Below are 53,208 nucleotides of genomic sequence, written 5' to 3' on the forward strand. Positions count from 1 at the left end.
TTGCCCGATCCGGACGGCCCCATCAAGGCGAGAAAATCGCCCTCCGGGATATCCAGGTCGACATGATGCAGGACCTCGATGCGTTGTCGGCCGCGCTCGTAGACCTTGCTGACGGCGCGGATCACGACCAGGGGTTCGGGGCCGCCGGACTCAGGGCTCGGAATGGTGTCGGACATGGGTTCGGGCCGGCGATTCAATCCGATCTGTTCGGCGTCACGGCGTTTCGGCCCCGCCGCTCGGCGACACCCGCATGCCGTCGGCCAACGCGAGAGGCGGGTCGCGCACGACGCGCTCGTCCGCAGCCAGGCCCTGCTCGACGAGGCGTCGATCGCCGATCTCCTCGTCGGGGATCACCTGCCGCTCGCGGACATGATCGCCGTCCAGGACGAAGACGATACTGCCGTCGCCATGCTCGCGGATCGCGCTCGCCGGGATCATCACCCCATCGGTCGCGCCGTCCGAAACCCGGGTGTCGTCCCGAAGAAAGGACACCCGCACGCCCATCTCCGGGATGAGGCGCGGGTCCTTCGTAGCGATCCGGATGCGCACCCGCACCGTCGCCTTGCTGCGGTCAGCCGTGGGGATGATCGCGATCACCGATGCCGGGATCGTCCAGTCCGGATAGGCGTCGAGCACCGCCTGAACAGGTTGATCGGGTCTGACACGATTGATGAATGCCTCGTTGACGTCGACCTCGATCTCGAGCGAGTCCATATCCACGATGGTGCCGATACCGGTACGCGTGAAGCCGCCGCCGGCCGACATCGGCGAAACGATCTCGCCGGGCTGGGCCGCCTTCGCGACGATGACGCCTGCGAAGGGGGCCCGCACGACCGTGTTGTCGTAGGCGACCTGCGCGACCTCGACCTCGGCTTCGGACACCCGAACCTGACTGCGCTGAGCCTCGAGCTGGGCCGAGAGCGTCTCGACCTGCGTGGCGGCGGTTTCGAGCGCCTCCTCCGAGGCCAACTGACGCGAGCGCAGCTCGGTCTGTCGCTGGAGCCCGCGACGGGCTTGCTCAAGTTGAACTTGGATCTCGCCGAGCCGTGCCTGCGCCGCGGCCAGACGAGCACGCGCGAGCTCGAGCTGCGCCTTCGCGTCCGTATCGTCGAGACGCGCAAGCAGCTGGTCCGCTTCGACCTCGACACCTTCCTCGATCAAGACCTCGGCAAGCTTGCCCGAGATCTTGCTCGACACGGTTGCTTGGCGTCGGGCGATGACATAGCCGGTTGCATCCAGGACGGCCGTCGGACCCGCCGTCGGTGCCTGCGCGATCGCGACATCGACCGGGATCGGGCCTTCGGAGACACTATAATAGGTGCCGCCGCCGAGGGCGCCGACGAGGAGAATCGCGAGAATGAGCCAACGCCCGCGGTGACCGCCGCCGTCACGGTCGGCGCGATCGATGTGAAGCTCTTTGAGGGGATCTTGCTCCGACATGAGTCTGTCCGAAGAGGGATGGTGCCCGGGGCGGGAGTCGAACCNNCGAGGGATTTTAAGTCCCTTGCGTCTACCAGTTTCGCCACCCGGGCGCGGCGTGAGGCTTTCGGATGAGTCCGCGTATCGGAGCGCCGTTCGATCCTTGCTGCGGCAAGGGGCGACTCGATCCGAGCAGACGATTGACCGAGCAGACGATCGAGGAAGAATTCCGGGAAGAGTTTCCGCGGAGGTTGATGATGGAGGCTGAGCCCGGAATCGAACCGGGGTGCACGGCTTTGCAGGCCGCTGCATGACCACTCTGCCACTCAGCCCGAGCCCTCAAGTATAGTCGTGCCGCGCGTACTTGTCACGGGCTCCCGATGGTGAAAAACGCATACGCAAATCAGCCGATGACGACGACAAGGAATTTTGCGTTGCGTCGATTCGCGGAAACATGTTAGCTTTCCGCTTCTTTCTACCCCGAAGCACGACCTCCGAATTCTAGGGATTCCGCCATGTCCAAGGTATGCCAGGTCACCGGTAAGCGCCCGATTACCGGCAATAACGTCTCGCACGCGAACAACAAAACGAAGCGGCGTTTTCTGCCCAATCTTCACGATCATCGGTTTTGGGTCGAGAGCGAGAAGCGCTGGGTCAAGCTGCGGGTTTCCACGAAGGGCATGCGCATCATCGACAAGCGCGGTATCGACATCGTGCTCGGCGAGATTCGTGCACGCGGCGACAAGGTCTAACCGGAGGGCACACCATGGCCAAGGCAGCACGCGATAAGATCCGGCTCAATTCCAGCGCCGGCACCGGTCATTTCTATACGACTACCAAGAACAAGCGCAATCAGCCGGGCAAGATGGAGATCAAAAAGTTCGATCCCGTCGTCCGTCAGCACGTCATGTATAAGGAAGGCAAGATCAAGTAGCGCCTTCCATCGCCGCGGAGCCTTCGACTCGTACCGAGTCGCTGCGCTTGCGACGGCACTTTAGAACACGCCCGCGTAAGCGGGTTTTTTTTGGCGCCGGCCTCGGCGTGGAAGGCTTGCCGAGTGATTCGAACGGGTGACTCGGGTCGCGGAGCGCCAAAAGAGGCGTGACTCCGCCGGAGCGGCGTCACGAGAAGATTCGCCCGGCTTGGCTCAAGCCGATGCAGCACCGATGCGAGTCGCTTCCGGCACCTCGACCAGCTTGCCGGTGCGCACGTCGTAGATATAGCCGTAGATCGGGATGTCGCCCGGCACAAGGGGGTGCCGACGGATCCGCTGTACGTCCTCGACGACGCTTTGTGCGTTGTCCTTGATGGTCAGCCAGTCGACGTAATTCCCTTCGGACGAACCCGGCCCCTCGCCGCTGTCGTGCCAGCCGGAGGCATCCACGCTGGCGGTTTTCAGGCTACTGGCGAGCAGACCGCGCATCATCTCGTCGGTGAAGGTCTCCATGCCGCAGTCGGTGTGATGGACGACGAACCACTCTCGGGTCCCGAGCAGCTTGTAGGAGATGACCAGCGAGCGGATCGCATCGTCGCTGGCTCGGCCGCCGGCGTTGCGGATCACATGTGCATCGCCTTCGGCGAGCCCGGCGTATTTGGCCGGGTCGAGGCGCGCGTCCATACAGGTCAGGATGGCGAAATGTCGCCCCGGCGGCATCGGCAAGTTGCCCTTGTCGAAGTCCGCCGCATAGGCGGCGTTGGCGTTCAAGACCTCTTCGAGTGTCTGGCTCATGGTGATCCTCGTCTGGTGGATGCGCCTGTTCTCAAGGGCGATGCGTCGGCGCTCGGTCGAGATGCTCGCCCTTCGAAGAGATGGGGAGATGTGGTGGGTTTTTCGACCGGCGATCGGCACGGCTGAGGATGTCGGCAGGGCGTATCTCGGTCGGATTGGATTACGCGGCCTGACCCTCGGGCGGGCTCGGCCCCATGCCAAAGTACCATCGGCTACGCCAACCCGAGACCTTCAACCGAGATCCGGTCATGAAACGCATCTTGCTCATGCTGCTTGTCCTTGTTCTGGGGACCGGCCTTTACCATGCGTACAAGCCCCTTCCGCCCGGGATCAGCATTTCTGCACCACTGCGCCCGGTGCATGGCGTGGAGTTTCTCGCCGATCACACCTGGGTGGATGCCGAGGGCGAACGGCACACGCGACAGGTCATCTTCGATCGCGTCTTCGAGCTGATCCAGGGCGCAAACAGGCTGCTGGTGCTGGATATGTTTCTGTTCAATGCCATGCAGGAAACGATCACGGAAACCCATCGGCCTCTGTCTCGGGAGCTCACCGAGAACCTGCTGCAACGCATGCGCGACCGGCCGGGGCTCGTGACGGTCATCATCACTGATCCCTTCAACAGCCTCTACGGAGGCGTCGCGGCGCCGCATCTGGACGCGCTCGAGGCGGCGGGTGCGCACCTGATCTATACCGATCTCGGCCGACTGCGCGATCCCAACCCCATCTGGTCGGCGGCATGGCGACTTTGCTGCACCTGGCTCGGCAACGGTACCCGTGGCTGGCTGCCCAATCCGGTGGGCGAAGAGACCGTCACGCTGCGGACCTATCTGGCCTTGCTCAACCTCAAGGCCAATCACCGCAAGACACTCGTGGCCGATGACGGCGATGACTGGGTGGCTCTGGTGACGTCGGCCAATCCACATGACGCGAGCAGCGCCCATGTGAATACGGCTGTGGTCTTTCGCGGCCAAGCGGCACTGGATCTCCTGGACAGCGAAGCCGCCGTGATCCGCTTTTCCGCCGGGCAGGTACCCTTCGAGATCCCGGCCGATCAGGGCGCGTCCGCACAGAGTCGATTACAGGCGCGGATCATCACCGAAAGCCGAATCCGAGAGGCGGCACTCGACACGATCCAGAGCGCGACACGCGGAGATCGGCTCGATATCGCCATGTTCTATTTCTCTCACGAGGGGCTGATCCGGGCCGTCGAGGACGCCGCGGGTCGAGGCGTCGATGTCCGAATCCTGCTCGACCCCAATCGCGATGCCTTCGGCCGAGAGAAGAGCGGAATCCCCAATCGCCAGACCGGGCGACGTTTCCACGACGCCGGAATCCCGGTGCGCTGGTGTCAGACCACCGGGGAGCAATGTCACGCCAAGCAGCTTGTGCTGGAGCGCGCCGATGGCCAAGCCGCGCTCATCACCGGGTCGTCGAATTTCACCCGACGGAATCTGGACGACTTCAACCTGGAGACGAATGTCCTTTTCGTGGGTCCGGCGGATGATCCATTCCTAAACGCAGCCCTGACCTGGTTCGAGCAACGCTGGTGCAACGAGCCGGATTGGCAGGTTTCCGATCCCTACGACACTTGGGAGGATCGCTCCGCGGTGCGGTCTCTTCAGGCATGGGTCGGAGAGTATCTCGGCTGGTCCAGTTTCTAGCGGCTGGTCGGCGGGCGGAACCGCGAGCTCCGATCGGTACATTCAGGCGCGAGGAGGAACCTTAAGCCGGGAGGACGGTTCTCGCAACGCGCGACAGTGTTGCACTCGCTGCCTGCCTTACCCGAGGTCTGAATCACGCCGGTCTCGCAATGCTCCCGGACCGCCGCTGCGGTATAAAGCCATTTTGGTTCAACGTGAGGATGCTTACCCATGCCGCTTGATCGAATCCCGCACGGGCCCTCGTGGCCGATCGCCCTGCTCTCCTGCCTGATGCTCGCCCTCGCCTTCCCCGCCCTGGCGGATCGCGGCCCGGACCTGCCGGACTTCCCGGCGGAGCAGGTCGCCCCCGGTCTCTATGTGATCCACGGACCGGTGGACTATCCCACCCCCGAGAACCAGGGGTTCATGAACAACCCGGCCTTCTTGGTCACGAAGTCAGGCGTGATCGTCGTGGATCCGGGCTCAAGTGTGCAAACCGGGGAGATGGTCCTGCGCCAGATCCGCAAGGTGACCGACAAACCCTTGCTGGCGGTGCTGAACACGCATATCCACGGGGACCATTGGCTGGGCAATCAGGCGATGCTGGCCGCAGCCCCGCAGGTGCCGATCTACGGGCATCCCGAGATGCTGAAGCTGGTCGCCGAAGGGGCCGGCGAGGAGTGGGTCCAACGCATGCTGAGCGCCACCGAAGGCGCCACCGAAGGAACGCTCGCCAAGGGTCCGACACATGCGCTCGAAGGTGGCGAGACCCTTTCGATCGGAGGGCTTACTGTCAAGACCCACTATTTCCCGCACGTGCACAGCACCTCGGACCTGATGTTCGAGATCCCGGAGCTGGACGCTCTGTTCCTGGGCGACAACGCCTGCAACGGGCGCATCGTGCGCATGGACGACGGATCCTTCATCGGCAGCATCAATGCGTTGGATGGGGTCAAAGCCACGGTGACGGCGAGTGTGCTGATTCCGGGACACGGCCAAACCGGCGGCTGGGAGATCGTCGATGACTACCGCGCCTATCTGACAGGGGTCTATGACGGGGTCGCGGCCTTGTACGAGAGCGGCGGCAGCGACTTCGAGATGCGTCCGATCATCGCCGAGCAGCTTGCCCGCTTCAAGGACTGGCCGGGCTTCGAAGAGGAATTGGGCAAGCACGTCTCGCTCGCCTATCTGGAGGTCGAAGCGGACGCGTTCTGAGCGGATCGGGTTCCCGATCGCGTCGCCGAGGTCGACCGATGCGAGCACTGCACACCAAGCTCCTGCGCGATCTCTTCGACATGAAGGGACAGGTCGCCGCCATCGCGGTGGTGATCGCCGCGGGTGTGATGGTGCTCATCCTGTCCGTGACCACGCTCGACGCACTGCGCCTGTCGCAGGCCCGGTTCTACGACGGCCATCATTTCGCCCATGTCTTCGCAACCCTCAAGCGCGCCCCGGAGGGTCTGGCGGCGCGTCTGCGCGAGATCCCAGGGGTCAACCAGGTCGAGACGCGGGTTCAGGCACCGGTGCGCCTGGAGGTTGCGGGTTTCGACGAGCCGGTCCGCGGTCTGTTGCTCTCGATCCCGGACGGCCGTCAGCCGGGGCTGAATCGTCTGTATCTGCGCGAGGGCACACTGCCCGAGCCGGACCGATCGGACCAGGTGGTGCTGAGCGAGCCCTTCGCCGAGGCACAGGGTCTGCGGGCAGGCGATCGGTTGAAGGCGATCATCAACGGCCGTCTCCAAACCCTCACCGTCAGCGGTGTGGCCCTGTCGCCCGAGTTCGTCTATCAGGTGGGACCGGCGGACATCTTGCCGGACTACAAACGCTTTGCGGTCCTTTGGATAAACCGCCGAGCGCTGGCCCACGCCATGGACATGGACGGGGCCTTCAACAGCGTCCTGTTGTCGCTCCAGGCCGGGGCCGACGAGGCGACCGTCATCGAGGCGCTGGACCTGCATCTGGCCCGCTACGGCGGCATCGGCGCCATGGGTCGCGAGGAGCAGGTGTCGCATCGCTTCCTGTCCGAGGAACTCGACCAGCTGCGCGTGATGGCCATCGTGCTGCCCGCCATCTTCCTCTCCGTCGCGGCCTTCCTGTTGAATCTGCTGATGGGGCGGATCATCCAGACCCAACGCGGGCAGATCGCGATCCTCAAGGCATTCGGCTACGGCAACCGGGACTTCGCCGCGCACTACGGGCTGCTGACCGGACTCATCGTGGTCGTGGGGTCGGTGCTCGGGATCGCCCTCGGCGCTTGGGCGGCCGACGGGATGGCAGGCGTCTACGCCGAATACTACCGTTTCCCGGAGACGAGCTTCCGCCTTGAGCCTCGGTTCGTTGCTCTGGCGCTGCTGGTCTCCGCGTGTGCAGCGGCGTTGGGCACGGTTCGCGCCGTGGGTCGTGCGGTCGCGATGCCGCCCGCGGAGGCGATGCGCCCGCCCGCGCCCCGGCGTTTTCATGCCTCCTGGCTGGAAAGCTCCGCGCTCGGTCGGCGACTGGATCAGCCGAGCCGGATCATCCTGCGCAACCTCCTGCGCCATCGCACCAAGGCCCTGCTCTCGATGATCGGAATCGGGCTGTCCGGCGGACTCCTGCTGCTCGGGAGCTATCAGTTCGGTGCGGTCGACCACCTGCTCGACATCCAATACCGGCTGGTGATGAACATGGATGTCCATCTCAGCTTCACCGACCCCACACCCGAGCGCTCGCTGGCGGAGCTGCGCACCCTGCCCGGCGTGGCCTATGCGGAGGGCTACCGCAGCGTACCCGTGCGCCTGATCAACGGGACCCGAGACTACCGCACCAGCATTCAAGGCCTGGAGCCGCAGCCGCGTCTGCGCGGTTTGCTCGACGCCGACCACCGCCCGATCCGCCTGCCGCCCGAGGGCCTCCTGATGACCCGCTTCCTGGCGGAAGACCTCGGGCTCGCACCCGGCGATGCGCTCGAGGTCGAGATCATGGAAGGGCATCGCCGGACCCTTCGGGTCGCGCTGGCCGGCACCGTCGACGAGCCGATCGGCGTGAGCGCCTACATGGAGCGGCGTGCCCTGAACCGACTGATGGGCGAAGGCCCCGCACTCTCCGGTGCCTGGCTGATGACCGACGCCGCGCAGCACGACCGGCTCTTCGCGCGTCTTTGGGAGGTGCCGCGCGTCGCCGGCATCGGCCTGATTGCGGATGCGGAGCGCCAATTCCGCGACTACATCGACGACACCGTGCTGGTGACGATGGGCATCCTGCTGTTGATGGCCGGCTCCATCACCTTCGCCGTGGTCTACAACAACGCCCGTATCGCCTTCTCGGAGCGCTCACGCGAGCTGGCCACGCTCCGGGTCCTCGGCTTCAGCCGCGCGGAGGTGGGCTGGATCCTCATCGGCGAGATCACCGCTCTGGCCCTTTTGGCCATCCCGCTGGGCTGGCTGATGGGCACCGGGTTCGCCGCGCTGCTCAGCACGGCCATGGCGATGGACATGTTCCGGGTGCCTTTCATCATCAGCCCGCAGACCTATGCCTTCTCCGCCGCCGGTGTGCTGCTGGCCACGGTGCTGTCGGTGCTCGCAATTGTACGACTGCTGGGGCGGCTGGATATGATTGCGGCGTTGAAGAGTATCGAGTAGGGCTGAACCGCGTCCGGAGCGACCGATATCGGTTCGTGATGTCGTCGACCTCCGCGCGGCTCAAGACGCCGGCGGTGACGCGATTTAGGATGAGGAATTCGGTTCAATGGCTTAGCCGGGTTTGGCTTGTAGGTTGTGCCGACGATGGGCAGCACAGCTTGCGACGACGGTTGGATGTGCCTCGCACGGCTTGGTGCAACGCCTTGCGGAATGCACCTAAGCCGCATCTGCCGGCGCCTGCAGACGCACATCGAGATGTATGGCGGCGAATGGACAAAGGACCTTAGGGTCGCGGGTCTGCTCCACTAGACCCGACTCAGCCAGCTTGGGCATGTCTTCGCGGAGGCGTTCGAAGTCGCTGCCGGTTAGCCTCGCCAGCTCTGGCTCGCCGAGTGATCCGGCACCCAGCAGCGCTTGCAGCATCGCTCAGCGCTGCGCGCAGAGCGGAGCGCCAATCCGGTGAAACCGTGATCGTTAGCGTGCATTTCGCCGTCGTTCGACCTCCACGATGAAATCCGTGATCAATTGATCCACGTCGGTGAAGCTAGAAGGCCGCTCGATTCCCGCAAGGTGAGAGTGATCACCCTTGCCGCGCTCGTTGTCGAAACCGACGATGCGCTGCCCCTTCACGACGAACACCAGACGATACTTGTAAGGATGGCGGCACGGGCCGCGGCAAACGCCAAACCACCAACTCGACGATCCCGCCTTCCGGTGTAACATCTTTAAGAAGCGGTCATCAGCTCGGCGTGCATATCAGTGTGGTGGACTGCCGGAGTGAAGAGGATCAAGGGTCCAATCGACGCGACCGGTCTGCCAGTCGATCGGACAAATTTAGTCCGAGCCGGGCCGATTGAACATCGTGCAACGAGATCTCCATGTCTCTGAGTAAGAAGCTGATCACCGGATTCATCGGCCTCACCATCTTGGGCTTGCTGGCGCTCGCCCTGATGCCGTCTCCCGTGCCGGTCAGCGCGACCCGGGTTCGCCAGGACGTCTTCGTCGAGTCGATCGAGGACGAGGGTCGCACACGCCTGCGCGATGTCTATAGCGTCTCCGCGCCGATCAGCGGCTATCTGCGCCGCGTGAGGCTCGAGCCCGGTGACAAGGTCGCCGCCGATCAGGTGCTGTTCGAGCTGGAGCCCTTGCCGGCGCCGGCACTCGACGCGCGCTCGCGCGGCCAGGCGCGCGAAGCGCTCGCCGCAGCACAAGCTCACTTGGAGGAGGCGGAGGCAAACCTCTCGGCCCGACAGACCGAATACGAGCTGGCACGCACCGAATACGACCGCAGCGAGACACTGCACCGGCGCCAACTCGTCTCGTCCGAGGAGCGGGGCCGACGGCTCGCTCAGCGCGACGCTGCCGACGCCTCCGCACGCGCCGCGCGGCATTCGGTGGAGGTCGCCCGTTTCGAGCTCGAATCGGCCCGCGCACTCGTGGAGATCGCCGACGGCAAGCGCTCGCCGGGCGACTACCCGGTCCTGGGTGTCCGCTCCCCGATCGACGGGGTCGTGACTCAACGTCATCGCTGCTGCGAAGGGCCGGCGCAGTCCGGCGAGGCGGTGCTGGAGATCGGCGATCTGGATGCACTGGAGGTCAAGGTCGACCTGCTGTCGGTCGACGCCGTGCGTGTGCGGCCCGGGATGCGGGTGATCCTGGAACGCTGGGGCGGCGAGGATGCGCTCGAGGGTCGGGTTCGGCTCGTCGAGCCTGCCGGCTTCGAGAAGATCTCTGCCCTGGGCGTGGAAGAGCAACGGGTATCGGTTTGGGTCGAGATCGTCACGCCGCGCGCTCGATGGCGTTATCTCGGCGACGGCTATCGGGTGGAGGCACGCTTTATCCTCTGGAAAGGCGAGGACGTGGTCCAGATCCCGACCAGTGCGCTCTTTCGGCACCGTGACCGCTGGGCGGTCTTCGTTGCCGATCAGGGTCGGGCGCGCCTGCGATTGGTCGAGGTCGGACGGCGCAGCGGTCTTTGGACCCAGATCACCATGGGGCTTGAGCCGGGCGAGATCGTCGTCACCCATCCGGGTGATCGGGTGCACGATCGCCGACGCATCGCGGCCGAGATTCGGCCTTACGCGTAATGGCCATCCGCGCAAGGGCTTTTTTCAATGTCCCGACACAGGCTCTGGATCGCCAGTCCCGATTTCGTCCAGGACGAAGGCATCCTCCAGGCGTTGCAGCTCGCCGCGATCAGGGGTGTAGACAGGCCTAGTCTCCTGCCGATGAAGCCGGATCAATACCGAGTCTGGCTCGTCTCCTTCGCCCTGCTCAAGAAGCTGGATCATCCCAATCTAAATCCTCCCCTCGATCGCTGCGGTCTCCTTGCGCCGGTGGGCCACCAACGCCGCGACGGCACAAGACGCGAGGCGGCTCTGGACCGAGTCGGCGCGACTGGTGAGCGTGATCGGTACGCGCGCGCCAAGGACGATGCCGGCGGAGTCTGCGTTCATCAGAAAGGCGAGGCTTTTGGCGAGCAGATTGCCGGCTTCCAGATCGGGCACGACCAGGATGTCGGCGTGCCCCGCAACGCGCCCTCCAATCCCTTTGATCCGTGCCGCCTCCGGGCTGATGGCGTTGTCGAGCGCGAGCGGTCCGTCGAGGATCCCGCCGGTGATCTGACCGCGGTCGGCCATCTTACAGAGGGCGGCGGCCTCCACGGTCGACTGGAGCTTGGGGTTGACCTTCTCCATCGCGGACAGGATGGCGACCTTGGGGGTCTCGATGCCAAGTGCGCGCGCGAGATCGATCGCGTTCTGAAGGATATCGACCTTCTCCTCCAGGGTCGGGAAGATGTTGATCGCCGCGTCCGTGATGAAGAGGACGTTCGTATGACCCGGCACGTCCATGACGAAGCAATGACTCAGACGCCGCGCGGTGCGCAGTCCGGTATCGCGCTTCACCACCGGGCCGAGCAGCTCGTCCGTACTGAGCGAACCTTTCATCAGCATCTCGGCACGACCCTCGCGCACCAGGGCAACGGCCTTCTCGGCGGAGGCGTGGCTGTGCTCGGCATCCACGATCTCGTAGGGCGAGAGGTCGATCCCCGCATCCGACGCGGCGGCGAGGATCTTCTTGCGTGGCCCGACCAGAATCGGCGTGATGATGCCCGCCTTCGCGGCATCGACGGCCCCGCCCAGCGCCGCGGCGTTGCAGGGATGGGCGAGCGCGGTCGGCGCCGGCGGAATCGTTTCGACGGAGAAGATCAGACGCTGGAAATTGGTGTGCGTAGCGGTGTTCATGACGGCGGGCCCCTTGGACTTGAATCAGCTGGCGGAGGTTGGGTTCCGGAACCGCGCCGACGCGGGCGGTCACGGAGCCGGCCGACGCTGGCGCCGCCGGTCGCCTCCTCAGTCGAGCGCCTTGCTCAACTGCGACGCGGCAATCAGCAAGGGCGACCAAGAGGGACCGAACGGCGGCGCGTAAGCCAGGTCCATGTCGTAGATCTGCTCGGCGGTCATGCCGGCGTGGATCGCCGCCGCGGCGGTGTCGATCTTGTGCGCGGCCGCCTCGGGGCCGACCATGCAGCAGCCGAGCAGCTTGCGCGTCTTGCGATCGCCGATCAGCCAGACCGAGAGCTTGCCGCCGCCCGGATAGTAGCCGGCACGTGTCGCGCCGACGATCTCGGCGGTTGCCGTGTCGAATCCGGCCGCGTCGGCCTCCTCGCTCGACAGCCCGGTGCGTGCGACCTCGAGCCCGAAGAACTTGAACACGGCCGTGCCGAGCACAGGCGGCGCCGGGCGCTTCAGGCCGAAGACGTTGTCGCCGGCGAGCTTGCCGGCACGATTGGCACGCAGCGCGAGCGGAAACCAAACCGACTCCCCGGTGATGGCATGGAGCGCGTCGGCGCAGTCCCCGGCCGCATAGATGTGCTCGTCGGAGGTGCACAGATAGTCGTCCACCGCGATCGACCCGGCAGCCCCGAGCGCCAGCCCAGCCGCCGATGCCAGCTCGGACTCGGGTCGAACGCCGGTCGCGACCAGCACCAGATCGGCCTCGAGTGTGGCCTCGGAGGTCTCGACCGCGATGCCCGAGCCGCTTCGCTCGATCGCCTCGACCCGCGTGTCCAGCAGCATCTCGACCCCGTGCGCCTTGGCCTCCTCGAGAACGCGCGCCCGCAGGGTCTCGGGCAGCCAGGGCAGGACCTCGGGCAGGGCCTCCACCACGGTCACCTCGGCGCCCATCTCCCGGAAGTTCTCGGTTGCTTCCAGCCCGATATAGCCGGCGCCGATGACCACCACACGCTTGGGCGGATGCGCCGCCATGGCCGCCTTGATGGTCCGTCCGTCCTCGATTGTCTTGAGCGGATAGGCGCCCTGCCCCCGGAGGGTCTCGAGCCCCTTGATCGGCGGCGCCCAGACCCGCGCACCCGTGCAGATGATCAGCTTGTCGTAGCCGAGCACGAAATCGCCCTCGGTGTTGCGACCGCCGACCTCGCGCCGGCTCGGGTCGATCTTGCGCACCTCATGACCGAGACGCACGTCGATCTTGCGCTCCTCGCGAAAACGCTGCGCGGAGATGACGAGCAGGTCGTCCATGTCCGTGTCCGGGGGAAGCTTGTAGGGCAGTCCGCAGGCGCCGTAGGAGACGTCCTGTGTCTTCTCCAGAACCAGGATCTCGGCGTCCGGACGGGTCCGTCTGGCTTGACTTGCCGCGCTCATGCCCGCGGCAACACCGCCGATGATCACTACTCTCATACTCGCTCCTCGACGCCGCTCGGTTCTGTTCGGTTGCCGCGCCGATGGTAGCGACCGAGCGGACGACCGACAAGGTCATGGTGTCCCCGGGGGCGCCCGGACTGCCCTGCGGCCGAAACAAACCATCGCTTGCGAGCGACCGGCGCTCGATCCGTGTTTCCGGTAAGATCCATCCGTCGACATCGACATGATTTCATCTTGAATAAATAGACTTTTTGCATGAACCACGACAGGAGAACCCAGCGGTGACAACCAGGACACAGGCGCACGACTCCCCGAGAATCCTAATCGTCGGCGGTGTGGCGGGCGGCGCATCGGCAGCCGCGCGGGCCCGTCGAGTCAACGAGCGTGCCCGAATCGTCATGTTCGAGCGCGACCCCTACGTGTCCTTCGCCAACTGCGGTCTACCCTATTTCATCGGCGGCGAGATCGCCGATCGCGCACAACTCCTGGTCGCGACGCCGGAGCTGTTTCGCGATCGGTTTCTGATCGACGCACGCATCCGCCACGAGGTGATCGCCATCCACCGAGAGACCAAGCGGGTGCTGGTGAAGAATCTCGACACCGGCGAACAGTACGGGGAGGGCTACGACAAACTCATCCTCTCGCCCGGTGCCGCACCGATCGTGCCGCCGATCCCGGGTGCGACGGCACGAGGTGTCTTCAGCCTGCGCAACCTCGGGGACATGGACCGGATCATCGCCGGGATGGAACACGCGAAAGAGGCCGTCGTGGTCGGTGCGGGCTACATCGGTCTGGAGGTCGCGGAGCAGTTCGTCCATCGGGGTCTGAAGGTCACGGTCGTGGAGCTGCAGAACCAGGTCATGCCCTTCTTCGATCCTGAGATCGCCGAGCCGCTCCACCGCGAGAGCGAGCGCCACGGGGTGCGACTCGAGCTCGGCCGCGGTGTCGCCGCGATCGAGGAGGCCGACGGGGCCGTGACCGGCGTGACCCTCGCCGACGGGACACGCCTGGCCGCGGACCTGGTGCTGATGAGTGTCGGCGTGCGCCCGAACGTGGCACTCGCGGTGGATGCCGGCCTGACCATCGGGTCCAGCGGCGGCATCGCTACCGACGCCTACATGCGCACCTCGGATCCGGACATCTATGCGGTCGGGGATGCCGCCGAATACGCCTTCGGTCCGACCGGGGAGCGCATGCGTGTCCCGCTGGCCGGCATCGCCAATCGCACCGGTCGGCTGGCCGGCGAGCATGCCGCAACGGGGACCTCCCGCCCGGCTCCGGCGGCCTGGAGCACCTCGGTCGTGCGCGTCTTCGGCTACGCCGCGGGGATCGCGGGTCTGTCGCTGCACGCGGCACGGAGGGCCGGATTCGATGCGCGCGCGGTCCACATCGTTTCCTACCACCACGCGAGCTACTATCCCGGGGCGGCGCCGATCGGCATCAAGCTGGTCTACGAGACGGGCACGGGACGCGTGCTCGGCGCGCAGGTCGTCGGCGCCGCGGGTGTGGACAAGCGGCTCGACGTCGTCGCGACCCTGATTCACTTCAAGGGCACGATCGAGGATCTCGGGGCGCTGGATCTCGCCTACGCACCGCCCTTCGGCTCGGCCAAGGATCCGCTGCACATGGCCGCCTTCGTCGCACAGAACGATCTCGACGGGCTCGCACCGCTGATCCAGCCGGACGCGGATCTCTCCGCCTTCCAGGTCGTGGATGTCCGGGAGGCGGCGGAGCTCGAAGAGTTACCCCTGTGCGACGCACCCCACGCCAAACACATCCGGCTCGACGATCTGCGCGACCGTCTCGGCGAACTCGACCCCGCCCTGCCCACGGTGGTCTCCTGCCGCGGCGGGCAGCGCGCCTATGCCGCCGTGCGCATCCTGGCGCAGCACGGATTCTCTGAGGTCTACAATCTCTCCGGCGCGGCGGCGATGCGGGATTTTGCGCTAAACCGTCTCTCCGGTGCCGAGCCCGCAACGCATGTCGAGCTGCCGCGTCCCGAACACCTGGTCGACCAGCCCTGACCGGGCGGCTTGCCGGATCCTCCGATCCTTCTATCGTTCGTCCCTCACTCTCCTGGACCGGCGTAACAGCCGATGCAGGCCATCACGACCGGAGAGACCACGCATGCTCCATCTCGATCTTCCGACGACCGACGAGCTCGCCGACCCGGCGACCCGGCGCCACGACATCGCGGTGTCCATCATCCTGCCACCACGCCGATCAGCACCGAAACGGATGCGGATCGCATCCTGCTCAAGAATCTGACCAAGGAGGCGCTGAGTCAGTTGGAGGCGACAGGAGCAAACAAACGGCGCATCAACGACCTGATCGAGGAGCTGGACGATCTCGTCGAGGACGACGAGCTCCGGCGCTTCCAAGCGCATGGCCTGGTCGTCTTCGCGACGCCGTACAATCTGCGCACCTTGACGAGATCGCACGCCGTGTGATCCTGTCCGACGGCGAGGTGTCGAGCGTGTGCGCGCAGGATATCCCGGAAGGCACGGCGCTCGCGGCGATCCCGCGGTACGCCCTCTGCGAGCGACAGCGGCCGGGTTTGAGCCGCCTGCCTCCTGCCGCCAGATCAGCCGAATCGAAGCCGGTGGCTGGGCGCCGAGAGCCGGCGGCCGGCGGCCGGCGGTTCAGCTCACCACCGTGACCGGCCGATGCGCCGTGCGGATCACCGCATCCGACACACTGCCGATGATCAGCTTCTGTACCTTACCGAGACCCCTGCGGCCCATCACGATCAAGGCGTCGGTGGCCTCCGCGGCGGCGACGATCTTCTCGCGCGGCTCGCCCCAGACGCTCTTCTCTTCGATCGTCAGATCGTCCGCATTGCCGATCGCCTCCCGTGCCTTGCCGAAGGCGATGTTGGCCGCTTCATGACTGATCGCGTCGATCTCCGTGCGCGGGCGATGCGCCATGCCCAAGAGCTCGTTGCTGGTCGGGGAGAACACGTGCAGCAGCTGAATCGGGGAGTCCGTGGCACGCGCCAGATCGGCGGCGAACACGGCAGCGCGACCGGCACCCTCCGAACCATCCACCGGAACGATGATGAGGTTGTAGTGTGAAACCATGTGGGTAGAACCTCCTTTGCACTTGAGAATCGAGCTGGCTGCAACGTCCGGATCGAACAGGCGTCACTGAAATCGGAATAGGCCGACAGGGCGGACCGGCGTATGCTCTCGCGGCGGCTCCGGACCCGCCGTTACCGCGATCCGAGCCCTTCACCGGCTTCGACACAGCCTACCGGACCAAGTGCCATTATTAGGAGATCACGCATGGCGAACGACCAGAATATGCCCGTCTCGCAGCACCCCCTGTTCGGCGATCTGAGCCGCAATTGGGGATGGCTTCTCGCATTCGGTATCCTCTCCATCATCCTCGGCACGGTCGGCATGGGGATGACGTTCGGCCTCACGCTCGTCAGCGTCGTGTTCTTCGGGGCACTGCTGATCGTCGGCGGAACCCTTCAGCTCGTCGATGCCTTCAAATGCCAAGGTTGGAAGGGTGCACTCTGGCACATCTTGATCGCCCTGCTCTACATCGCGGGCGGATTGCTGATCGTCGTCGATCCGGGTCTTGCCTCCGAAACCCTCACGTTGGCGCTGGCCGGAGTACTCATCGCCGTCGGCGTGTCGCGTGCCATCATGGCCCTACAACATCGGGGACAGAGCGGCTGGGGCTGGCTGGTGCTGTCGGGCCTGATCTCGATCGCGCTCGGCGCCATGATCATCGCAAAGTGGCCGATGTCCGGCATGTGGGTCATCGGCCTTTTTGTCGCCATCGAGCTGATCTTCAACGGCTGGGCCTATCTGTTCGTCGCGCTCGCCGCGCGTCGCGCCGGGCAGCTCGCACGCTAGCGCGCCCAACCCTGCGGCGGCGGATAGCCGTTCGCCGGCGCCGCGGGGCGTTCGTACCCGGGCACCGGATAGGCTTGATAGGGGCCGGGAGCGTACCGGGACGGTGCGCCGGGGAACTGCCGATACACCGTGGGAGGCGCCTGATGGTGCGGATACACCGGGGCGTAACCTTGCACGGGCATCGGCATGTAGCCCGGCGCAACCGGCGGCGCGGGGGGCGGTGTCTCGGCGGTCACGGCGGGGCCGGTCGTCCGAAGCTCCTCGGACGGCATCGACGACTCGGACGGCGCTGCAACCGCCCCGACCGCCTCGCTCGATCCGGGCAGTGTCTCGATCGGATCCGCGGAGACGGCGGCCCGGGCTTCGGCCTGATCCGTAGAGAGGTCGGGCGGCAGCTCGGTCGACGCATCCGACGCCGCAGCCACATCGGTCGACCCCGCATCGGACGCAGACGCTTCGGCGATGCCGCCATCGGCGGAGGACTCGACCGGTGTCGACTCGCCAGCCGGCGCTTCAGTCGAAGCGAACGCGGTCTCGGCAGCGGGCGCGGCAACAACAGGCTCGGCGAGGGTCACCCGCCCGACCGGCGCGATCCGGTCCGCGACCAGAGGATCGGCCGCAACAGCCTGGTCCGGCGAGCCCGCGAAATAGAAGTCGACGAGGTACACATAGAGCGACCCCATCAGCGTCGCCACCACGACCGAGACGACGAAGAGCCGTTCGTAATTCACCCGCCCCAATCTCTTAAACAGTCCTTCAAGCCGCCCAACGATCGCTTGCATCGACAACGTCCTCAATCGCGATTCTTGATGCCCCGCCACCATCGAGGCGCACGGGGACCGACCAGGCTGGGAGGATAACCGAAAGCCGCGTCCGGTTGGCGATCCATCCTGCTCTCCGCGCCATGTGAGGGTATGATGACCGGCTTCTTAGACGTCGATCCTTGGTCATTCGCCTCATGAGCCATGCCCCCCGATCCGGAGCCGCCATCTTCTTCGATGTCCTGACCGACATCGGTGTCGAGTATCTGTTCGGCCATACGGGCGGGGCCGTGATTCCGTTGCATGTCGAGTTGAATCGGCGGATGCGTCGCCGCGATCCGGCACCCAAGTTTATCCTCTGTCGCCAGGAGGGCGGTGCGGGTCATGCCGCGGAAGGTTATGCCCGCACGAGCGGGCGGGTCGGGGTTGCGATCGCCACCTCCGGACCGGGCGCGACCAATCTGGCCACACCGATCGCGGACGCCTACAAGGACTCGATCCCGACGCTCTTCATCACCGGCCAGGTGCCGAGTGCGGCGATCGGCACCGATGCCTTCCAGGAGGTCGACACGGTCGGCTTAACGCGGCCGATCTCCAAGCACAACTATCTGATCAAAGACGTGCGCGATCTGGAGTGGGTGCTGCGCGAGGCCTATGCGCTGGCGACCCGCGGACGTCCCGGCCCGGTCGTGGTCGACATCTGCAAGGACGTGCAACTGGCCCAAACGAGCCGAGATCCGAGCGGGCAGAACCCGCCCCGGATCCGTCATCGCGAGCCGATCGCCTTCGACACGGTCAAGGCCGACGCCATCCTCGCCGCACTGGCCGCCGCCGAGCGCCCGGTCGTGAAGGCCGGCGGCGGGGTCATCCATGCCAACGCGGCAGCGGCTCTGCGGGCCTTCGCCGAACGCTTCGCCGTGCCGGTCACCACCACCTTCAACGCGCTCGGTGCCCTGCCCTTCGAGCTGCCGCACAATCTCGGCATGCCGGGCATGCACGGCACCATCCCGGCCAACTATGCCCTGCGCGATGCAGACCTGATCCTCTCGCTCGGCGGGCGGTTCGACGACCGGGTCGCCGTGAAAGGTTTTGCCACGGGCAAGCGCATCGCCCATGTCGACATCGACCCCTCGGAGATCGACAAGACCATCGCGACCGATCTGCACCTGGTCGCGGAGCTCGGGGACTTCTTCGAACACGCCTTGAGCACCGGTCAGGCCGCCGACCATCACGACTGGCTGGCCCAAATCGCGCAATGGCGCGAGCAGATGCCCAAGCCCTACGGCCGGTCCGAATACATCAAGCCACAGGCCGTCGTGGAGATCATCTCCGAGCTGACCGCGGGCGACGCGACCCTGGTCACGGGTGTCGGCCAGCATCAGATGTGGTCGGCGCAGTATTATCGCTTCCGCCGGCCGCGCCAGTGGATCAGCTCGGGCGGGCTCGGGACCATGGGCTTCGGTCTGCCCGCGGCCATCGGCGCCTGGTTCGCCGACCCGGTCCACCCGCTCGTCCTGATCGACGGCGACGGCAGTTTTCAAATGAACATCCAGGAGCTCGGCACCCTGGTCGCCAACCGGATCCCGCTCAAGATCTTCGTCCTGAACAACAGCTTTCTCGGGATGGTCCGCCAGTGGGAAGACATGATGGACGAGGGCCATCATTACGAGACCTGTCTCGCCCGCGACGCGAGCTGCGACCCGGACTGCATGGACCTGGACCAGACCTGTCGGCGTCAGATCCCGAACCTGACCGGCCTCAAATATGTCTATCCGCGCCTCAAAACCCAGCGCATCAAGCATCCGAAGGATCTGCGCGAGGGCATTGCTCAAGCGCTGGCCGAGCCCGGCCCGGTCCTGGTCGATGTCTGGGTCGACAAGGCCGAGAACGTCATCCCCATGGTGCGCCCCGGCCATCGCCTCGACCAGATGATCGAATCCTGAGCCGACGTCGCCCCAGCCTTAGAATCCATTCGCATCAGTCAAAAGGAGACCGCGATGCCTACCCCACACTGGCGTTCCGTGCCGCGCACGGCCGCAACCGACACCATCTACGGGCTCGCTCTGAGCCCCGACGGACAGCGCCTGGCCACCGCGAGCTGGGACAGCCTGGTCAAGATCTGGGACCTCGCCGCCGGGCGTGTCGAGCATGCGATGCAGGGTCACGACGGGCGCGTCTACACCGTGCGCTTCCACCCCGCCGGCCACTGGGTCGCCTCGGGCGGTACAGACACCACCGTGCGACTCTGGGACGTCGCCACAGGTGCTGCACTCTGGAGCCAAAGCGGGCACAGCAGCCTGGTCTACAGCGTCGACTTCCAGCCCGGCGGCGAGCTGCTGGCCTCCGGAAGCGAAGACGGCACCATCTGCATCTGGACATCCGCCGACGGCACCCTGGTGCGCACCATCGAGGGACATCCGCAATACGTGCAGGGCGTGGTCTTCTCGATCGACGGCACACGTCTGGTCTCGGGCAGCCGCGACTGCACCATGGCGGTCTGGGATGTCGCCTCCGGGGAGGAGCTGCTGCGCCTCGACGTCATCAACAACGGCATCAACAGCACCCAGTTCAGCCCGGACGGAACCCGGCTCCTGCTGAGCAACGTCGACGGCTCGATCGGTCTGTGGGACCTCGAGAAGGGCGGACTCATCATGGAGATGGAGGAGCACACCTACCCGGCGTGGAGTGCCGTCTTCAGCCCGGACGGCAAGACCATCGCCTCGGGCAGCGCGGACAAGACGATCGTGCTGTGGGACGCCGTCACCGGCGCGGAGATGTCGCGCCTGACCGGACACGAAAAGGACGTCTACTGCGTCGCCTTCAGCCCGGACGGCAAGTGGCTCTACTCCGGCAGCGTCGACAAGCACATCCGGGCCTGGAGCCTGGACAGCAGCGACCCGCGTTGGGAGACGCTCAGCACCGCCTGGCAGACCGCCGAGGCGGAGGACGCGAAGGCCGCGGCCGACACCGCGCAGTCGCTGGCCGAGCAAACGCCGGCGAAGGCACCTGCATCGGGACTCTTCGGACGGCTGTTCGGCGGCAAGCGCTGACAACCGCGGTTTAGAGATCGAGAACGGTCGTGTTAGCCTCGGCCCATCATGGCGACAGCGACCGCATCGTTCCAACGTCGGATGCGCGGATGCCGGTCAATTCGTCGGTGAAAGACGGGCCGACGCGCGTTTCTGATGCGTTGCGATTTCGACACGTCGTTGTCGGTGGCCGCTCTGAATTCAGAGACACTGATCAGTGACACTCATGACCTAAGCCGATCGTCAAATAAATATAAGGAAATTAGCGAGATGAATCGCAATTTTCAAAAGGGCGGCTGGGCTCTCGTGGCATTGCTCTTGCTGCTGGTCGGCTGCGGTCAGCAATCCACCCAGTTACTGGATATCGGTACCAATGTGTGGCCGGGTTATGAGCCGGGCCATATCGCCGCCTCGGAAGGTCTGTTCGGGGAGGCGCCGCTGCGCATGCGCCAGTTCACCTCCGCCACCGAGGTGCTGCGCGCCTTCCGCGCCGACGCGATCGACGTCGCTGCCCTGACGATCGATGAGCTGCTGCAACTGGCGCAGGACGGCATAGACGTGGTGGTGATCCTGGTCACCAATATCTCCGATGGCGCGGATGCCATCCTCGCCCGCCCGGAGCTTGAATCGGTCAGCGCACTGAGTGGCCGGCGCGTCGCGGTCGAGAATACCGCGCTCGGCGCCTATGTGCTGGCCCGCGCCTTGGAGATTGGGGGTGTGGACCCAGCCCGCGTCGAGATCCTGTCCATCACGGTGGACGAGTCGGTCGAGGTCTACACCGCCGGCCGGGCCGACGCGGTCGTCACCTTCGAGCCGTTCCGCGCCAAGTTGCTCGAGACCGGCGCCCGGCAGATCTTCTCGAGCGCCGAGATGCCGAACGAGATCGTCGACGTGCTGGTCACCCGTCGCAGCACACTGGAGACGCACGCCAAGACACTGCGGGCGCTGGTCACGGGCTGGCTGGCGGCGGTCGAGCTGATCCGCACCGAGCCCGAGCGTGCCGGCCTGCTCATGGCCGAGCGCCTGGACCTGGCCCCCGCGGAGGCGCTGGCCGCCTTCGACGGCCTGCGTCTGCCCGACGCCGCCGCCAACCGCGCCATGCTCGACGGCCCGGAGCCCGAGCTAAGTACCGCAGCCCGCCAGATCAGCGCCCTGCTCGCCGACAAGGGACTGCTCGGGAGCGAGGTCGACGTGGACGGCCTGTTCGACGGCCGCCTCATCCCCGAGTCCTGACCGTGCCGGGCTGGGTCAGCATCCGACTGCTCGCGCCCGCGGTGGCGACCCTGCTGGCACTCGGTGCGATCCTGGTCGAGTACCTCTCGCTGTCCTCTCGGCTGACCGCCGCGGAGCAGAAGAGCGCGCTCCAGACCCTGCGCTACAGCGCGCTGCAGACCCAGGGGGCGGTGAACCGCGAGCTGCGGCGGGCCGACGATCTCGTCAGCGTCCAGCAGATCCTCTCGGAGCTCTACTTCCAGCCGCTGGTGGTCGATGCGCTGGTGCTCGACGCCGCGAACAAGGTGCTGGCGGCCAGTAACCGCAGCCTGCGCGGCTTGTCACTGAGTCAGCTCGACCTGGTCAGCCCACGCGATATCGCCCGGATCCGTCAGAGCCACAGCGGGGAGGTCTTGGCCGAGGGCGAGGCGGCCCGTGCACTCGGGATCTTTCCGATCGTTCTGCCCCAGAGGGACGCCGAGCATCTGCACGCCCCGCAGGGCGTCCTGGTGATCGTCTTCGACTACAGCGAGCGCCTGCAGGCGGTGCAGGCCAACATCCGTCAGGCCACCCTGCAGAGCGCGCTGGGGATCGCCGGCACCATCCTGCTGCTCAGCCTCGCCCTGCACTTCGCGATTACGCGCAGGGTCACGCAGATCGTCAACGCCGCCGACCAATATCTGGCCGGCGCCGTGGCCAGCCGCGCACGACTGCGCGGCAGTGACGAGATCGGCGTGATCGGCCAGGCCTTCGACCGCGTCGCAGATGCCGCGGAGGCCGCCAAGGATAGCCTGCGCGAGCTGAACAAGGAGCTGGAATCGCGGGTGGAGCAGCGGACCGCGGAGCTGCGGGCCGAGGTCGAGGAGCGGCGGACCGCCGAGCGGGAGCTGGCCGTGAGTCAGGGCCAGCTCCGCGCCATTCTGGACACCGCCGCCGATGCGGTGATCGCGATCGACGGCGCCGGAATGGTGCACGAATTCAACTCTGCGGCCGAGCGCATCTTCGGTTGGCGCGTGGAGGAGATGATCGGCACCCCGGTCACCCGCCTCATGCCGAGTGACACGGCGGCTGTGCACCAACAGCATGTGCAGCAATTCCAGAAAACCAGTGATCCAAGGGTCATGGGCAAGGAACGCGAGATCCTGGCCCAGCGGCGCGACGGCAGCCTGTTTCCGCTCGAGTTGACGCTGAACGCCAGCCAGATCGACGGCCAGACGCTCTACATCGGGGTCGGCCGCGACATCACTGCGCGCCGGGAGGCCGAGGCCGCCCTTGCAGCGGCACAGGACTCGCTGCTGCAGGCCGAGAGGATGGCTGCACTTGGCCACCTGGTGGCTGGCGTCGCGCATGAGGTGAACACCCCGATCGGCATCGGTGTGACCGCGGCCAGCCATCTGCGCGAGACCGCCGAGGCCTTCGAGGTCAGATACCGCGAGGGCGGCATGCGTCGCAGCGATCTCGAGGACTTCCTGCGCGTCGCCCGCCAATCCACCGGGATCCTGGAGGCCAACCTGTTCCGCGCCTCCGAGCTGATCCGTGGCTTCAAGCAGGTGGCGGTCGATCAGTCCGGCGAGGAGATCCGCGAGCTGGACCTGGCCGAGTATCTGGAGGAGATCCTCACCAGTCTGCGGCCCAATCTGAAGAAACGGCCAATCCGGGTCATCACCGAGATCCCGCCCAAACTTCGAGTGACCATGCAGGCCGGCGCCCTGGCGCAGATCATCACCAACCTGGTGATGAACTCGCTGCTCCATGCGTTCGATCCGGAGACCCCCGGGCAGATCCGCATCGCGGCCGCGCTCAACGGCGACCGGGTCGAGCTCGACTACAGCGACGATGGCAGGGGCATGGACGGGCAAACCCTCCGCCGGATGTTCGACCCCTTCTTCACCACCAAGCGCAACGCCGGCGGCAGCGGCCTCGGCATGCACATCGTCTTCAACCTGGCGACCCAGGCCCTGCAGGGCTCCATCCGCTGCGAGAGTAGCCCCGGCAACGGCGCCCGCTTCTGGCTCGACTTCCCGGCGCGCCCCCTGCAGGGCACGGCGTCGCCAAGCGCCGAGAACATGCAGTCATGAACAACGACAATGACGACCTGAACCTCCTGTTCGCCGAGGAAGACGACCCGCCGGCACCCAAGGCACACACCAGCCCCCCATGGAAGATCATGATCGTGGACGACGAGCCCGCGATGCATGAGGTGACCACCCTGGCGCTCAACGGCATTCGCTTCCATGACCGGGATCTGAGCTTCATCCACTGCTATTCGGGTGCCGATGCCCGCGAGGCCATCCTCCAGCACCCGGATACCGTCATGATGTTGCTCGACGTGGTGATGGAGTCCGATCACGCCGGTTTGGATGTCGCACGTTACGTCCGCGAAGTGGCCCGCAACCAGAGGGTCCGGATCGTGCTGCGCACCGGTCAGCCCGGCCAGGCCCCCGAGCGCCGGGTGATCGTCGACTACGACATCAACGACTACAAGGAAAAGACCGAGCTCACCGCCAGCAAACTCTTCACACTGGTTTATTCCTGTCTGCGCGCCTACCGCGACATCGAGACCATCGAGCGCAGCAAGCAGGGGCTGGTGCGGGTAATCGAGTCCTCGGCCGACATCTTCCAGCTCTCCGCGCTGGACCGCTTCGCCGGCTGTGTGCTCGAGCAGCTCGCCGCCCTGCTCGGCGCGGACCCCGGAGTACTCTACCTCGCGGGCAAGAGCGAGCTCAACGGACTGGCCGCGCAGTTGGATACCGGGGTCTGGCAGGCGATTGCCGGCACCGGTGACTATCGCGCGGTCCAAGGCAAACCGATCGACAACCTGCTCGACGATGACCACCTCGCGCTCTTGAAGCAGGCGCAGGAGACACGGAGGAATGTGTTCGCCGACGGGGTATTTGTCGGCTACTTCGAGGACCGGATCGGTCACCACAACCTGCTGCTCGTCGACGGCGTCGAGCGCATGGATGCCCTTGAGCAGTCCCTGGTGAACATGTTCACCCGCAATGTCTCGATCGCCTTCGAGAACGTGCATCTGCACAAAGACATCGAGGAGACCCAGTCGGAGATCGTCTACATGCTGGGAGAGGCGGTGGAGCGGCGTTCTCGCGAGACCGGCTACCATGTCAAGCGGGTGGCGGAGATCTCACGGCTGCTCGGCCTATCGATCGGCATGAGCGCGGAGGAGGCCGAGGTGCTGCGACTCGCCTCGCCGCTGCATGACCTCGGCAAGATCGCCATCCCGGACGCCATCCTCAACAAGCCTGGCCGGCATACCCCGGAGGAGCAGGTGATCATGCGCACGCATGCCGAGATCGGTTACCAGATGCTGCGCAACTCCAAGCGGCGCATTCTGCAGGCCGCGGCGATCATCGCCCACGAGCACCATGAGCGCTGGGACGGCGCGGGCTATCCCAGGGGGCTGGCCGGCGATGACATTCACATCTATGGTCGCATCACCGCCGTAGCGGACATCTTCGACGCACTCGGCAGCCCCCGTTGCTACAAGGATGCCTGGCCGCTGGAGAAAATCCAGGCACTGTTCACCGAGGAGCGAGGCCGCCACTTCGACCCGACCCTGGTCGATATCCTGTTCGACAAGCTCGACGAGCTCATCGCCATTCGTGAACGCTTGCCGGATCAATAAACTCATCCCATCGCGTGAACCGCCATTCCCTGTGAGGCATAGCGGCCTAAGCACAGGTGCCGCGATTGCCGAGGATCCTGGTGTGCTCCTGCATGTCGATGCCGCCCGGTCGGCAGGAAAGTTTCACATCGATCTTTCACAGATCCCCATCGACCTGCTCTCGTTGTCGGCCCATAAGTTCCATGGACCTAAGGGGTCAGATGTCTGTTTGTTCGAGATCGCCCCCGATTGCGGATGCGACCGCTCATTTTCGGTGGCGGGCAGGAGTTCGGCTTGCTTCGAGCACGCAGGCTTACTCTCCGAACAGGTCGTTGATGATCTCGCCTGACCATCTTGAACTGCCGAAGCATGGCAACTCCGCTCTCGACCACCCCGTTGCTTGGCTCATGCATTCACCCTTCTTGATCCGGATCCTCGTCGAGTTGCCTTGGGCCGATCCGGTAGCGTCGCTTCTCTTCGGCGACCTGCAGTAGCCGGCGCGGATCGAGCGTCCCGACGTCGAAGCCGCCGTCCTCCTGAACGGCAGCTCCCTCGGTCAATGCCGCAAACACGCGAGACGCGACCGCGACCGGATCGCGGTAAAGCTCGCATTCCCACACCACGATGACCTTCCAACCCAAGGCATCGAGCGCGGCGACGGCCTCGGCGTCGCGCGCGACATTGCGTTCGAGCTTCTCCTTCCAGAAAGCCGCGTTGGTCCGCGGCAAGGTCGCCCGTTTGCAATCGGCATGGTGATGCCAGAAGCAGCCGTGCACGAAAACAACGGCGCGATACTTGGGCAGGACCAGATCCGGTCGACCGGGCAAGCCGCCGCCGCCCAGTCGATAGCGAAAGCCGAGCCGATGCAAGGCCGACCGCAGGATCCATTCGGGCTTGGTGTCCTTGCCGACGACCCGGGCCATGAGACGCGAGCGCCGGGCCGGCGAGAGCTTATCCGTCATCGGTCGGGCCGTCCGGTCGTGCGCCGCAGAGCCAAGGATCAGCCCGCATCGGTAAGCAGCAGCGCGGTGACTGAATCGGCATCCAAGGGCCGACTCTTCAGATAACCTTGAAAGAGATCGCAGCCTTGGTCGCGCAGGATGTCGAGCTGGGCTTGGGTCTCGACGCCCTCGGCCAAGACCTTCAATCCGAGCGCGTGTCCCATGGCGATGATGGCATCGACGATGGTCCGCGCATCCTGCTGTTGGTCGATCTCGTCGATGAAGCCCTTATCGATCTTGAGCACGTCCAGACGGAATCCGCGCAGATAGGCGAAGGAGGAATAGCCGGTTCCGAAGTCGTCGACCGCCATGTGGATGCCCTGCGCGCGCAGACGATCGAGGACGCCTGCGGTATCGCCCGCGCCCTCCATCAAGGCGCTCTCGGTGAGCTCGAGCTCGAGCCGATCGGCCGGGAAACCGGTCTGGCGAAGCACGCGCGCGACGGACTCGACGATGTCGCCTTGACGCAATTGATGCGCGGAGAGGTTGACCGCGACGACCAAGGGTGCAATGCCGGCCTGCATCCAGCGAACGCCTTGGCGGCAAGCCTCATGCAGCACCCACTCGCCGAGCGCTCCGATCAAGCCCGTCTCCTCGGCGAGCGGGATAAATTCGCCGGGCGGGATCAACCCGCGCTCGGGATCGCGCCAGCGCAGCAATGCCTCCACGCCGATCACGCGTCCGGTGGCGATCTCGACCTGGGGTTGATAATGCGCGACCAAGTGCCCCTCGGCCAGGGCGTCGCGCAGCCGCCGCTCGGTCTCGACGCGCTGCCTTGCGCTGAGGGTGAGATCCTCGGTATAGAAATCGAATCGACCGCGGCCCCCCGCCTTCGCCCGATAGAGTGCGGCGTCGGCTTGCCGCAGCATTTCCCCGGCATCCTCGTCTTGCCCGGCGTAGACGCTGATGCCGATGCTGGCGCCGATGCGCACCTCGGTGCCATCCGGCAGCCTGGTGGTCTCGCCCAACACCTCGATCAGCCGCTCGGCGACACGGGCGGCGTCCTGCGGATCGACGATAGCTTCGAGCAAGATCGCAAACTCGTCTCCACCGAGGCGGGCCAAGGTATCGGCCGCAACCAGACAACCGCCGAGGCGCCGTGCCGTCTGTCGGAGCAGAACATCGCCTGCGGGATGACCGAAACTGTCGTTGACGTCCTTGAAGCGGTCCAGATCCAGCAGCAGCAGCGCCACGAGCTGACCCTCTCGGGCCGCGACGTCGATCGCGTGATCCAGGCGCGAGACGAGCAGCAGACGATTGGGCAGCTCGGTCAGAGGATCGTGATGGACCAGAAAATCCAGCCGAGACTCGGACTCCTTGATCTGCGACAGATCCGAAAAGGCGCCGACATACTGGATCACCCGCCCCGCATCGTCCCTGACCTCGCTGATGTTGAGCAACACCGGATAGAGCTCGCCGTTCTTGCGCCGGTTCCAGAGTTCGCCCTGCCAATGACCGGTTTCGTCGATGCTGCGCCACATCGCATCGAAGAAGGCGGCGTCGTGGCGGTCGGATCGCAGCAGACTCGGAGTTTGTCCGAGTGCATCCTCCTCGCCATAGCCCGTCAGCTCGACGAACGCCGTGTTGACCTGGAGGATGCGCGTGTCGCGATCCGTCACCACGACACCCTCGCGCGTGTTGTCGAACAGCGCTGCGGCCAGGCGGAGTCGTTCTTCCTGACGCTTGCGCTCGCTGATGTCCTCGACGGTCGCGACGAAGTAGTCGATGGCCCCGCCGTGGTGCCGCACGGCGCGGACATCGATCTTCGTATGGACGATCCGCCCGTCCTTGCGCACGAAGCGCTTCTCCATCGCATAGCCGTCCGACTGCCCGGCCATCACGCGCTCGAACTCGGCCAGATCCGCCTCGAGATCCGGCGGATAGGTCACCTCGACCCAGGTCATCTCGGCCAACTCCTCGCGCGCGTACCCGAAGATCTCGCAGAGCCGATCGTTGAAGCGGCTCCAGCGTTTGGTCTGCGGCGAGGTGATCGCCATGCCCACGAAGGGAAGCTCGAAGAACTTCATCAGCAGCCGATCCTTCTCGGCGGCCTGCGCCGCCAACTCGAGACGATGGGCGCGCTGCTGCAGACGTCTCGACACACCGCCGACGATCCCGACCACCACAAGTGCGAAGAAGGCAATGAGGCTGACCCAAAAGACCAGGACCTTCAGCGGCGCCATCACCTCGGCACGATCGATCTTGGCGACGAGACGCCAATCGGGCCCCGCGATTTGACGGTAGACGGCCAGCACGGGCATGCCGCGATAGTCGACTCCGGGAACCCGTCCGGCGATCGCGGTCTGCTCAAGCGCGTCGGTGGCCGGCAACACCGTCGTCAAAGGTACCCGATGGCCGACCGAGGACCAGTCCTCATGCCGGGGGGCGGTCAGAAACACGGCGTCCTCGCCGACCCTCTCGACCAAGAGAGTCTCGGCACTCGCACTGGAGGTCGGCCCGATGCGAAAGAGCGGGAAGAAAAAGGCGGCGGGATCCGTGTGCAGCACCAGGGTCGCGACCGCCCGGCGTGTCCCGTTTTCGGTGACCGAAATCGGCACCGCCAAGTCCAGATGATAGGCACCGTCCTCGCCGCGATGTGGGCCGTGATACAGGGCATGACCTGCGGCACGGGCCCGGGCGATCAGATCCGCAAGTCCCTCGTGCGGGGCGTAGTCCTCCCCGATGGTCAAGAACCGCTGTCCATCCGAACGGAGGATCAGGATGCCTTCATAGTTGCGGGCAGCCGCCAACGCGGCGAGTCGGCCCGCAATATCGTCTTTGAGCAACGGATCGGATGTGTCCTCGCGAAGCAGGGCGTCGAGACGCCGAGCGAATGCGGTGTCCGATGCGAGCAGCGTCCCGTCGGCATGACGAACGGCCATCCATTGTTCCAGTTGATCCGCCTTGAGTGCGGCGATCGCCTCCAGGTTCTCGTAGGCCTGGTGCTCGAGCTGCGGACCATGGATAACGACGACGCCGAAACTGAGCAGAGGAACCAGACAGACGAGACCGAGGAAGGCCAACAACAGATGGCCATGCTTGACCGGCTCGTCGGCCGCATCGACCCGTCGTTCGGTCCGAAGCTGCAGCAACAGATAGAGCAGGCCGGCCGTTACGACGACGAACAGCCAGCCCTTGAACATGCTCAGCCAGAGCAGGGCCGGGGAGTCGCCCGCGCCGCGCGTCAACAGCCAGTCCGAGACGGCGATCCAGACCAGCGCAAAGCCGAGATAGGCAAGCGTGATACGCAAGGCTGGCGACGACCGAAAGAGGTGCTTCATCGGTTTCCTCGGTAGGCGACCGCCCTGTTGCCGGCGCCCGCGCGCGTTGCGACCTGATTCCCCGGCCCGAACGTCTGCAGCAGATGCCATGAAATAAGCATTGCCGGGACGAATGCTCTCACTTGACAAAACTCATCAGGTTATACTTGCCGTGTCTGTGCAAGCACTCCATCTTAGTGTAGTTAACATCAGGGCTCCAGAAGCGCTCCCGGCACCCGATCCGCGACACACTCCGATCGAGGCCACCCGGTCGCGACTTCAGAGAGACGATCGCAGCGATGGCCGGTGTGGAAGCACGGCCGCTTGCGATCCGCACAATCCCCGACACCACTGAGACGGCCCTCTCGAAACGAGGGATGGAGACCGAATGATGCAGAAGAACAGGATGGAACGCGTGGACGTGGGTGGCCTGAAGGTCGCCAAACCCCTCTACGACTTGGTCGAGGGCGAGGTGCTCGCGGGCACCGGGATCGACCCGAATCAACTCTGGGGCGCCTTCGGGTCGCTGTTGCACGAGCTCGCGCCGCGACACCGCGAGCTGCTCGGTCGACGCGATGCCTTGCAGGCGCGCATCGATGCCTGGCATCTGGAGCATCGCGGCCGGACACTGGATTCGGGCGCCTATCGCGCCTTCCTGTCGGACATCGGCTATCTGGTCCCCGAAGGGCCGGGCTTCGGCGTCACCACGGCAAACGTCGACCCCGAGATCGCCGAGATCGCCGGTCCGCAGCTCGTGGTGCCGGTGAGCAACGCACGCTACGCACTGAACGCCGCGAACGCGCGCTGGGGTAGTCTCTACGATGCGCTCTACGGGACCGATGTGATCCCGGACGCCGACGGAATGGAGCGCGGCAAGACCTACAACCCCAAACGCGGTGCGGAGGTCATCGCCCGCGCTGCCGCCTTCCTCGACGAGGCCGCACCCCTGAACCGCGGCTCGCACGGGGAGTCCTGCGGCTATCGGATCGAGGACGGCAAGCTGGTCGTGTGCCTGCCGGACAACAGCCAGACCATGTTGGAGGAGCCAGGCCAGTTCGTCGGCTACCTGGGCACCCCGGAGAAGCCGGATGCCGTCTTGCTGGTCAACCATGGCCTGCACATCGAGATTCGGATCGATCGCGAGCATCAGGTCGGTCGCGCCAGCCCAGCCGGCGTGGCCGACCTGATCTTGGAATCGGCCATGACCAGCATCCAGGATTGCGAGGACTCGGTCGCCGCGGTGGATACCGAAGACAAGGTCGAGGTCTACCGCAACTGGCTGGGCCTCATGAAGGGCGACCTCACGGCCCGTTTTCAGAAGGGCGGTAAGCTTGTCGATCGCGCCCTGGACGACGACCGGGTCTACCGCACCCCGCTCGGCGGCACCCTCGTGCTCCCGGGTCGCGCGCTCATGCTGGTGCGCAACGTCGGCCATCTCATGACCACGGATGCCGTGCTGGACGCCGACGGCAACGAGATCCCGGAGGGCATGCTCGATGCGCTGGTCACGGTGGCCTGCGCACTGCACGACATCCATCCGACCTACGGGGTCCATCGCAACTCGCGCGCCGGCAGCGTCTACATCGTCAAGCCGAAGATGCACGGACCCGAGGAGGTCCAACTCGCGGTCGACATCTTTGCAGGGGTCGAGGATGCGCTCGGACTCGCCCGCAACACCATCAAGATCGGCATCATGGACGAGGAGCGCCGCACGACCCTGAACCTCAAGGAGTGCATCCGGGTGGCCTCCGAGCGGGTCATCTTCATCAACACCGGCTTCCTGGACCGTACGGGCGACGAGATCCACACCGACATGGAGGCCGGCGCGGTGCTGCGCAAAGGCGACATGAAAACCGCGCCCTGGCTGCTCGCCTACGAGAACTGGAACGTCGATGTCGGTCTCGCCTGCGGTCTGCGCGGCCACGCCCAGATCGGCAAGGGCATGTGGACCATGCCCGACGAGATGCGCGCCATGGTCGCGACCAAGGCGGGTCATCCCAAGGCCGGCGCCAACTGCGCCTGGGTCCCCTCCCCGACCGCCGCGACCCTGCATGCCATGCACTACCACCAGGTCGACGTGGCCGCCGTCCAAGCCGAGCTGGCCGCCGGCGGACCGCGGGCCAGCCTGGACACCATCCTGCAAATCCCGCTCGACCCGAGCTGCGCCTGGAGTGCGGAGGAGATTCAGCAGGAGCTCGACAACAACTGCCAGGGTATCCTGGGCTACGTGGTGCGCTGGGTCGATCAGGGTGTGGGCTGCTCGAAGGTGCCGGATATCGCCAACGTCGGCCTGATGGAGGATCGCGCAACCCTGCGGATCTCGAGCCAGCATGTCGCCAACTGGCTGCATCACGGGATCGTATCGCGCGCGCAGGTCATGGAGACGCTCAAGCGGATGGCCGCCGTGGTCGACGCCCAAAACGCGGACGATCCCGTTTATCGCCCGATGGCACCCGGGTTCGACGGCATCGCCTTCGAAGCCGCCTCGGACCTGATCTTCAAGGGTCGCGAGGCTCCGAACGGCTACACCGAGCCGACCCTGCACGCGATGCGCAGGCGGCTTAAAGGCCATTGAACCGCGTCCCGGGGCGACATGCGCTGGCTCCCCGGGGTTGCGGTCGCGCCCGTCTGCTGAGTCTGCAGCGGGCGCGGTTTAAGTGAGCAGAGGTATCGACAGCACTGCGGTTCAGGTGCGGTTCAGCGTGGAGGCTCTATGATTGGGGTGATGACGGGGTATCGGTTTCCCCGTCGTTTCGCTGGAGACGATCCATGAATATCAGCCGGACGCTGTTGATCCTATCCGCTGTCGGTCTCGCGACACTCGTCATCGCACCGACGATCTCGACCGCGCGGGAGCCTCCCGTCCGGGAAGGGCGCGACGGTCGGGAATGGCGCTGTGATCGCGATCGGCCTTGTCAGACCTACCCACGCCGTTATCGCCCCGAGCGCGGCACCACGACGATCACGGCACCGGAATACGGCGGCCATGCCATTCGCGGTTATGTCCCTCCACGCTCGGTCATCCTGAGTCCTTCGCAGCCCGGCTACAGGAACGATCGCAACCCGAGATAGTGCGCTGCTGCGCGCGGATGCCTTCGGCCCGACAGGCCGTCTGTGCTAGATTCACTCGCACCTGGAACGGATCCCGGAGCCACCAACACCATGCGCTCGACCAGACTCGCCCTCGCCGTCTTGCTTCTCGTTGCCGTCACCGCGACGACCGGGGCGGCTTGGGGCCGCGATAAGTCGGGCCAAGGACAAATGAGCCCTTCGCAAGCGGAACAAGAGGCGCGGCGCCAGACCGGCGGCGGGCGTGTGCTCTCCGTGAAGGCGGCCGACGGCGGTTATCAAGTCAAGGTTCTGACACCGTCGGGCGAGGTCAAATACGTCTTCGTCTCGGGTCGCTGAAGGGTGAACCTATGCATATCCTGGTGATCGAGGACGAGACCGAGCTGCGTCGCCAAATCATCGAGCGTCTCGCTCGCGAGGGCGCCGTTGCGCAGGGCACCGGCGAGGGTCACGAAGGTTTGTACCTGGCCACCGAATACCCCTTCGACGCTGCGGTGATCGATCTCGGTCTTCCCGGGATGAGTGGGCTGGAGATCATCCGCAACCTGCGTGCCGGCAACAGCCTCCTGCCGATCCTGATTCTGACCGCGCGCGACCGCTGGCAGGACAAGGTTGAAGGTCTCGAGGCGGGGGCCGACGATTATCTCGCCAAACCCTTTCAGACCGAGGAACTCTTGGCCCGACTGCGCGCCCTGATCCGCCGATCCAACGGAGCGGCGTCGCGGGAGCTGCGCATCGGTCCGTTGCGCATGGATCTGGTCGCCCAGTCGGTCTGGATCCACGAGCGCCCCACCGAGTTGACCGCGTACGAGTACCGGCTGTTGGAGCAACTGGCGAGCGCGCGCGGCGGTGTGCTCTCCAAGCAAGCCTTGGCGGACCGACTCTATCCACACGACGAGGATCGCGACAGCAACGTCATCGAGGTGCTTCTGGGCCGCCTGCGTCGCAAGCTCGACCCGGACGGCTCGCTCGCGCCGATCGAGACCTTGCGCGGTCGCGGCTATCGCCTGACGCTCGCAAGCGAGGACACGCACCCGGGTTCCGCCTGATGTCGCTGCGTGCACGCGTCGTCGCCTCCGCCGCCGCGGTGCTCGCGCTCTTCATCCTGCTCACCAGCCTTGCCCTGGAACGCGCCTTCCGCGACACGGCCGAATCATCGCGCGAAGAGCGTCTGCTCGCCCAGATCTTTCTGCTCATGGCGGCAGCGGAGGCGGAGAACGAGGGCTTGGTCTTTCCCGAAGCGCTCGCCGAGGCTCGCTTCAGCCTGCCTGGATCGGGCCTGTACGCCCGCGTTTTCGACGGCGCCGACCGTCTGATTTGGGAATCCGACTCCGCGATCGGCACCCCCGAGCCCGGCCCCATGGCGCTCGTGCCCGGCGAGCGACGCCTCGAATTTCGAACCGACGGCAACGGACAGGACTATCTGGTGGAAGGCTTCGGCGTGTCTTGGGCGACGGGGGCGGTGCCGCGCCACTATGTCTTCCTGGTGGCGGAAGACACGGTCGCCTTCGACGAAGAGGTCGGACGCTTTCGCGCAAGCCTCGCCGTCTGGCTCGGTGCAATGGCCCTGCTCATGTTGACGGCGCTGGTCTTGATCCTCGCTTGGGGATTGGCCCCTTTGAGACGGGTCAGCGCCGAGGTCGTCGCCATCGAGTCCGGCCAACAAGACAAGATCCTCGGCCGCTATCCGACCGAGATCAGCACCCTGACCGACAATCTGAACGGACTGCTGGCCCATGCGCAGGCACGCCAGATGCGGCTCGACAACGCGCTCGGCGACCTCGCGCACAGCCTCAAGACGCCGCTCGCGGTAATGCGGGGCGCGCTCGGCGATGCCGGCTCCGGACAGGACATGCGCGCGCTCATGGAGGAGCAGCTCGGGCGGATGGACAACATCGTTGCGCACCAATTGCAACGCGCCCGCACGGGCACCGCGCCCGCATCCATACTCGCGCCGCCCGTGCCGATCAGGCGCGTGGCTGAACGTCTCCTCGCCTCGCTCGCAAAGGTCTATCGCGACAAGGGTGTCGAGGTCACGCTTTCGGTCCCGCAAGAGCTGCAAATCAACGGTGTCGAAGGGGATCTGATGGAGATGCTCGGCAACCTGCTCGACAATGCATTCAAATGGTGCCGAAAGGAGGTCCGAATCGGCGCCTATATGTCCAAAGGGCTGCTCATCATCGCCATCGAGGACGACGGACCCGGCATTGCGCCGCAGGATGCCGAACCTCTCCTCGCCCGCGGCGTCCGCGCCGACGAGGCCGTGCCCGGTCACGGTATCGGTCTCGCCATGGCCCGCGAGATCTGCGAGGCCTACGGTGGACGCCTCGGCGTCGAGTCATCGACGCTCGGGGGTGCGAGGATCTGTTTGAATCTCCCGGCCTAAACCGCGTCCGGAGCCGACATGCATCGTTTTGGATTGGATCTGCCTCGGCGAGATCCTTGAACGCCGGAGCTGACATGCCTTCAGTCGCCGAACCCCTGCGGGTTCTCGGAGTGCCACCGCCAACTGTCCCGGACCATCGCGTCGATCCCGAATTGCGCCTCCCAACCGAGCTCCGCCTTGGCGAGCGCCGGATCGGCATAGCAGACGGCGATATCGCCGGGCCGACGCGCGACGATCTCGAAGGGCACCGGGCGAGCGCTCGCGCGCGCAAAGGCATCGACCATGTCGAGCACGCTGTAGCCTTGCCCTGTCCCGAGGTTGTAGGTCACCACGCCCGGAGCCTGTTCGAGCCGACGCAGCGCCGCGAGATGTCCGCGCGCCAGATCGACGACATGGATGTAATCGCGCACGCCGGTGCCGTCCGGGGTCGGATAGTCGTCGCCGAAGACACGCAGCCGCGGCAGCTTGCCGACGGCGACTTGGGCGATATAGGGCATCAGATTGTTCGGAATGCCGTTGGGGTCCTCGCCGATGCGCCCGCTCGGATGCGCGCCGACCGGATTGAAATAGCGCAGCAAAGCGATATTCCAGGCGCCGTCCGAGACGTGAAGGTCGCGCAGGATCTCCTCGATGAAGAGCTTGGAGCGTCCGTAGGGATTGGTCGCCGACAGCGGAAACCCTTCGCGGATCGGCACCGTCGCCGGATCCCCGTAGACCGTGGCAGACGAGCTGAAGACCAGATTCTTCACCGCGGCGGCGGCCATCGCCTGGCAGAGCGTGATGGTGCCGCCGACGTTGTTCTCGTAGTAGGCAAGCGGGATCTCGACCGACTCCCCGACCGCCTTGAGTCCGGCGAAATGGATGACCGCGTCGAAGGCGCCGTCGCGAAAGATCGCATCGAGTGCCGTGCGATCACGCAAATCCGCCTTGATGAAGGTCGGGGTGCGCCCCGTGATTTCGCCGACCCGTCGCAGCGACTCCTCCTTGCTGTTGCAGAGATTGTCCACCACCACGACCTCCATGCCCGCGATCAGCATCTCCACGCAGGTATGGCTGCCGATATACCCTGCACCGCCTGTGACTAGCACGCGCATTGTGATCACTCCGTTGTCTGCTGCCGTTCGTTCGCTGTATCGTTTGTCGCCCCATGAGCTGGCCTCGGGTGCCGCAGTACTCCGCGGCCAGCCGTAACGGAGTCGAGTCTTACGCCCAAGTTTGACCCTCACATGGTTGCCCGTCGAAGGTCAAGCGCCCCGAGCAACCGCCCGAACTCCGCCCGGACGTCTCTTCTGCACCCGGTCGGGACTCCCTGCGCCTCGCAAATCTCGTGCGCCGCCGGCTGAGCCGCACCACGAAGGTGCGAGAGCGATCGATCCTTGTCCCGAATTCAATGCGACAGGCATTCCGGAACGTCGCCGAACGGCGAGCACACCGGGATCGTCGACGTGCAGTCGACCTCTTCCCCCGGCCTGACGGCAGGCCGGCAGGTTCCCTCCAGCTCGACGATCCCGGTGCTTGCGCTCGGCGGCTGTCGGCCTCGGTCAGACTCCAGCGCCGCGGCATCCAGAGTGACTTGTTTGAAATCCGACACACGATGCATGTGAACGCCATCGGACCAGGGGCGCCCCACGTGGCGCCGTTTGTGCTTAACTCTTCTGTAGAGTGACGCCTCGAATGCTTTTCGCAACGACGGGCGCCGTGCCGCCGCGGCAGGCCCCGCCCAACACTGCAGGTCACCGAACATGATCGATCCCATTCGCGAGCTTGGTCTCCACACCGGCACGTCCGCCGATCTTCACGACGGAGCCTATGCGCCGCTGTCGGCCGAAGACCGTCAGAAGCTCCATCTCTACATCAACTTCAAGCTCATCTCCTCGGGTCAACCCTCCTGCGGCACGGCGGCGACGGAGGACTTCATCGAGATCGCCCACGATCTGCTGTTGAGCTATCGCGAGAAAAACCGGCTCCTGTCGACCTACCACTGCCCGGTGGATCGTCGGATCCAGGATTTCCTGGGGCGCTATTTCGAGGATCTGGAGCTGGATCGAATCCCGACCCTGCCCTATCAATCCTTCATCCTGGACCGTCATGGACTCGCCCGCGAGCTCTCCGTCCCCGTCGACAGCAACGTCTTCACCTCGGACATCATCTCGAGCTATCGCGTCGCACAAGGCGTGCTGCACAACCCGGCGAGCGACCGGCGCACCACCGAGGGGTCTTTCCACGTCGCCGAGGGCGGACTGCCCATCCCGGGCGACAAGAAGGCGGTGCCCAAGGCGGTGTTCGCAAAGTTGCTCGAAGCCGCGCTCGATCCGCCCGAGGACCTGCTGACCATTCCCTTTACGGCCAACCACAGCGAACCGGCACGGATGTTCGTCTCGCTGCTGCTGCGCCCCTTGGTCTGCCCGGAGGTGCCCGGATTCCAGCCCGAGAAGAACATGGAGATCCGCTTCTTCGCGCCGGGCAATCTGGTCTCCAACCTGGATTTCGTCGAAAGCATCTTCGGCAACGGCGGCAACCCCTATCTTGCCGACTTCGATGCCGCCTTGGATGTCGATCACTGGACCGGCCATAGCGGCTGCGTGCTGCTCGCACCGCACCTGACGCAGCTGACCAAGCAAGCGCTGGGTCTGCCGCACCGTGACCACGCGACCGAGCGCCAGCGTGCCGAGGGCATGTGCTGGAGCGAACCGGATGAACGCTACAACGACGGCAATGCCTTCAAGATCACCGCGCGCGACGCCTCCGGGGTGATCGTTACCATCTTGGCGGACAACTACTTCGGCTACTGCAAGAAAGAGGTCAAGACCCAGATCAGCTTCGCCGCCAATCTCTTCGGCCTGGCCGAGGAGGAGCACTCGGGCGGCGCGCTCGCGTTCCCGCGCTTCAACCACGGTGAAGAGTTCGGCGTGGATCAGACCACGCGCGAGCCCGGCTATTCCTTTGCCGATGTGGCCGCGCGTTACGGCGCGATCATGGACCTGCAGCCGGAGGGTTACGGGATCGACAAACGCTTCCCGCAGGTCATCTATGTCCCGCAGAGTCTGCGCATGGACCTGCTTGCCCAGGTCATCACCTGGGATTACCAAGGCACGACACGATCCATCCGGCTACAGCCGGACAAGATCTACATCCAGCCCAACGGCTACAAGATCGAGATGCAGAAGCACCCGGGCGCACCCTCCTGGCGACTCATCGGCACCAAGCCGGAAGGAACCTTCTGTCACAAGCCCTGTACCGTCTCGGGCGGCGGCAAATCCGAGATCTCCAAGTCGCTGGAGGACGCCGTGCTCTACGGCCCCATCTTCGTCGACGATCTGACTCAGGATCTGGACCGGGTGCAGGAGATCTTCGATCGTGATTACCGAGATCGCTTCCGTCCCGGTTTCGAGCACGAGGACCACGACGCCGGGCGCAAGCCCTTGTCCCCGGAGCGCAGTCTGGGCTCTCTCATCAAGCTGCTGACCCCCTCGCCCAGCCACACCCGCGAGTACAACACCTGGCTCACGATGATCCCGCCGCGGTTGCTGGCCCTGACCTTCATGATCAAGCGTCTCTACCGTCCGAGCTGGGGCGAGGCTTGGCGCGACCGTTTCTCGGTCGACGAGGTCGACGGTGCGCCCGGCCACGAGCTCAAGGCCTTCGGGCGGCGCATCGTGGCGACCTACCTGCGGGTCGGGTTCGATCCGGACAGCAAGTGGCGGACCTTCAAGCTGCGCCAGGACTTCATCGCCGCCGAGAAGATCCAGATGGAGGACGACATTACCGCCTCGGTCGTGGTCCCGGCGGGTGCGGTCAGCGGTTGCAGAGCCGCGGCTCGCGAGGACGGACACAGCCTCAAGCTGGCCCGAAACTGCGAGTACCGTCTATTCCAGCGCCCGGACGACGCCATCATCCCCGGCTTCGACAAGCAGACCGAGCTTGAGATGGCGCAGAACGGCAACTTCATGGCCAACTACGAGCCGCTTGCGGGACCGACGCTGGACGCGGTCATCGGCGATATTCTGACCCTCTCGACCTTCACCGCACCCATGCGCCAGCGTCTCGAGCAGGCGGCGCATGACGGCCTCGCCGTCGTCTCCTCCGCCCACCCGCGCCTGGTCGACGGCAAGCCGTCGAAGAACCCGCGCTATCTTCAGATCCGCCCGGATCTGGTCAACCCGGTGCGCAAGTACGTCGCCGAGATGGGTGCGCGCCTCCATCGCAAGCTGCCTCTGGACATCCCGGTCTGCCACCCGGTGGACGCGGTCCTGACCGGACGACGCAACAACCCGCCGGAGCCCGGCATCCGGGCGCTCGCGGTCTACAACCCGATCCACTATCAAGAGCTTCCCGAACTCTTCATGGACTTCATCTGCTCGCTCACCGGCAAGTCACCCTCCACGACCGGGGCCGGCAGCGAAGGGGCACTGACCAAAGCGCCCTTCAATGCCGTGCGCCCGACCGTGGATCTCAACAACGCACTGGTGTCCTACATCCTCACCGGCTACGCCGGGTTCTCGAGCTCAGCCGGACACATCGGCCCGGACGTGAAGGTCTCGCACGACGTATCCCTCTTGATTCCGGAGATCTGGGCGCGTCTCACCGAGCAGGAGCGCGATCCGCACTATCTGATCGCCAACGACTATCTGGAGCCACTCGAAGACTTCGAGTACCAAGGCCGTACCGTGCTGGCGAGCCGGCTCGGCTACCGCATCACCGAGCGCTTCGTCGCCCACTTCATGGGCAAGATCTTCGACAACCCGCGCGCGGTCTTCACCTCGGCCATCCTGCGTCCGGAGTCGCAGAGCCTGGAGGTCTTCGTCGACGGCATCGAGAACATCTGCGAGGCACAAGAGCGCGTTGCCCGACGCTATTTCGAGGACGGCAGCATCGAGGACGCCTGTCCGCCGCTCGCGGCCCTGCTCCACATCATGGCGGAGGGCCACTATCGGGGGAGAAAGGTTCACGACCCCGTGATCCGCAACCTCTTTACACGCGAGTCTCTCTTGAGCTCCGATTGGTATCGCGAACGTCTGCAGATCAAGCAGCAGCGCGATCTCCAGCTCGCTCGGAGGATGGTGCTGAATCTGCAGCAGTTCATGGATCTGCGCCACTACGCAGACGAGGCCGACCGTCTGGATGCCGCCGCACGCCTGGAGCGCGCCAAGGCCGATCTTGCAAGGGTGCAGCAGCCCGGCTATCTGGATGCCTTGATCGGCACCATCGGTGCGGATCCGCTCGCGCCGGCGCGGGAGATCATGGTCGAGGCCGAGCGAGAGGCTGCCTAAACCGCGTCCGGCGCGAGACGCTGAGTTTCGAGTGAGTTCGATGTCTGGTGCATCCACGGTCCTTAGCGGAGAGGCGATTTAAAATGATATATTTTTGAATATCTTAAGCCGCACCGTCTTGAGCGGTCGTCAAATCTGCCGGGGCCGATTCCATCTACAAACATCGCGTACCGCGCTCGGCGCGGTTTAGGATGGGCCTGTGTTCGGTCGTCGGGGCCTGAATGCCGCGACGACCATCCGACCGACCGGCGGCCAAACCGACACCCCGGACCGCCTTGTGTTAGCGTTCCGGGCATCAAACAACCACCCCGGAGCCGTCAAAATGCAACAGCTTACACCGCAGGGCCAACAGATCGTCGAGGACATCGCCCTGCGTCACGGCTTCAGCCAGGATGCAGTCATCCACATGCTGGTCGCCGTGCTCAACGGCAACGGCGGCATGGCCCAATTCAGCCACCCGGAATTCGGCGGCTCGGGCCAGTGGATGCAGGGCGGCATGTTGATGCTCGGCGACATGTTCAACGCCTCGCTGAAGGGCCGGGTCGACGCACTCTGCGACGAACTCTCCAACCTGCTCGCCAACCAACCCGGCCTACTTCAGAGCGGGAGCTTCCAATCTCAAAGTCAAGGCGGCGGATCCTTTCAGAACCAAACGAGCGGCGGATTCCGCGGCGAATCCGATCTCTTCGTACCGGACCCTGCCGATCACTGGTGGCCGCAAGAGCTCGGCGCACCGAGTGCGACCGGGAGTCAGAACAACGTCAAGTACGCCTATTTCGCGAATGCGCAGCGCCTGGCCGTCAACACCGGCGGGGATGTCTGGGTCTACGACACGCTTGACCACCGGATCGGTGGATTCGCCCAGCAGCAAGGCATCGGCGGCTCGATCAGCTTCGGCAGCCAATACGGCACTGTCGATCTCGGACGCCTCCCGGTCGTCTCGCGCAACGGTCAACCCCTGGAAGTGCCGCTGCCGCCGGTCTATGCGACGGATCGCTCGACGCAGTCCCGGTCCGCGCCCGCCCCGGGGGCGAGCGAGGGCGACATCTTCGCCGCCATCGAGCGTCTCGGCGATCTCAGAGCCAAGGGCATCCTCACGGACGAGGAGTTCAACGCCAAGAAGGCCGAGCTGCTGGCACGGCTTTAAGCTGAAGGCTGAAGGCTGGAGGCTGGCGGCCTTTCCCACTACCTCGCCGCCAAGGTGAGCTGATTCTTCTCGTCGTCGATGGTGACGCGGAAGCGTCCGAGCAGGCTCATCCCCAAGAGAGCGTTCCCGCCGAGCCGGGTGTCGTCGATAAAGGCCGCCGAGACCCCTTCGATCCGCGTCTCTCCGAGCCACACGCCACTCAGGGTACCGAGCCGCGCGTCGACCGTCCCGTTGGCGGTCTGCACCGTCTGCATCCGCAGATCGTTCGGCGAGATCCCGAGCGGGCCGATCAAGGAAGCCGGCAGGACCACATGATCCGAACCCGTGTCGATCAGCAACACCCGCTGGACGCGCTGGCCGTTCGGCCCCTCGATCGTCAGGTTCACGGCGTGCGAGGTTCCCTGACGCTGCGTCGGCAAGACGATCGGATCGCCCGGTTGGCCCTCCTCGCCCTCCGATGCGGCGTCCGAGGGAGAGCCCGATCCCTCGCTGTCGATGATCAGCGGCGGCGCGACCACGGCAACCTTCTCGCCGAGGATAATGACCCGATCGACCCCGCCGTTGTCGGTCTGAACGATCACATGGTCGAAACCATCCAGCAGTACGCGAAGACGAGGCACCAGCTCGGCACCCTCCGCGCGTCCCTCCATCTCGGCCGTTTGCTCGATGCCGCGCACCTCGAACCCGTACTGGGCCATCAGACGCTGCAGCTCCTCCTCGACCTTCACCAGCGGCGCAGCATCCGCGGCTAGAACCAGTATGCCGGAGATCCAACAGAGGTTGACCAGGACCCGACGAACAAGGTGCTTCATGGCTCCGGACTCCGGACGCGATCGGTGCAAAAGATGAGATCAAGACTAGCAGTGCGCCGGGTTCAGAGCTACAGACCGGATTCCGACAACACCGAGGTCGGAGACACCGAAACGCGTCCTCCAAGTCGGGCGCACACACAAGACCTCGAAGAAAACCGGGAAAAACCGGATCGGTTTCATTATGATCACCAATCTTGCCGTGGTCCATTCAGGGCACAGCGACAGGAGCCGTTCACGCCCCGAGCCTAAACCGCGGGGTCCGCCGGAACGTCTGCCGCAACACCTGAAGGAGCCGTCGTCCCGCGACACCGCGCACCAAGACAACAGGTCCGATCGCCACACTGTCGAAGACTCGGCACCGAAGCCGTTACACGGACCCGAACACAGAGAGGACACTTCAGCATGCTCGCCGCTTTTCGCGCCCTGACCAAGACCGACCTCGCCGCAGTCGTCTTCGCAGTCGTCGGGTTCTACCTTGCCGGTATCGTCCCGTCCGTGGAGATCGCCTGGGTCGTCGGCTTCCTTCTTCTGACCATCTTCCTGTTCGCCTTCGAGGTCGTCACGGTCGACGTCGCCGCGATCAGCATCATGGTGCTGCTCGGGCTGTCCGGGCTCTTTGCTCCATTGATGGGGCTCGAGCAGGGACTGGTGCCGGTCGAGCATCTGTTCGACGGCTTCGCGAGCAACGCGGTCATCTCCATCATCGCGGTCATGATCATCGGGGCCGGGCTCGACAAGACCGGGATCATGTCCAAGGTCGCGGGCTTCATCATGCGCATCGGCGGCAAGACCGAGTCGCGGATCATCCCGCTGATCTCCGGAACCGTCGGCGGCATCTCGAGTTTCATGCAGAACGTCGGGGCCGCGGCGCTCTTTCTGCCCGTGGTCAGCCGCATCTCCGCGCGCACCGGGTTGCCGATGTCGCGCCTGCTGATGCCGATGGGCTTCTGTGCCATCCTCGGCGGCACCATCACGATGGTGGGCTCCAGCCCGCTGATCCTCTTGAACGACCTGATCCTGACTTCGAATCAGGCACTCCCGGCCGGAACGGCGCCGATGGAGACCTTCCAACTCTTCGATGTCACCCCGATCGGCATCGCCTTGCTCACCGCCGGTATCCTCTATTTCGTGCTCGCCGGGCGCTTCGTCCTGCCCTCGCGCGGGAACGAGATGCTGACCGGCAGCGACACCAGCAGCTACTTCGCCGAGACCTACGGGCTGTCCTCCTTCGAGATCCGCGAGGTGCGACTTCGTCCGGAAAGCACGCTGATCGGTATGAGCGTCGACCAGGTGGAGCAGACCTGGCGGGTACGGGTCATCGCGGTCGAGAAGGGCGACGGCTTGCGCCTGGGTGCCGACGGGGTGGACCGCTCGCTCGGTATCGAGGCCGGCACCTCGCTCGGCCTGCTCGGGACCGAGGAGAAGCTCGAGCGCTTTGCCGAGGAGAACGCGGTCGATGTCAAACCCGACCTCGAGCTCTTCTCCGAGGCGATGTCCAACACCAAGGCAGGTATCGCCGAGATCGTCATCCCGCCCGGCTCGAGCCTGATCGGCAAGACCGCGCGCGATGTCTGGATGCGCAAGACCTACGGGCTCTCGCTGCTCGCCATCAATCGCGGCGGTACCCAGATCACCTTCAACACCGGCGGCGTGCGCAATACGCCCCTGCTCGCGGGCGATGCCTTGGTGGTCCACACGACCTGGGCAGACCTGACTCGCCTGACCAAAGACCGCAACTTCGTCGTGGTCACGACCGAGTATCCGCACGAGGAGCTGCGTCCGCATAAGGTCCGCGCGGCTCTCGTCTTCTTCGTGATCACACTGGCCTTGGTGCTCCTGACCGATCTGCGGCTCTCGGTGGCCCTGCTCACCGGTGCCATGGGCATGATCCTCGCGGGCGTGCTCTCGATCGACGAGGCCTACGAGGCCGTGAGTTGGAAAACGGTCTTCCTGTTGGCCTCGCTCATCCCGCTCGGACTCGCCGTCGAGGCCAGCGGCACCGCCGCCTGGATCGCCCAGCAGACACTGACGGCGCTCGGCGACGTGCCGATCTGGGTCGTCCAGGCCGCGCTCGCGGTGCTCGCGACCTTCTTCACCTTGGTGATGTCGAACGTCGGCGCGACCGTCTTGCTCGTCCCGCTGGCGGTCAACATGGCCTTGGGGATCGACGCCAACCCGGCCGTCTTCGCCTTGACGGTGGCCATCGCCACGTCGAATTCCTTCTTGATTCCGACCCATCAGGTCAACGCTCTGCTCATGGGGCCCGGCAACTATCGGGTCGTCGACTTCATGCGTGCCGGCGGCATCATGACGATCATCTTCCTCGTCGTAGCACTGACCATGCTCAATCTGGTCTTTGGCTGAACCGCGTCCGCTGCAGCGGGCGTGAACTCCTGCGAGGGCGAGACCCGAATGAACAGAGTGCATGTCGTACGAGACGCGGTTTTATAGGGCTCGCGAGGGATGTCGCTGTTGCGCAAGACGCCGACCTGCCCGGTTCATGGCTGCGAGCTGGTGCTCTCGCACCACGGCAAGAAGAGCAATCTCGGCCATTACTTCGTCGAGGTGGTGGGCGCGCCGCTCCTGTATTGCCCGCAGTGTTTGGAAAGGGGTCAGGACACCTCGGTGGAGGTCGAGCCAGCGGCGTCCAATGCCTTTCTGAAACGGCTGGTCCAGGTGCTCGAAACCTCCGCGTTTCCGGGGCTCCTGAACAAGCCGAAGATCCGGGTCGATTTCAATCCGACAAAGACGACCTTGGAGCACCCTTACGGCCAGGGCATGACCCCCAATGCCGGGCCGATGGCACAGGCAAGTCCCGCCGCGGCGCCCTCCGAAGAAGCCGACGAGACGCGCCTGGAGGGCATCGATCCGGTCGAGCCTCGCCACACCCTCAATCAACTCATCCTCGATCAGGACACCTTGGAGCGCATCCGCGAGGCGACCAACGTGCTGGTCTCTCAGGACTTGCTCTACGTGACCTGGGGTCTGTGCTCGGTGGCGCGCACCGGACGGCGCGTCGCGTTGAATTTCTACGGTCCGCCCGGGACCGGCAAGACCTTGGCCGCCGACGCCATCGCCGACCTGCTCGCCAAGAAGATCCTGCGTATCAGCTATGCGGAGCTGGAGTCGAAGTATGTCGGCGAGACACCCAAGAACATCAAGGCCGCCTTCGCCAAGGCATCCGAGACCGGCGCCCTGCTCTTCTTCGACGAGGCCGACTCCATCCTCGGCAAGCGTCTGGTCAACGTCTCCCAATCCGCCGACAACAGCATCAATGTCGCGCGCAGCACGACCCTGATCGAGCTCGACAACTTCGACGGCGCGGTCATCTTCGCCTCGAATCTGGTCGGGAGTTACGACACCGCCTTCCTGCGGCGCATGCTCGCCCATGTCGAATTCAGGCTCCCCGCCACCGAGCAGCGCGAGCAAATCTGGCGCTGCCACATCCCGCCCCAGTTGCCGCTGGCGGAGGATGTCGATTTCGCGAGCCTGGCGCTCTATTCGGAGGGGGCCGCGGGCGGCGACATTCAGAACGCCGTTCTGCTCGCGGCCTCTTACGCCTCGATGCGACAGGGGTCCGAGCAGGTGGTCATGCTCGCGGACCTGAAACGCGCCATCGCCTTTCTGCTCGACGGTAAGCGTAAGATCCTCGAAGGCGAGTCCGGCTCGGACGACGGCCGGTTCGACTGGGGTTAAACCGCGCCGCCTCCAACGGTTGTCGCGTCTGCCGAGACCGATCCGATCCAAAACATCGCATACGCCAATCGAATTCTTCGCAAATCACCTCGCCGACAGTGGCAAGGGAGCCGGCATGATCAATTCCAATCTGCGCCTTGACCGATCATGCAACCGCCGTATGCCGTTTTCGGACCTCTGAGCGCCGTCTGCGCAATGGGTGCGTCGCCTTCACTTGTGCTGATTCCGGCGGTCACTGCCGTCTTGGCGTTGATCATGCTCAGCCAGCGACCGGCCGGGGTAGAGCCGATCCATGTCGGGGTCGTGCATGCCTTGTCCGGTCCCATGGCCGAAAGCGAGCGAGGACTCGTGGATGCCGCGCGGCTCGCCGTGGAGGAGATCAACGCCGAGGGTGGACTCCTCGGGCGTCGCGTGGATCTCATCCTCGCCGACAGCCGTTCGGATTGGATGACCGCAGCCACGGAGGTCGAACGCCTGATTCTCCAAGAGCGCGTCAGCGTCCTGTTTGCCTGCTGGACATCGGCGTGTCGAAAGGCCGTCACGCCGGTCGTGGAGAAGCACCGTCACCTGATGTTCTATCCCCTGCAGTACGAGGGCCTGTACGCAGTTTGGGGTTACTTCCAGAGCCTACCCGATCCCGCCAACCGTCGCTTCGTCGATGCATTCCGGCGGCGCTTCGGTGCCGAGCGTGTCGTGAGCGATCCGATCGTCTCCAGCTACAACGGGGTTAGGCTGTGGGCTGCAGCGGTTCGCGCGGCCGGAACGGACGATCCCGAAACGAGCGCTTGGTCGATGCCCGCTCTTTCGCGAGCCAGGCACTGGTTCGCGACGCCTTGTCGGCACTGGTCGCGACCCGGACGCTGAGCACGACAGCAAGCACGGAGCTGGCGACCCTCGGCGAGCGCGCGGATTACCACGACCTGCTGCTGATCGATGCGAACGGCGATGTCGTCTTTTCGCTGCGCGGCGAGGCCGATCTGGGCACCAACCTCCTGCATGGCCCCTTTCGCGACTCCGAATTGGCGGCGGGCTTTCGCCAAGCGATGGTCTTCATGCACATCGACATGACCCGTTTCGAGCCCTACGCGCCGTCCGGGGGCGAGGTGGCGGCCTTCGTCGTCGCACCGATCCTCGATGCGCAACGTCCGCTCGGTGCCCTGGCGCTCCAGGTCAACCTCGCCACCCTGATGCCGGTGGTCAGCGACCGCACCGGACTCGGCGCCAGCGGCGAAACCGTGCTGGCCGTTCAGGAGAGTCAGGCCGTGCGTTACACCGTCCCACTCGAGCGCATGCCGGGGGCAGCCTTTACCAACCTGGTTCAGCTCGCCCGAACGGCCGAGCCGATGCGGATGGCATTGGCCGGCAATCAAGGCCAGATCCTGATGTCGCAGGCCCTGCACGCCGCCCACCGCGAGGGTCGACTGCTCGCGGTGCTCTTCATCGATCTGGACCGTTTCAAGGTCATCAACGACACGCTCGGCCACCACATCGGGGATCTGCTGTTGGTCGAGGTGGCACACCGCCTATGCCGCGAGGTGCGCGAGAGCGACATCGTCGCCCGCCAAGGCGGGGACGAGTTCGTCGTCGTGCTCACCGCACTCGAGTGTGCGCAGGACGCGGCCGTGGTGGCTGACAAGATCCTGCACGCCCTCGGCGAGCCTTACGACATCGAGAGCGACCGGCTGCACACCAGCCCCAGCATCGGAATCAGCGTCTATCCCGATGACGGCCTGGACGCCGACACCCTGACGAAGCATGCCGACACGGCGATGTATCACGCCCAGGAGCAAGGCCGAAACAACATCCAGTACTTCACCGAGGCACTCAACGTGGCGGCCGGCGAGCGCCTGACGGTCGAGCGCGAGCTGCGGTTCGCCATCGAGGAGGGTCAGCTCGCCTTGCACTATCAGCCCCAATTCGAGGGCGCTGCCGACCCGCGCGGTGCCCCCTACGCCATGGAAGCCCTGGTGCGCTGGCGGCATCCGCGGCGCGGCTTGGTCACGGCCGATCATTTCATTCCCATCGCGGAGGAATCCGGACTCATCCACACCATCGGGGACTGGGTCTTGAACGAGGCCTGTCGCCGTCTAGCCGAATGGAAGGCCGCGGGCATCGGACCGCGGCGCATCGCGGTAAACCTCTCGGCCCATCAACTGCGCAACCCCGCACTCCTGCAGAAGGTCGCCGCCGTGCTGCGGCGTTATGAGCTGCACGACGACGAGCTGGAGCTCGAGGTCACCGAATCGGTCGCGATGCGCGATCCGGCGCGCGCGGTCGAGACCCCGCAGGCCCTGCGCAACCTCGGGGTTGCGTTGGCAATCGACGATTTCGGGACCGGCCATTCCTCGCTGGCCTACCTCAAGCGTCTGCCCATCCAGACGCTGAAGCTCGATCGCGAGTTCGTGCGCGACATCGAGACCGACGAGAACGACGCCGCGATCAGTGCCGCGACCCTCGCACTCGCCCACGAACTCGGCCTGCGAGTCGTGGCCGAGGGCATCGAGACGGAGGGTCAGAGCCGTTTCCTGCGGGCCCACGGCTGCGACCTCCTGCAAGGCTATCTCTACGGCAAACCCGAGCCGGCCGAGTTCTGGACGGCGCGCTGGGCCCGGGACAGGTCCGCCGAACTCACATGTACCCGAAACCACAGCGCATAGAGCGCCGGCAAAAACAGCAGTGTAATCAGGGTCCCGACCAATACACCGCCGATCAGCACGAAGGCGAGCGGCCCCCAGAAGGTATCGGTCGTCAGCGGGATGAAGGCAAAGATGGCCGCCGCCGCAGTCAGCACCACCGGACGCGCACGCTGCACCGTCGCCTCGACCACGGCAGCGGAACGCTCCAGTCCCTGATGCAGGTTGTCCTCGATCTGCTTGGCCAGGATCAGGGTGTTGCGCATCAGGATGCCGGCCAAACCGATCAGCCCGAGCAGGGCGACGAAGCCGAACGGGCGATCGGCGATCAGCAAGGCGAGCGTAGCCCCGATCACCCCGAGCGGCGCCGTGGCCACCACCATGAGGGTCCCCGAGAAGCTGCGCATCTGGAACATGATGACGATCAGCATCAGGGCCAGCATGATCGGCTGGACGCGTTGGATCGAGGCGTCGGCCTTGCCCGATTGCTCCACCGCGCCGCCGATGTCGATCCGATACTCGGGCGGCAGCTCGGCGATCAGCCCCTGCAGCTCGCTCCAAATGGCCTGCGTCACGTTCGGTGGCTGCGCGCCCTGGACCTCGGATTGCACCGCAATGAAGGGCTCGCGGTTGTAACGCTTGAGCACAGGATCCTCGAAGGCGATCATCAGCTCACCGGCCTGCTCGAGCGGAATGGTCCGGCCGTCGAGCGTCTTGAGATTGATGCCGGCGAGGCTGGTCGGCGTGAGCGCCGGGTCGATTGCTCCGGGTCCTCCTGCACCGTCCGCGCTCGCTGCGCCCTGCTCGGCGAGCCCCCGAAGGATCAACTGAACATTGCGGACGTCCTCGCGGATCTCGGTCGCCGGCAGCCCGGAGAGTTGATACTCCAGTTGACCGGCAAGCTCGCGCGGCGTGAGCCCGATCAGACGCAGACGCTCCGGATCGAGCGCAAGCCGCACTACGGGGACACGCTCGCCCCAGTCCAGATGCGGATCCAGCGTATTCGGATTAGCCGCGACCACCGCGCGCACCTCCTCGGCGATGCTGCGCAGCACCAGCGGATCGGGCCCCACCACCCGAAAGGTCACGGGCCAGATCACCGGGGGCCCGTAGAGCAGCGTGTGCACGCGCACTCGCGCCTCGGGAAACGCACCGGCCTCCACATGCGATTGGAGCTGATCAATGAGCGCGTCGCGTTCGGCCGCGCCTTCCGCCACCACGATCAGCTTGGCAAAGGCCGGATTCGGAAACTCCGGATTCAGCGCGAGGAAGAATCGCGGTGCCCCGGCCCCGAGATAGGCCGCGCTCGAACGCACGCCGGGTGCCTCCGCCAGGATCGCCTCGACCCGCTCGACCACAGCCGCGGTCGCGCGGATCGCGCTGCCCTCGGGGAGCCGGATGTCGATCAGGACCTCGGGGCGATCCGAGGACGGAAAGAACTGTTTCTGCACGCTGCCGGCCAGCCCGACGATCGACAGGACCAACAGCCCGAAGGTCGCGACCACCACCCGGATCTTGTAGCGAACACAGCCGCGGATCAGCCCGCGCAGCTTGCGGTAGAGCGGCGTCGTGTAGGCACTCTCCGCGGAATGCTCGCCCGTGCGCTTCGGTGCCTTCAGCAGCAAGGTGCCCAGATAGGGCGTGAAGGTCACCGCCACCACCCAGGAGGCGAGCAGCGCAAAGGCCAGCACCCAGAAGATGTTGCCCGCATACTCGCCGACACCCGAGCGCGCGAATCCGATGGGCACGAAGCCGATCACGGTCACCAGTGTGCCGCTCAACATGGGCGCGGCGGTCACCGTCCAGGCATGGGCCGCGGCACGCAGCCGATTCCATCCCGCCTCCATCTTCACCAGCATCATCTCGATGGCGATGATGGCGTCGTCGACCAGAAGCCCCAGGGCGATGATGAGCGCACCCAGGCTGACCCGATCCAGGTTGATGCCCTTGATCAACATCAGCAGGAAGGTGATCGCGAGGGTCAAGGGGATGGCGATGCCGACGACCAGACCGGCGCGCCAGCCGATGGCGACGAAGCTGACCAGCATCACCACCGCGACCGCGACCAGGAACTTGATCTGAAAGAGGTCGACGGCATGCGTGATGGCGTCGGCCTGATTGGTGAGATGCGTGAAGCCGACGCCCAGCGGCAGACTGGCCTCAAGCCCTTTCTGGACCTCGACCAGGCGCTCCCCGAGCGCCAGGCCGTTCTCGCCGCGCTGCATCACCACGCCGAGCAGGACTACATCCTCCCCGCCGGAACGGATCAGAAACTCGGGTGGATCCTCGTAACCGCGGCTGACCTCGGCGATCTCGCCCAGCGTCAGAAGATGCTCGCCGACACGCAGCGGCACCTGACGGATATCCTCGAGCTCACGCAGCTCGGCGTCCGGACGCAGATAGAGCCGCGGCCCGTCGGTCTCGACCAGACCCGCCGGGGAAAGCCGATTCTGGGCATCCAGGGCCTCGCGCACCGCAGCGGGCGATACCCCGAGATTGGCGAGACGCGCCTGATCGAGCTCCACGAAAAAGCGCTGCGGCCGCTCACCCAGGATGCGCGCCTTCTGCACCCCTTCGACCCGGGCCAGCCGATCGCGGATCCGCTCGGCCTCGCGCACCAGCAGGCGGTTCGGCAGATCAGGCGCAGAGAGTGCATAGAGCGCGAAATAGACATCCGAGAAGTCGTCGTTCACGAACGGTCCGAACACCCCGGCCGGCAGACTCCCGGCCGCATCCGACATGCGTTTGCGCACCTGGTAGAAGAGATCGGGGATCTGCTCGGAGGGCGCGTAGTCCTGAAACTCGACCAACATGTCGACCCGTCCGGGACGCGCCGTGGTTTCCAGCCGGTAGAAGAGCTCGACCTCGCCGATGCGCTTCTCCAGCGGATCGGCGACCAGATCCTGCATCTGTTGCGCGCTCGCGCCCGGCCAGAGCGCCGAGACCACCATCACCCGCACGGTAAAGGCCGGGTCTTCCGCGCGGCCGAGCTGCAGGAAGGCAAGCAGACCGGCGAGCGCGGTCACCAGGATGAGAAAGAGCGTGACCGAGCGCTCGCGCACGGCGAGCGCGGAGAGATTCATCCGCGTCCCCGCTGACCTGTCGTCGGAGGTGCTCATCGCTCGAGCACCCGCACGGCCTGACCAGGCAGCAGGAGATGCGCCCCGAGTGCGACGACCGGCGTGCCCGGCGCCAGGTCGGTCCGAATCTCGGCCAGCTCGCCGACGATACCGATCAGCTCGACCGGCTCGGGCTCGACCCGCCCGCCCGCGATCCGCCAGATCAGCGGCCCTTCACCGCGCTCCAAGATCGCACCGAGCGGAACCCGAGCGATCGGTCCGGACACCCCGCGCGCCGTCTCGAAGGTCAGGGTCACGGTCGTACCGAGACCGGGCTCGCTCGGCAGCTCGGGCAGACGATAGCGCGCACGCCAGGTCCGGCTGAGCGGGTCCGCGCTGCCGGCGATCTCGCGCAGGGTCACCTGAGCGGACGCCGGTCCGTTCGCCGGTCCCGCGCCGTTCGCAAGCCGTGCCGTCGCCTCGGTCGGCAGATCGACACGCCGCGCCTCGGGCACCTGGACCTCGATCTCGCGCGGCCCGTCCTCGGCCAGGCGTGCGACCGCCTGACTGGGCGACACCACCTGCCCGACCTGTCCGTCCACATCCAGGATCACACCTGTCGCGGGCGCGACCAGGTCGGCATAGAGGATGGCGTTGCGTGCCTGCTCCAAGGTCGCCTCGGCCGCGACCAGCCGTTGCTCGGCGGCGCGCGCGGCGGTCACGGCCCGATCATGGTCCTGCTCGCTGGCGAGCCGCTTGACGAGAAGATCACCGAGACGGTCGCGCTCGCGCTCGGCGTTCTCGTGCTCCGCCCTGGCGCTCGCCACCGTCGCCTCGGTCGCCAAACGCTGCTGGGTCACGTCGCGCGGATCGAGCCGAAACAGGATGTCACCGGCCTCGACCCGCACTCCCGCGTCGACCAGACGCGCCTGGATCTCGCCGCCGATGCGGAAGGACAACGGGATCTCATGGCGGGCGCGCACCGTGCCCGTGAGTGTCCAGACGCTGTTCGGCGCGGGCTCCACCCGGGCCGACAACACCCAAGGCACCGATTCGCGATCGGACTCTGCGGTAGGCACGGCCGACTCGTCGGTACTCGGCCCGCATCCCGAGCCGAGCAGCGCTGCGACGAATACCGCTCCGATCCTGTTTATCCTGGTCGACAAGGGTCACTCCTGCACCGCGGGCACCGGCGTTGGTCGGGATACCGAACGCACGTGCGCGGGGTATCTTTAATCGCATCATTATTCCTGTACGATTGCGTTTAGTAAATGACCGAAAACATGACGCTTGCCACCTATCAGTTTACCCAG

Annotated in this window: 41 protein-coding genes and 2 tRNA genes; 26 read left to right on the forward strand and 17 right to left on the reverse strand. The window is 65.4% G+C overall.

The genetic code is table 11. From position 1 onward, the window contains the following. Positions 1-213: 213 nt before the first annotated feature. The 3 genes from B4N44_RS05540 to B4N44_RS05550 form a co-directional block, all read right to left on the reverse strand. The gene (locus B4N44_RS05540; protein WP_296697735.1) at positions 214-1,440 is read right to left on the reverse strand and encodes an efflux RND transporter periplasmic adaptor subunit; all 1,227 of its coding nucleotides are present in this window, start codon (positions 1,438-1,440) and stop codon (positions 214-216) included. Between the two features lie 19 nt (positions 1,441-1,459). Then, positions 1,460-1,532 (reverse strand) — tRNA-Leu (locus B4N44_RS05545). Positions 1,533-1,677: 145 nt separating this feature from the next. Then, a tRNA-Cys gene (locus B4N44_RS05550) sits at positions 1,678-1,751 on the reverse strand. Positions 1,752-1,934: 183 nt separating this feature from the next. Here B4N44_RS05550 and rpmB point away from each other — a divergent pair. Beyond that, positions 1,935-2,171 (forward strand): 50S ribosomal protein L28, encoded by a 237-nt coding sequence (gene rpmB, locus B4N44_RS05555; protein WP_296697736.1) that lies wholly within the window; start codon positions 1,935-1,937, stop codon positions 2,169-2,171. A 14-nt stretch (positions 2,172-2,185) separates the two neighbouring features. Then, positions 2,186-2,353 carry a 50S ribosomal protein L33 gene (gene rpmG / locus B4N44_RS05560; protein WP_093034499.1) on the forward strand — a complete coding sequence of 56 codons (168 nt, stop codon included), beginning with the start codon at positions 2,186-2,188 and terminating at the stop codon, positions 2,351-2,353. A 213-nt stretch (positions 2,354-2,566) separates the two neighbouring features. On the opposite strand, the gene B4N44_RS05565 is transcribed toward rpmG, so the two are convergent. Then, complete coding sequence (locus B4N44_RS05565; protein WP_296697739.1) at positions 2,567-3,148, reverse strand: beta-class carbonic anhydrase; 582 nt, start codon at positions 3,146-3,148, stop codon at positions 2,567-2,569. Between the two features lie 248 nt (positions 3,149-3,396). Between B4N44_RS05565 and B4N44_RS05570 the strand changes: the two genes are divergently transcribed. From B4N44_RS05570 to B4N44_RS05580, 3 genes are all read left to right on the forward strand, one after another. After that, positions 3,397-4,812 carry a phospholipase D-like domain-containing protein gene (locus B4N44_RS05570; protein WP_296697743.1) on the forward strand — a complete coding sequence of 472 codons (1,416 nt, stop codon included), beginning with the start codon at positions 3,397-3,399 and terminating at the stop codon, positions 4,810-4,812. A 210-nt stretch (positions 4,813-5,022) separates the two neighbouring features. Then, positions 5,023-6,006, forward strand: a complete 984-nt coding sequence (locus tag B4N44_RS05575; RefSeq protein WP_296697749.1) for an MBL fold metallo-hydrolase — start codon at positions 5,023-5,025, stop codon at positions 6,004-6,006. A gap of 38 nt (positions 6,007-6,044) precedes the next feature. Further along, positions 6,045-8,408 (forward strand): ABC transporter permease, encoded by a 2,364-nt coding sequence (locus B4N44_RS05580; RefSeq protein ID WP_296697751.1) that lies wholly within the window; start codon positions 6,045-6,047, stop codon positions 8,406-8,408. 216 nt (positions 8,409-8,624) lie between these two features. On the opposite strand, the gene B4N44_RS05585 is transcribed toward B4N44_RS05580, so the two are convergent. Further along, positions 8,625-8,831 carry a hypothetical protein gene (locus tag B4N44_RS05585; protein WP_296697754.1) on the reverse strand — a complete coding sequence of 69 codons (207 nt, stop codon included), beginning with the start codon at positions 8,829-8,831 and terminating at the stop codon, positions 8,625-8,627. Between the two features lie 51 nt (positions 8,832-8,882). Next, positions 8,883-9,047: a hypothetical protein gene (locus B4N44_RS05590; protein WP_296697756.1), complete on the reverse strand. Its 165-nt coding sequence runs from the start codon at positions 9,045-9,047 to the stop codon at positions 8,883-8,885. A 239-nt stretch (positions 9,048-9,286) separates the two neighbouring features. Here B4N44_RS05590 and B4N44_RS05595 point away from each other — a divergent pair, with 239 nt between their 5' ends. Beyond that, the gene (locus B4N44_RS05595) at positions 9,287-10,495 is read left to right on the forward strand and encodes an efflux RND transporter periplasmic adaptor subunit (RefSeq protein WP_296697758.1); all 1,209 of its coding nucleotides are present in this window, start codon (positions 9,287-9,289) and stop codon (positions 10,493-10,495) included. Between the two features lie 24 nt (positions 10,496-10,519). Here the strand turns inward: B4N44_RS05595 and B4N44_RS05600 are convergent, their stop codons facing one another. From B4N44_RS05600 to B4N44_RS05610, 3 genes are all read right to left on the reverse strand, one after another. Continuing rightward, positions 10,520-10,699: a hypothetical protein gene (locus tag B4N44_RS05600; RefSeq protein WP_296697761.1), complete on the reverse strand. Its 180-nt coding sequence runs from the start codon at positions 10,697-10,699 to the stop codon at positions 10,520-10,522. 6 nt (positions 10,700-10,705) lie between these two features. Next, entirely contained in the window at positions 10,706-11,653 is a 948-nt protein-coding gene (locus B4N44_RS05605; protein WP_296697763.1) for a phosphate acetyltransferase, read from the reverse strand. Positions 11,654-11,761: 108 nt separating this feature from the next. Continuing rightward, entirely contained in the window at positions 11,762-13,108 is a 1,347-nt protein-coding gene (locus B4N44_RS05610) for an FAD-dependent oxidoreductase (RefSeq protein ID WP_296697766.1), read from the reverse strand. A gap of 245 nt (positions 13,109-13,353) precedes the next feature. Here B4N44_RS05610 and B4N44_RS05615 point away from each other — a divergent pair, with 245 nt between their 5' ends. Further along, entirely contained in the window at positions 13,354-15,096 is a 1,743-nt protein-coding gene (locus tag B4N44_RS05615; RefSeq protein WP_296697770.1) for an FAD-dependent oxidoreductase, read from the forward strand. 72 nt (positions 15,097-15,168) lie between these two features. Then, a complete protein-coding gene (locus B4N44_RS05620) occupies positions 15,169-15,522 on the forward strand; it encodes a hypothetical protein (protein WP_296697771.1) in 354 nt (117 codons plus the stop codon). Positions 15,523-15,714: 192 nt separating this feature from the next. On the opposite strand, the gene B4N44_RS05625 is transcribed toward B4N44_RS05620, so the two are convergent. Then, positions 15,715-16,152: a universal stress protein gene (locus B4N44_RS05625; RefSeq protein ID WP_296697774.1), complete on the reverse strand. Its 438-nt coding sequence runs from the start codon at positions 16,150-16,152 to the stop codon at positions 15,715-15,717. A 204-nt stretch (positions 16,153-16,356) separates the two neighbouring features. On the opposite strand from B4N44_RS05625, the gene B4N44_RS05630 reads away from it, so the two are divergent. Then, positions 16,357-16,938 carry an HdeD family acid-resistance protein gene (locus B4N44_RS05630; protein ID WP_296697777.1) on the forward strand — a complete coding sequence of 194 codons (582 nt, stop codon included), beginning with the start codon at positions 16,357-16,359 and terminating at the stop codon, positions 16,936-16,938. Here B4N44_RS05630 and B4N44_RS05635 read toward each other — a convergent pair. Further along, the gene (locus B4N44_RS05635; protein WP_296697780.1) at positions 16,935-17,669 is read right to left on the reverse strand and encodes a hypothetical protein; all 735 of its coding nucleotides are present in this window, start codon (positions 17,667-17,669) and stop codon (positions 16,935-16,937) included. The genes B4N44_RS05630 and B4N44_RS05635 overlap by 4 nt on opposite strands. A gap of 227 nt (positions 17,670-17,896) precedes the next feature. Between B4N44_RS05635 and ilvB the strand changes: the two genes are divergently transcribed. From ilvB to B4N44_RS19885, 6 genes are all read left to right on the forward strand, one after another. Continuing rightward, positions 17,897-19,642 (forward strand): biosynthetic-type acetolactate synthase large subunit, encoded by a 1,746-nt coding sequence (gene ilvB / locus B4N44_RS05640; protein ID WP_296697783.1) that lies wholly within the window; start codon positions 17,897-17,899, stop codon positions 19,640-19,642. Positions 19,643-19,696: 54 nt separating this feature from the next. Then, positions 19,697-20,749 carry a WD40 repeat domain-containing protein gene (locus B4N44_RS05645; RefSeq protein WP_296697785.1) on the forward strand — a complete coding sequence of 351 codons (1,053 nt, stop codon included), beginning with the start codon at positions 19,697-19,699 and terminating at the stop codon, positions 20,747-20,749. A gap of 249 nt (positions 20,750-20,998) precedes the next feature. Then, positions 20,999-21,961 (forward strand): ABC transporter substrate-binding protein, encoded by a 963-nt coding sequence (locus B4N44_RS05650; RefSeq protein WP_296697788.1) that lies wholly within the window; start codon positions 20,999-21,001, stop codon positions 21,959-21,961. 2 nt (positions 21,962-21,963) lie between these two features. Further along, positions 21,964-24,018 carry a PAS domain S-box protein gene (locus tag B4N44_RS05655; protein WP_296697790.1) on the forward strand — a complete coding sequence of 685 codons (2,055 nt, stop codon included), beginning with the start codon at positions 21,964-21,966 and terminating at the stop codon, positions 24,016-24,018. Then, positions 24,015-25,583, forward strand: coding sequence for a DUF3369 domain-containing protein (locus B4N44_RS05660; RefSeq protein ID WP_296697793.1), 1,569 nt, complete (start codon positions 24,015-24,017; stop codon positions 25,581-25,583). Before B4N44_RS05655 ends, B4N44_RS05660 begins: the two co-directional genes overlap by 4 nt. Positions 25,584-25,665: 82 nt before the next feature. Next, complete coding sequence (locus B4N44_RS19885) at positions 25,666-25,911, forward strand: aminotransferase class V-fold PLP-dependent enzyme (RefSeq protein WP_296697795.1); 246 nt, start codon at positions 25,666-25,668, stop codon at positions 25,909-25,911. Positions 25,912-25,975: 64 nt separating this feature from the next. Here B4N44_RS19885 and B4N44_RS05670 read toward each other — a convergent pair whose 3' ends face one another. Continuing rightward, the gene (locus B4N44_RS05670) at positions 25,976-26,524 is read right to left on the reverse strand and encodes a very short patch repair endonuclease (RefSeq protein WP_296697798.1); all 549 of its coding nucleotides are present in this window, start codon (positions 26,522-26,524) and stop codon (positions 25,976-25,978) included. Between the two features lie 38 nt (positions 26,525-26,562). Then, complete coding sequence (locus B4N44_RS05675) at positions 26,563-29,844, reverse strand: bifunctional diguanylate cyclase/phosphodiesterase (protein WP_296697800.1); 3,282 nt, start codon at positions 29,842-29,844, stop codon at positions 26,563-26,565. 370 nt (positions 29,845-30,214) lie between these two features. Here B4N44_RS05675 and B4N44_RS05680 point away from each other — a divergent pair, with 370 nt between their 5' ends. The 5 genes from B4N44_RS05680 (at position 30,215) to B4N44_RS05700 (ending at position 35,278) form a co-directional block, all read left to right on the forward strand. Further along, positions 30,215-32,398 carry a malate synthase G gene (locus tag B4N44_RS05680; RefSeq protein ID WP_296697848.1) on the forward strand — a complete coding sequence of 728 codons (2,184 nt, stop codon included), beginning with the start codon at positions 30,215-30,217 and terminating at the stop codon, positions 32,396-32,398. A 194-nt stretch (positions 32,399-32,592) separates the two neighbouring features. Then, the gene (locus B4N44_RS05685; protein WP_296697803.1) at positions 32,593-32,895 is read left to right on the forward strand and encodes a hypothetical protein; all 303 of its coding nucleotides are present in this window, start codon (positions 32,593-32,595) and stop codon (positions 32,893-32,895) included. 90 nt (positions 32,896-32,985) lie between these two features. Continuing rightward, positions 32,986-33,231 (forward strand): hypothetical protein, encoded by a 246-nt coding sequence (locus tag B4N44_RS05690; protein ID WP_296697805.1) that lies wholly within the window; start codon positions 32,986-32,988, stop codon positions 33,229-33,231. Between the two features lie 11 nt (positions 33,232-33,242). After that, positions 33,243-33,941, forward strand: a complete 699-nt coding sequence (locus B4N44_RS05695) for a response regulator transcription factor (RefSeq protein ID WP_296697807.1) — start codon at positions 33,243-33,245, stop codon at positions 33,939-33,941. Continuing rightward, positions 33,941-35,278, forward strand: coding sequence for an ATP-binding protein (locus tag B4N44_RS05700; RefSeq protein ID WP_296697811.1), 1,338 nt, complete (start codon positions 33,941-33,943; stop codon positions 35,276-35,278). Before B4N44_RS05695 ends, B4N44_RS05700 begins: the two co-directional genes overlap by 1 nt. An 80-nt stretch (positions 35,279-35,358) precedes the next feature. Here B4N44_RS05700 and galE read toward each other — a convergent pair whose 3' ends face one another. Further along, on the reverse strand, positions 35,359-36,372 hold the full coding sequence (gene galE, locus B4N44_RS05705; protein WP_296697816.1) for a UDP-glucose 4-epimerase GalE: 1,014 nt from the start codon (positions 36,370-36,372) through the stop codon (positions 35,359-35,361). 648 nt (positions 36,373-37,020) lie between these two features. Here galE and B4N44_RS05710 point away from each other — a divergent pair. Continuing rightward, the gene (locus tag B4N44_RS05710; protein WP_296697818.1) at positions 37,021-40,548 is read left to right on the forward strand and encodes a hypothetical protein; all 3,528 of its coding nucleotides are present in this window, start codon (positions 37,021-37,023) and stop codon (positions 40,546-40,548) included. 322 nt (positions 40,549-40,870) lie between these two features. Then, a complete protein-coding gene (locus B4N44_RS05715) occupies positions 40,871-41,695 on the forward strand; it encodes an SHOCT domain-containing protein (RefSeq protein ID WP_296697821.1) in 825 nt (274 codons plus the stop codon). 38 nt (positions 41,696-41,733) lie between these two features. Here the strand turns inward: B4N44_RS05715 and B4N44_RS05720 are convergent, their stop codons facing one another. Further along, on the reverse strand, positions 41,734-42,507 hold the full coding sequence (locus B4N44_RS05720) for a retropepsin-like aspartic protease family protein (protein WP_296697823.1): 774 nt from the start codon (positions 42,505-42,507) through the stop codon (positions 41,734-41,736). 402 nt (positions 42,508-42,909) lie between these two features. Between B4N44_RS05720 and B4N44_RS05725 the strand changes: the two genes are divergently transcribed. The 4 genes from B4N44_RS05725 to B4N44_RS05740 all read left to right on the forward strand — a co-directional run bounded on the left by B4N44_RS05725 (position 42,910) and on the right by B4N44_RS05740 (position 48,860). Beyond that, entirely contained in the window at positions 42,910-44,871 is a 1,962-nt protein-coding gene (locus B4N44_RS05725) for an SLC13 family permease (RefSeq protein WP_296697826.1), read from the forward strand. A 99-nt stretch (positions 44,872-44,970) separates the two neighbouring features. Continuing rightward, positions 44,971-46,203 carry an ATP-binding protein gene (locus B4N44_RS05730; protein ID WP_296697829.1) on the forward strand — a complete coding sequence of 411 codons (1,233 nt, stop codon included), beginning with the start codon at positions 44,971-44,973 and terminating at the stop codon, positions 46,201-46,203. A 255-nt stretch (positions 46,204-46,458) separates the two neighbouring features. Next, positions 46,459-47,067 carry a transporter substrate-binding protein gene (locus B4N44_RS05735; protein ID WP_296697831.1) on the forward strand — a complete coding sequence of 203 codons (609 nt, stop codon included), beginning with the start codon at positions 46,459-46,461 and terminating at the stop codon, positions 47,065-47,067. Continuing rightward, on the forward strand, positions 46,989-48,860 hold the full coding sequence (locus B4N44_RS05740) for a putative bifunctional diguanylate cyclase/phosphodiesterase (protein ID WP_296697834.1): 1,872 nt from the start codon (positions 46,989-46,991) through the stop codon (positions 48,858-48,860). Before B4N44_RS05735 ends, B4N44_RS05740 begins: the two co-directional genes overlap by 79 nt. On the opposite strand, the gene B4N44_RS05745 is transcribed toward B4N44_RS05740, so the two are convergent. Continuing rightward, entirely contained in the window at positions 48,767-51,955 is a 3,189-nt protein-coding gene (locus tag B4N44_RS05745) for an efflux RND transporter permease subunit (RefSeq protein WP_296697837.1), read from the reverse strand. The genes B4N44_RS05740 and B4N44_RS05745 overlap by 94 nt on opposite strands. Beyond that, positions 51,952-52,974: an efflux RND transporter periplasmic adaptor subunit gene (locus B4N44_RS05750; protein WP_296697840.1), complete on the reverse strand. Its 1,023-nt coding sequence runs from the start codon at positions 52,972-52,974 to the stop codon at positions 51,952-51,954. Before B4N44_RS05750 ends, B4N44_RS05745 begins: the two co-directional genes overlap by 4 nt. Positions 52,975-53,208 lie beyond the last annotated feature (234 nt).

It is taken from the genome of Thiocapsa sp. UBA6158 (assembly GCF_002423035.1).
Taxonomy (GTDB): domain Bacteria; phylum Pseudomonadota; class Gammaproteobacteria; order Chromatiales; family Chromatiaceae; genus Thiocapsa.

Excerpts from the sequence above, each read along its gene's own strand:
- B4N44_RS05580 (WP_296697751.1), top strand. The coding sequence starts at position 6,045 with ATGCGAGCACTGCACACCAAGCTCCTGCGCGATCTCTTCGACATGAAG.
- B4N44_RS05565 (WP_296697739.1), bottom strand. The coding sequence starts at position 3,148 with ATGAGCCAGACACTCGAAGAGGTCTTGAACGCCAACGCCGCCTATGCG.
- B4N44_RS05595 (WP_296697758.1), top strand. The coding sequence starts at position 9,287 with ATGTCTCTGAGTAAGAAGCTGATCACCGGATTCATCGGCCTCACCATC.
- B4N44_RS05650 (WP_296697788.1), top strand. The coding sequence starts at position 20,999 with ATGAATCGCAATTTTCAAAAGGGCGGCTGGGCTCTCGTGGCATTGCTC.
- B4N44_RS05715 (WP_296697821.1), top strand. The coding sequence starts at position 40,871 with ATGCAACAGCTTACACCGCAGGGCCAACAGATCGTCGAGGACATCGCC.
- B4N44_RS05735 (WP_296697831.1), top strand. The coding sequence starts at position 46,459 with ATGCTCAGCCAGCGACCGGCCGGGGTAGAGCCGATCCATGTCGGGGTC.
- B4N44_RS05625 (WP_296697774.1), bottom strand. The coding sequence starts at position 16,152 with ATGGTTTCACACTACAACCTCATCATCGTTCCGGTGGATGGTTCGGAG.
- ilvB (WP_296697783.1), top strand. The coding sequence starts at position 17,897 with ATGAGCCATGCCCCCCGATCCGGAGCCGCCATCTTCTTCGATGTCCTG.
- B4N44_RS05620 (WP_296697771.1), top strand. The coding sequence starts at position 15,169 with ATGCAGGCCATCACGACCGGAGAGACCACGCATGCTCCATCTCGATCT.
- B4N44_RS05610 (WP_296697766.1), bottom strand. The coding sequence starts at position 13,108 with ATGAGAGTAGTGATCATCGGCGGTGTTGCCGCGGGCATGAGCGCGGCA.
- B4N44_RS05570 (WP_296697743.1), top strand. The coding sequence starts at position 3,397 with ATGAAACGCATCTTGCTCATGCTGCTTGTCCTTGTTCTGGGGACCGGC.
- B4N44_RS05585 (WP_296697754.1), bottom strand. The coding sequence starts at position 8,831 with ATGCTGCAAGCGCTGCTGGGTGCCGGATCACTCGGCGAGCCAGAGCTG.
- B4N44_RS05700 (WP_296697811.1), top strand. The coding sequence starts at position 33,941 with ATGTCGCTGCGTGCACGCGTCGTCGCCTCCGCCGCCGCGGTGCTCGCG.
- B4N44_RS05675 (WP_296697800.1), bottom strand. The coding sequence starts at position 29,844 with ATGAAGCACCTCTTTCGGTCGTCGCCAGCCTTGCGTATCACGCTTGCC.
- B4N44_RS05685 (WP_296697803.1), top strand. The coding sequence starts at position 32,593 with ATGAATATCAGCCGGACGCTGTTGATCCTATCCGCTGTCGGTCTCGCG.
- B4N44_RS05645 (WP_296697785.1), top strand. The coding sequence starts at position 19,697 with ATGCCTACCCCACACTGGCGTTCCGTGCCGCGCACGGCCGCAACCGAC.
- B4N44_RS05670 (WP_296697798.1), bottom strand. The coding sequence starts at position 26,524 with ATGACGGATAAGCTCTCGCCGGCCCGGCGCTCGCGTCTCATGGCCCGG.
- B4N44_RS05690 (WP_296697805.1), top strand. The coding sequence starts at position 32,986 with ATGCGCTCGACCAGACTCGCCCTCGCCGTCTTGCTTCTCGTTGCCGTC.
- galE (WP_296697816.1), bottom strand. The coding sequence starts at position 36,372 with ATGCGCGTGCTAGTCACAGGCGGTGCAGGGTATATCGGCAGCCATACC.
- B4N44_RS05725 (WP_296697826.1), top strand. The coding sequence starts at position 42,910 with ATGCTCGCCGCTTTTCGCGCCCTGACCAAGACCGACCTCGCCGCAGTC.
- B4N44_RS05605 (WP_296697763.1), bottom strand. The coding sequence starts at position 11,653 with ATGAACACCGCTACGCACACCAATTTCCAGCGTCTGATCTTCTCCGTC.
- B4N44_RS05745 (WP_296697837.1), bottom strand. The coding sequence starts at position 51,955 with ATGAGCACCTCCGACGACAGGTCAGCGGGGACGCGGATGAATCTCTCC.
- B4N44_RS05695 (WP_296697807.1), top strand. The coding sequence starts at position 33,243 with ATGCATATCCTGGTGATCGAGGACGAGACCGAGCTGCGTCGCCAAATC.
- rpmG (WP_093034499.1), top strand. The coding sequence starts at position 2,186 with ATGGCCAAGGCAGCACGCGATAAGATCCGGCTCAATTCCAGCGCCGGC.
- B4N44_RS05540 (WP_296697735.1), bottom strand. The coding sequence starts at position 1,440 with ATGTCGGAGCAAGATCCCCTCAAAGAGCTTCACATCGATCGCGCCGAC.
- B4N44_RS05660 (WP_296697793.1), top strand. The coding sequence starts at position 24,015 with ATGAACAACGACAATGACGACCTGAACCTCCTGTTCGCCGAGGAAGAC.
- B4N44_RS05720 (WP_296697823.1), bottom strand. The coding sequence starts at position 42,507 with ATGAAGCACCTTGTTCGTCGGGTCCTGGTCAACCTCTGTTGGATCTCC.
- B4N44_RS05680 (WP_296697848.1), top strand. The coding sequence starts at position 30,215 with ATGCAGAAGAACAGGATGGAACGCGTGGACGTGGGTGGCCTGAAGGTC.
- B4N44_RS05630 (WP_296697777.1), top strand. The coding sequence starts at position 16,357 with ATGGCGAACGACCAGAATATGCCCGTCTCGCAGCACCCCCTGTTCGGC.
- B4N44_RS05710 (WP_296697818.1), top strand. The coding sequence starts at position 37,021 with ATGATCGATCCCATTCGCGAGCTTGGTCTCCACACCGGCACGTCCGCC.
- B4N44_RS05600 (WP_296697761.1), bottom strand. The coding sequence starts at position 10,699 with ATGATCCAGCTTCTTGAGCAGGGCGAAGGAGACGAGCCAGACTCGGTA.
- B4N44_RS05575 (WP_296697749.1), top strand. The coding sequence starts at position 5,023 with ATGCCGCTTGATCGAATCCCGCACGGGCCCTCGTGGCCGATCGCCCTG.
- B4N44_RS05730 (WP_296697829.1), top strand. The coding sequence starts at position 44,971 with ATGTCGCTGTTGCGCAAGACGCCGACCTGCCCGGTTCATGGCTGCGAG.
- rpmB (WP_296697736.1), top strand. The coding sequence starts at position 1,935 with ATGTCCAAGGTATGCCAGGTCACCGGTAAGCGCCCGATTACCGGCAAT.